Origin of the sequence: Chengkuizengella marina, assembly GCF_009910845.1 — a bacterium.
Classification (GTDB): Bacteria; Bacillota; Bacilli; order Paenibacillales; family KCTC-33759; genus Chengkuizengella; species Chengkuizengella marina.
The window spans coordinates 57672-115342 of sequence record NZ_SIJB01000024.1; the positions used below are offsets into that span (position 1 = coordinate 57672).

Consider the following 57671-nt stretch of genomic DNA (forward strand, 5'->3'; position numbering starts at 1 on the left):
TAGTGGACACATTACTCTAAAAAAAGGGGAAAGATCACATTTAGCTCAACTAGCTACAGATTTATTATAATTTTCAATATAAATTTGTCCTACCTCCAGAAATGATAAGTTGTAACTTATATTAGGCCAATTATGAATTAGTATCAGAAAGGGAGAATTTATCCCTTTCTGATATTTAATTTAGATGAATTTAATTTGACATTGATAAGCTTTTGAAATACCTAGTATTAATTCCTCTAGATGTTTTTCTACTGCATAGTACGTGATTTCATCTGAGTTGTACTCAGCTAACTTATGCTCTTCAATTTGATGAATGGCTTGACTAGTGCTAGATTCTTTATTTTCAGTAAAATAAAATATACTCGTTAGATTCTCGTATAAATAAGTATTTCCAAACTTACTAGTAAACCCAAAATCTGAGTAATGATTTGTTAGTTTTGCATCTTCTGGTAATAAATAAAGAGCACATGTTTCATAGTTGAGTTTAAATTGATTCATCACTTCAATAACAGATAGTAACTCATTTTTTGAGTTAACTATGAGAACTTCCTTATCTCTGTCAAATAAATTTGTTTTACTTGCTAATGATTTTACTACTTGAGCATAATAACCTGGTATTTTTCCCTCAGGTAAATTCATAATTACTGCATGTTTAATCATCACAATTTCTCCTTATTATGTAGGTTTCTTATGTATGATATCACTTTTACTATTATCCAATAAAACACAATTTAACTCAATGTACATTTTTGTTATTATAGAAGTAAGTATGGTTACTATAGGGGAGAAACGGATGTTAAATAAAAAGAGTCTATTTATGTATTTTGGAATAATATTGATTTCCTTTAGTATAGTTACTTTCATTGGAGGTACAGAACCTAGCACAACAATGAATGAGAAAGAAACAAATGAAGAAGAAAGAACTATTTACAATCAAAGAGACTTCCAATCAGCCAATATATTGGAGATTTCAGTTTTTCTTGATGAAATCCAGTTACAATTACTAAAGGAATTTAATATTAAATATGAAAAGAGTCATTCAGGAGTAAATATACGATTAAATTCTTACAATAAAGAACAAGCTTATGATAAGTATAAACAAGCATCACAAGTTGGGGCTGCTTCAGATATTATGTTATTGGATAATGATTGGATTAATGAATTTGCAGCAAATGGATACTTGATTCAATTGGATGAAATTATGAATAGTATGAATATTGAGTATCATAATCTGCTACGTCATCAAACGAAATGGAATGGCTCTGACTGGGCAGTACCAATTGATTCAGATATATATGTCTGGGTATGGAATCCGGAACAACTAGAAAAAAAGGATGTATTAAAACCAGACAGATTAGAAAATTTACTTGAATTCATGGTTCTTTATCCAGAAAAAGTATATGTTGATCAAAATGATCCATACAGTTTGCTTCAAATCATCTCAATGTTAAATACTTCACAAAAACAAAGATCATCCGTTGAAAGTGAGCACTTAAAGATACAATTGGACATTATTTCTAAACTTGCAGCTGCTGAAAATTCATGGGAGTCAATAAAAAATGGAGATATACTGTTTAAATTAACGACATTAAAAGATTTTTATAATCATGGGAATGATGAATTTGAATATGCACCTATATATTTAGAAACTGAATTTATGAATGCATCACCAGTAGGAGGAGGAGTAATCAAAGGAAGTAGCTTTGTCGTTTCATCAAATACGAAAGTCCAAAAAGAAGCCTTTGAATGGCTTCAGACGCTTCTTTTAGATTCATATTATTCAAAGATTTTTATTAATAATAATCGAGTAGATGACATTCAACTTGAAGTTTTGAAAGCTTTAAAACCTAATCCAAATTTGCCAGATCAGTTAAGTAGATTTATACAAGATCTAAATCAATTAAATCATGAAGGTCAAATGAATTTTTTAGAACAACATTCAGATCTTTGGACTTCACAATGGATGGGGTATGATCAAAACTAATAACTTTAGTTTAGTAAATTTAGAAATATTTTAAGATTGCCATCATTTAATTCAATTTCTTCTGCCTCAACAAATGAGGCTATTTTTTTTGGATAAAAAGCTAAATCAAACTCTTCTTCCAATGCTTTAATTGTTGTGTCAGGTAATAAGAAATCGTTATATTGCAATTCATTAACTTGGAATTGTATGATGTTTTCGGGCTTAACCACTATTTGATACAAACCAGATAATTTGATATTGATATTTTCATTTGTTCCATAAGCAACAATCTCATCTTTTTTGAATTCAAATTGAAAAGGTTCAAACAAAGGATCTTGTTTTCTTAGGAATTCATTGAGTTCATCGTCTGTGATTTGAAAAACAAATTGGAGTCCATTTAATTGAAGGTGTTGCTTATTATCTGTTAGGATATCGGGTAAATTTTGCATTGCATTAGCTAGAGCTTGAAAATATGTTTTAAAAATCGGTAAACCTTCTTTTTCCCAAGCCATTGTTAGTTGTTCAATCTGTTCTAAAATACTTTCTCCATCTTCTAACTGTTGTATTTCATCATCTAGTTCTTGTTGCAAAGAGATTAAACGTTCTTTTTCTAAAACAAGTGCATTCTTAATATGAATTAGTTCTTTTTTAGTTTCTAATAATTCAACATATAGAACTTGAAGTTTATCATAATCACTTTGGAAATCAGATAAGATTTTTTGATCTCTTGAAACAATTGCTTGCATAAATTCAAGTACTGATAGAGCTTCTGATATAGATTCACTTGAAAATAAAAGATGGATTAAATCATCTCGTTCTTTTGTATAGTATTTTTTTAATACTTCTCCTGATTTTTCTCTGCTTTTTTCTACCAATTTATTTTGTGTTATTATGTTAGTTTCTGTTACTGAAATCGCTTTTTCAACTTCTTGTTCTTTTATGTTTAACCTTTCAAGCTCTTGGTCTATTTCAAATATAGTTAGTCCCTTTTCAAGCAATTTTTTTGTTTCATCTAAGGAGAGATCATCCGTTTGCAAAGCATAAGATAGATTTGAATAGTAAAAAGATAAAAAGATGCATAAATAAAAGATTAGTATTTTTTTTGAAAATTGCATAAAAGTTCTCCTCCATATCTATCCTACATAGTATATCATTTATATGATTATTTTGATGATAAGATGATTGTATCCAATAAATAAAATGCCCATTTAGAATGAACAAAAATGTCTTGTTCAGTCCAAATGGGCAATACAAAAAAATGCCTATTTCATTTTTTGAATTTTCCATTCTGAATCTACCTTATTTATTGTAAATGTAAATCCACTCATTAAAGGTTTTTGGTCTGGATTGGTTTCATCAAGGGATTCGTATAATATACCAACATTAAAAGAATTTCCTGATTTATTTTTAAATTGAAGGTCTTCAACTTGTATAAAACGATATATTTTGTTCTGAATCAGTTCCCAGCCTTTTTCTGCATTTTTTTCAGAAGAAAATGTTGAGAAAAACTGGTCTTTATTTTTTTCATTTATTGCTTTTAAATTATTGTTAATTAGTGTCATAATTTTTTGTTCTGGAGATTGATCAATATAATGACTTTCAGGAATGAATATTCCAGGTTCAAATGTAAACTGTGGCAATTGTTCTAACTCATTCAAATATGTAAAAAAGTCAAATAGTGGTAATGTTTTTTCTGGTGTTTTGATTTTTGAATCAGAGTTGAGATTGCTAATCATTTGATGATGAATAGTTAGTGCCTGATCCATCAAATTCAATTTTAAATCTTGGTCCGTAATCTCACCGTTTGCATTCATCACAAAAGTGATTACACTTGATTGGGTTTCCTCGGAATCAGTATTTTCTAGAGAAAGATAGGAATTTAAAGTTGCTTCAAGATTTGTATGTATATCATTTGGAATGATTTCTTTCATTTCGGCTATTAAAAATTCTTTTACAACTAACATTAAATTTTGTTGAGATACTTCTATTTCAATAATTTTTTGTTCTTCAAGTTCTTCCTTTGATTCAACACTTTTATCCTTAAACATTTTCGCATCTGTTATTTTTACTAATTCCAATAAAAATTGTGTATACATCGACTGTTCATAATTTAAGTCTGTATTTTTTAGTAACTCATTTTTATCTGCTTCAAAAAATTCATTTTCAGGATTAATAGATGGTATACTAAAAAATAATTTGTCATTTGTAATAATAATAGGTACATTTAAAGAAGACTGATTTGATTCAAATAATGCGCTTATTTCAATAGAGTCATCTACAATTTTACCATCCCAACTAAGTTGTCCATTTTGTGAAAAACTTTGTAGTAAGCTGTAAAATGGATTGGATTCATTTGAAGGCAATTGCAAATGAAGCTTTGTGTTACCACTAAATGTAACGTTAGAGAAATTGCTCTCCTGCTTCAAGGAGGTTTCTACTTCGTTTTTTAATGCTTCATTTTGTGAGGTGCAGCCTGATATGAATAGAATGAATAAAATAAAAGTGCTAAAAAGAGTTAAAAATAAAATATTTTGACGATTTTTTCTCATATAATATTATTCTCCTTCTTTATGTAATGAATCCATTGTATGAATAGTTTCTATTATAACATAAGACTGACTTAGAAGGGATAAAACAAACAGATGATTTTAATTTTTAAATCTTATTAAGGGAGTATATTTTATGACTAATTTGGGTTGTTTACCTTTAGTTGAAATCATTAAAAAAAAAATAAATAACAGTGAAATGAAAGCTATTACATTTTATGATTATATGTCTTTATGTTTATACCATGAACAGTATGGCTACTATGTTAGGAACCAGACCAAAATTGGTAAAGAAGGTGACTTTTATACAAGTTCTTCAGTTGGGACAATCATGGGAGAAATGCTTGCTAGTTACATTTCCAATCAAACCCAAACAAAAGACGAGCACAATATTACATTAGTTGAATGGGGAGGCGGAACTGGCAGATTAGCCAAACAAGTATTAGATGATTTACAAGATAATCACTTTGAACTATATGAGCGTATAAAATTTATTTCTATAGAAGAAAGTGATTATCACAAACAAATTCAATCAAATTCTTTAATAGAACATCTGGGGAAAGTACATTTTGTCACAGGTGAAGAGTGGTTAAGTGAGAAGCATACTGAAAATGTAATTCTATTCAGCAATGAACTTTTGGATGCATTTCCAGTTCATCGCTTGATTTATGATCACGAGAAATATTATGAAGTATTTGTTGGTTGGGACGAGCAATCTCAACAATTTATTGAAAAATACTTAGAATGTACAGATCCACTTTTACTAGCTTATATAGAAAATCAAAATTTACAACTGAACCAAGGGCAAAAATTTGAAATTAACTTAGCTGCAACGGAGTGGTTGAGAAAGTTGATGAATAGTATAACTTCAGCAACGATTATTACCATTGATTATGGAGATTTAAAAGATGAGATATATGCAGCGTACCGAATGGAAGGTACACTAATGTGTTATTTTAAACATCAAGCTTCACAGCAGCCCTTTCATCATATTGGAGAACAGGATATTACTTCACACGTTAATTTTTCTGCTTGTATCTTAGTAGGTAAAGATATGGGATTTAGTCATAGTTACATGACACAGAAAGAATTTTTATTTCAATCAGGGATTTTAAATAAATTACAGCAGCATAACATCACTGACCCTTTTCACCCTATTGTAAAAAAAAATAGAACGATAAGGCAATTGTTATTAAGTGATCAAATGAGTGAATTATTTAAAGTATTAATTCAAAAAAAAGATGTGTAGAAGCAAAAAGGGATAGCTAGAAGCTATCCCTAATCTATAATTACTTTTAATAAAGACACACGAGATTAATAAAGGGGCATTTTAAAGAAAGACCAATAAGTTATTCCGATACCTGCTACTAATAAATATCCCCAAAAGATCAATATGTATGCTTTTTCAGATAAATTCATATATCCTAATAAAACAAATACAGCTGTTTGAGCAAATGATATTAAAGCTAACTCAACCATATGACCAGCTAATGCCATTAAACCAATTGCTAAAGTCCAAAAACCCATGACACGATACATTCTTGGCATACATCATCCCCCTTTCCGTTTGCAAACTCACTCCAATATATCATAAATTATAAGGTTTTTAAACCTCCATGTAAACTACACAAAATTGACGAAAATAGTAACAATCTTTGAATTTAAAACAATAAGTACTTTTTTAAGCTTATGCCAACTCATTTTTTAATTTTTTGGATATACTTTTGAACAACCTCTATTAGATGATTATAGTTTGACCAGATATCAAAAAAATATGTATGAGGTTGAAAAAAATTGGTAATACCAAATAGTATCAAACAAATAGATTCTATGAACTCTATTATAGGCATAAAGATAAAGTAAGGAAACTTTGCCAAACACATTGAAATCACGATTAGGAGGTTTAACATGACAGCAGTAAGACAAGATGCTTGGACTCCGGATGATGATTTGATTTTAGCTGAAATCACGTTACGTCACATTCGAGAGGGAAGTACACAGTTATCAGCATTTGAAGAGGTAGGACAGAGAATTGGAAGAACAGCGGCAGCTTGTGGATTTAGATGGAATAGTTGTGTCAGAAAAAAATATGAGGCTGCAATCCAAATTGCAAAAGGACAAAGACAAAAAAGAAATCAAACTAAAAAAGAAGTAAGTCCATCACCTTTATTGATTGAAAATCATGATCCATTACCATCAAAAGGAGAAATGCCTAATTTAGAGCAGGCTATTTCAATCGAATCCGTCATTCGTTTTTTACGTCAATGGAAAACAACTTATCAAGAATTAACACAACAAATTAAATTCTTAGAAAAAGAATTGAAGAAAAAAGATGATATACTTTTAGAAATTACATCTGAAAATGAACAAATTAAAAGAGAAGTAAATGAAGTACAGTCGGATTATAGAACAGTAAATGATGATTACAAAGCGCTGATTCAAATTATGGATAGAGCTCGTAAAATGGCATTTTTAGCTGCTGAAGAAGAAGATACTTCAAAACCAAAGTTTAAAATGGATGCAAATGGAAATCTTGAAAGAATTGATTAATGTGTCGTTCAACTCGTTATTGAACAGTCTTTTTAAAAAACAATCTAAATGGTATATTTAATGAGTAGTTACATTTGGAGAAGGTGACAAGATGAAGTTCTGTATTGTCGGTGGCGGCTCATTAGGTCTATTATTAACAGCAAAGTACACTCTAGCTAATATACCAGTAGTATTAATCACTAGAACGAAAGAACAGGCCAAAATCATAAGAAAATATGGGCTGCAGCTCACTGAGGAAATAAGCGAGCATGCAGCCAATTTTGCATGTTATTCTATGAGTGAAATAAATGAAAATGATGTGGAGTTGGATTTAGATTGGATATTTCTAATGGTAAAACAACATCATATCAATCTATCATTAGGCCAAGACATTTCAATGTTAATGAATGAACATACAAAATTGCTTTGTTTTCAAAATGGAATAGGTCATGAAGAGAAATTATCATCATGGATCCCAAGTGATAAAATCTATCTTGCAATCACTACTGAAGCAGCTAAAAAAAATGCTGCTCATAAGGTAGAACATACAGGTAAAGGTATGATTTGGATAGGACAAGAATCTCAGAATTCTGAGTGCTATGATAAAAGCGAAAAAAATTTGATAAAATCGTTAAATGATGCAGGATTTAAAGCACAAATGACGAACAATATGAGTAGCATAATTTGGAATAAGCTATTAATTAATGCCGTTATCAATCCGCTAACAGCCATATTAAAAGTTTCCAATGGAAAATTACTTACATCTGAAAATTGGATGATACTTATGAAAAATTTATTAGAAGAAGGTCAATTAGTTGCAAATGCAGCAGGTGTAACAATTAAAGAACAATTATGGGATCAACTCATAGAGGTTTGTCAAAAAACATCAAACAATTCATCATCCATGTTGCAAGATGTTCTTGAAGGAAGGGAAACGGAAATTGATAGGATTAACGGCAGTTTGATTCGTGTAGCTTCTGAATACAAAATTGATGTACCAAACCATCAAGTAGTTTTCAATTTGGTAAAAGGATTGACCAAATAAAGTCAGTTTGGATATACAAATTCATGAAGTAATAATCTCCTAAGTAAATACCGGAGTTAAATATATGATGAAATTGCAGGTGGATTTTATGGGGTTTGTGATAGATACTGTATCAACAATCTATGCTATTTTTGCAATATTACCATTTATATCATTTGGGTTATTTTGGATCATATTGTTTTTTAAGTATGAAAATAAAAAAAAGGTAACAAACTTGGCTATGGATTTCACAACACCATTTTTAATAGGTGCGGTAGCTGTGATGTATGACATTATTTTTCAAAGCTCAAGCTTTGGAGGGATTTGGATCATCGTATTGATTTTCTTAATTTTTGGAGGTTTAATCGGTAATTTACAAAATAGGTTAAAAGGAAAGGTACATATTAAAAAATTGTTCAGAGTTATTTGGAGATTAGGGTTTTTAATATTAAGTACATCTTACATTTTATTTTTATTTATTGGTGTTGGAATATATTTTGCTAACTCATAACATTAATTTTTTTTAATTACACAAGTAAAAGTTTTACACAAGAAATTGATATACATAAAAAAGTAAAACCAAGTAAAAGGAGGAGGAAACCCCCTCCCCTTTTACTTCTCTTCTAAGTTCATAACTATTATATTCTTAATCATAAGGTTTTGATTTAGTGGCACCATTTAAAAAAAGAAGGAGGGAGGTCTCCTTCTTTTAAAAGATTTTTTACTTTTGTTTATTCTACAAGCAAGTGATAATCAATCTGTAAATTTTCCCATGTATAAACTGAAATTTCATAAAGTGTTCCAGGACTAAGGTTCATTGTTCTTTCATGGACATTGCCATTTTGGGAAGCCCAGTCTACCCTTACCCCAGTATTAGCTTCGTACAATACCCAGGTGATTGCATCAGTAGCGCTTGAAGCTGTTAATGTAATCGTGGTTGTGCCGTCACCTTCAGCGGTAAAGTAATAATATACACCAGTGTTTGTACTGTCCAAAGTTCCATTTTCATCAAGGATAACATCAGGAGGTGTTGTATCTCCTACAGTAATTATACTTGCAGTAGTATCTGTATCTCCTTGATCATCCGTAACAGTTAATCTCACAGTATATGTTCCTGTCGCTGTATAGGAGTATGCAGGATTTGCTTCTGTACTTGAATTGCCATCTCCAAAGTTCCAATCATAAGATACCACAATACCGTCTGGGTCATTAGAACCATCGCTCGAGAAATTAACCGTTTCGTTTACAAGAACATTAGTTGGAAAATTCATTTGTGCAATTGGTAGTTCGTTTGTTGGAGTTGTCGAACTTTCACTAGTAACTATCAGGCTATAAGGAATGGTAGCTGTATCTCGAGTAGATACACTAACTCTATACTCTGTTCCAGGTGTTAAATCATGTGTTCCCTCGAAAACATTTCCATTTTGGACGCCTCTTGCAACTCTTGTTGAAGTACTGATATCAGTTAATGTCCAATTAATTTGGTCATTTGCACTAGGAGCGGTTAAAGTAATTGTAGTGGTACCACTTCCTTGAGCAGTAAACACATAACTATCTCTAGTATTTTGATTATCTAGTGTTCCACTAACATCTAAAATAATTTCAGTTTGAGGTTCACCAACATCGTTTACAGTAATTGTAACTCTATCCGTATTCGTAGCTCCCTGATCATCTGTAACAGTTAAAGAAACGTTGTAAGTGCCAGCAGTTGAGAAGGTGTGTGTTGGATTTGTTAATGAGCTTGTCATCCCATCATCGAAGTTCCACTCATAAGATACAATTGTTCCATCACTATCAGATGAACCATCACTATTGAATGATACCGATTGATCTACATCAACTGTTGTAGGAGTAGCAGTTGCATTCGCTACAGGTGGAATATTATCAGGAGGTGTACCTTCCCCAGTATACAAACCATGGAAAACAACATCAAACTGATAGTCTCCACCTACAGTTCGGTGATTTACGAAGTATGCTGTAACTGTACTGTAACCGCTCCAAAGGTTGCTGTTTTCTAAGTCAATTAAAGCATTGTTGATGATTGTGTTCATATCATTAACATCATCTGCTTGTCCATTAGTGCCGTTACCACGATAAGTGCCTGTTAATGTGAATGTGTCAAAAAATCTTGATGTATCATCTGTAGTAATATTCACACCTGATAAGTTAATTTCATTTGCAATATCATTTTGAATCGTTTCTAAGGATCGTTCTACGTGGTCCTCTAAATAGTCATCTGGTACGAGTACTGTTCTATACTCTCCTCGTTGATAAGCATCAAGTATGTCATCCAAATGATTTTGAAAATCTCTATTAAATGTGGTGTTATTAGAAAGACTATCGACATAATCTAAGAAGTTTTGCAATCTTGTATTTTCATTCACATTTGCAGTGATGATATCTATCAAATCGTTTAATACATATAGATATTCTCCATTGTTAAATTTAGTTAAAAAGTCGAAAAACGCGTAATAGTAATCATAATAATCAAAAAAGTCTGCTACTTCGAAATCAGGATGAAGGATTTCATCTACAGTGAAAAATCTGCCTAATGGTGGGTTTTCAATCTCTGCAAACTGTGTTTCTCGACCCTCAACAGCTATTCTAGTTGATCCAGCTAAATGCTCTGCTATACCTTCACTGAACCATGTAAAATAATCATTATCGTAGTCTGTTAATGGGGTTTCACCATTTAGTCCAGGCACAAGGTACTTACCAGCTAAATAATGTGTGAACTCATGTCTGAATAGTTCTTCAAACTCTAAAGCACTATCTGTTGGGACAACTCTATCATATGAGTTAAATCTGCCAGCAAAATCATAGTAAATACCACCAGAGCCAACTCTTGAATTATAACCATCCGTTGAGTGTGTAAAGAACCAATTCGCTTGATATTCATGCCTGTTATTAAAGACTACTGCTGTTAATGTATCATCTGGATTACCAGATCCATCAACTGCTGAAAATGTGCCAGCTAAACGGAAGAACTGAGACTGCACTTCTTTTATTGCCCAATAACTTCTTTGAATTTTTTCTTGTGAAATATCACCACCAGCGATAATTGTGATTTCCCCATTATCAAAAACATATTCCTCAGGAAGGAATCGGTCCATATAATCAGGTGTAGGATCAGAAACTCTGTTACCATAAACATCTTGACCATACACATCATGAAGGAAGTATTCTAAATAATACCGTTTCCAAGTCCATTGACTTTGAGCGTTGCGAGCGTCTGTAAGGGTTTGATGACCATAGTTATTATCTTGGTGATTCCCAAACAACCAGTTAACATCTTCTAAATACCAAAGTAAAGTTCTAGTTAAATAAGCGAATTGCCAGTGATCGTTAGTATTAAACAAATAACTAGATATTTGTTCTAACATATAGTCCATAGCACTGCTCTCACCAGGTTCAAAATAAGAGACAGCTTGATTTATTCCATCGATTAAATCAAGAAATAATTCTTGACTGTCTTTCAATAATGCTTCTTCATCAGAATATATCACAGCAATATCGGTATAGTAATCAACATTATTCATGTAGTCTCTAAATATATCCCCTAAATCATAAAGAAAATTTGTAGTAGGGTTAGCGTACTCAGTTGAGTATCTTATTTCCGTAATTAACCTATGATCCCCTTCTGATTCACCAAGTTTTACGTTTGTATTATTTAAGACTGCAGATAATAAGCCAGCCATATCAGTTGCGTAGTCTAAATCTAAAATATAATCTAATGAGCGATCATTTGACGCATAAGCTGTGCCGAATCCTTGACTGTAAACGTCTAATAAGGCAACTAGGCCAGCATCGTTAGATGATCTCCAAGCATAAGATTGATCTATAATTGCATCACGTAATGCTTGATGACGATTTGAATCAGAATAAAAACTAACAGCATCAGCACCAGCTGCTCTAAAATCAGTAATATCTTCATCTGTGTTTTGAATATCATTAATGATAAAATCGATCAACTGTGCATTACTCATTCTTTCTAGGTCAGAAAAAGTTGTTATCGCTGAAATTTTAACAACTTTTTTTTCTTCTGCAGCAAAACTGTTTACTCCAGGGATGAATAAACATAATATTAAAATTAGAATCGTTGTTTTACTCAAATGTTTTTTTAATAATTTCATAAAATACCTCCGAATTTTAAATTTTGTCATCATATCTTCTCAAAAAAGTAAACGCTTACATATAATGTTAGTTATATCATTTTGTGAAAGAGATTATTGAGGTATAGTTAATTTATGACTAATTCTATATAATTAGTTGGTTTTATTTAGGAATTAAAGTAATAAGCTAACAGGTATTTGATTTGAATATCAGTTATTAGTAGGTAAGTGGTTTGGTTATAACAAAATATATTGGATCAAAGTTAGAAATGAGTTTTTAATATTACAATGTTTAAAGGATATAAATACATTAATATAGAAGGTACGCATAGATAATCATAAATTAGAGGATGAATAAAAGGAATTAATCATTTATAAAAACAATACGCCATTAATCAACTTTTCACTTTATTTTCACCTACTTTCTCTTTATTAAATGTCTAAAAATCTAATGGTATGACCTTATTATAAATTTGAGTGAATATTTTTGCAATACATAATTTTATTTTTTAATTAGTGAGTATTTACTAGTATATTACTTTTTTATTTTTTTTACTTGAAGACATTTAATAATACGTGTAAAATCAAAGTTGGTTTTAAACAACATTTTAAAATATTGGAGGTCAGTTCATGAAAACTGAACCCTTTTACATAGAAGCTAACCAAGCAATAGCAAATGATTATTTGAATCACTATGGTCGTGTGACTGATCTGTATGATTTTAATCACTTGGATAAAAATTCTATATCAGATCGTTTGAATTGGTTAGAAACTAATTCTCATTTAAAAGCAGATCGAAGCGATCTCTCAAAGTGTTTAAAAAATTTCAATCAAAAAATAGGGAATACGGAATTAGCGCTTCAAAATATTGAAGCATTAAATGAGAAGGAGACACTTGTTGTTGTAGGTGGTCAGCAAGCTGGATTGTTTTCTGGTCCTTTGCTTACTATTTACAAAATCATCACAATTATTAAACAAGCTCGAGAAGCATCCAAACAACTAAAAAGAAAGGTTGTGCCTGTTTTTTGGATCGCTGGAGAAGACCATGATTTTGATGAGGTAAATCACATTCAATATTTATCTTCTAACTTACAAATAAAAAAAATAAAAGTCCAATCTACAGAAGAAGACTTTAAGTCAACAATTAGTGAATTAAAAATACAATTTGATGAATGGAAGCAAGTATTAAATGAAATTAGTGAAGATTTAATTGCAACAGAGTTTAAAGCTGTGATTTTAGATCGATTAAATTCTATAGTGGAACATTCAAATACTCTAGTTGAAGTATTTGCTAGAATGATGGTTTGGTTATTTGGTAAATCAGGATTAATTTTACTTGATTCAAATGATGATCAATTACGTCAATTAGAAGTCCCCATGTTTATAAACTTAATTAAACAAAATCAAGATCTTAATGAAACTTTAATTCTTGGGAAAAAGCATGTTGAATCACTTGGATATAAATCTGAGGTTGAAATTAGTGACAATCAATCTAATTTGTTTTATATCCACAAAAGTGAACGGTTATTATTGAATAGAACTGATCAAGGTGTATATACGGATAAGCAAAAAAAAATATCGTATAATGGAGATGAGTTAATTGAATTATTAAGTTCATACCCACAACGTTTTAGTAACAACGTTTTTACACGACCAATTATGCAAGAATATTTATTTCCAGTATGGAGTACGGTACTTGGACCAAGTGAAATTGCTTACTGGGGATTATTAAAGGAAACCTTTCATTTATTTGATATGAAGCTGCCAATCATACAACCTCGTTTAGAATATACAATTCTAGAAAGTACGGTTCAAAAGCATATGAAAAAGTATAAGCTTTCCTTGGAGGATGTTGTTAGTCGTTTTGAAGATAAAAAGAAAAGTTGGTTAATAGAGCAGGATGATTTAAATATTGAACAACAATTTTCAGAAGTGAAAAAGAGCTTTGAGGATCTTTATGCACCCGTTTTGTCTATGGTAGAAAATATCAACCCAGGAATGTTAAAGCTTGGTCTTACCAATAAACAAAAAATTATACAACAAATTAGTTTTTTAGAAAAACGCTCTTTAAATGCTTTTCAATCACAACATGAATCTTCTATTCGTCAATTAGACCGAATACAATTATCCATTAAACCATTAGAAAAACCACAGGAAAGAGTATATAATATTATTACCTATTTAAATAAATACGGGTTTGATTGGATTCAGCAATTAATAGATGAACCAACAGATCATAAAAATTTACATTCAATTATTTATTTACCATAATGATAAAGGGAGGAAATTATATTGAATACAGTAGAAAAAAGTGTGATTACAGATATAACATTAGCACCACAAGGCCATTTAAAAATTGACTGGGTAAAGGCTCATATGCCAGTACTTAATCGTATTCGAGAACAATTTGAAACGGAACAACCGTTTAAGGGATTGAAAGTAGCTATTTCTCTGCATCTAGAGGCAAAAACAGCCTATTTGGCAAAAGTAGTTAAGGCAGGAGGTGCTGAGGTTACCATTACAGGAAGTAATCCTTTGTCTACGCAAGATGATGTATGCGCAGCATTAGTTGAAGATGGTATCACAGTATTTGCAAAATATAATCCTGATCCTGTTGAATACAAACAATTAATGGTTAAAACTTTAGAAACCAAACCTGATCTAATTATTGATGATGGTGGAGATTTAGTTTCAATTCTTCACTCTGAAAGACAGGATTTATTAGATAATGTTAGAGGTGGCGCAGAAGAAACAACAACTGGAATTTTAAGATTAAAAGCAATGGAAAAAGAAGGTGAATTAAAGTTCCCAGTTGTTGCAGTTAATGATGCTTTTTGTAAATATTTGTTTGATAATCGTTACGGAACAGGTCAATCCGTATGGGACGGTATAAATCGAACAACTAATCTTGTTGTTGCAGGTAAAACAGTTGTTGTTGTAGGGTATGGATGGTGTGGACGAGGGGTTGCAATGAGAGCTAAAGGACTTGGAGCTAATGTAGTGGTTACAGAAATAGACGCAATAAAAGCAGTTGAAGCTTATATGGACGGTTTTGAAGTAATGTCAATGGACGATGCCGCAAAAGTAGGTGATTTTTTTGTAACTGTTACAGGGAATAAAGATGTAATTCGAGGACAACATTACAAAGTAATGAAGGATGGGGCGATTCTTTCAAACGCTGGTCATTTTGACATAGAAGTTAATAAACCTGAATTAACAGAACAATCTTCTTCTGTAAGAACAGTTCGAAATAATATAGAAGAATACCAATTAAAAGATGGACGCAAAATTTATTTGCTTGCTGAGGGTAGGTTAGTTAACCTTGCTGCTGGTGATGGACATCCTGCTGAGATTATGGATATGACTTTTGCACTTCAAGCGATGTCTCTAAAATATGTAAATGAACAATACAAAGACATTGGCAATAAAGTAGAAAGTGTACCTTACGAATTAGATGAACAAGTAGCTAGAATTAAGTTGGAATCATTGGGCATTCATATTGATACATTATCTGATGAGCAAAAAAGTTATTTGGAAAGCTGGTCAGCACACTAAAAATAACCAAATATCATCGGAAAATAGAATTAAATTAAAAAAAATCCTGTGAAAAGCAGGATTTTTTTTAATTTTTGTAGAAAATAGCTAGTCATAGTGGTAGAAAGTGGTGTAAAGTGGTACATAAGGGTGAGAGAGGGGTAGATTCGTATGTTTATGGGTGAATATCAACATAACATAGATGAAAAAGGTAGAGTCATTGTACCTTCAAAATTTCGTGACTCACTTGGATCAACCTTTATCATGACCCGTGGATTAGACCAATGTTTATTTATCTACCCATCTGAAGAATGGGGGGTTTTAGAAAAAAAACTAAAAGCACTACCACTTATGAAATCTGATGCAAGAGCATTTACTCGATTTTTCTTTTCTGGAGCAACAGAATGTGAGTTAGACAAACAGGGAAGGGTAAATATACCGAATAACTTAAAATCTCATGCGAAATTAGAAAAGGAATCGATCTTCATTGGAGTATCTAATCGAATTGAAATTTGGAATAAAGATGTTTGGGAAGGGTATTTCAATCAATCTGAAAGTTCTTTTAATGAAATTGCTGAAAAATTAGTTGACCTAGATTTCAATATGTAGAAATTATCATCTTTGGAGGGATCGTAAGTTGTTTCATCACATCACTGTATTAAAAAAAGAGGCTGTAGAGGCATTAAATATTCATCCTGATGGAGTATATGTAGATTGTACGTTAGGAGGAGCCGGACATAGTTCATTGATAGCTTCCAAATTGAGTTCAAAAGGTTTATTAATCGCATTTGATCAAGATGACTCAGCAATACAACATGCAAAGAAAAAACTCGCTCCTTATTTGGATAGAGTCATTTTCATTAAGAGTAATTTTCGTAATTTGAAAGAAGCATTGAGTGAACTAGATATTCCAAAAAAAGAAGACATCCCTCAAGTAAATGGTATTTTATTTGATCTAGGTGTGTCTTCACCTCAATTAGATGAAGCAGAACGTGGATTTAGCTATAATCATGAAGCTGAATTAGATATGAGGATGGATCAAACCAGTCCCTTGACAGCTTTTGAAGTTGTAAATGAGTGGTCTGAACAACAGTTGATTCAAATCCTGTTTGAATATGGTGAGGAGAAATTCTCTAAAAGAATAGCAAAAAAAATTGTACAAGCAAGAATGGATAGTCCTATTCATTCAACCAAACAACTTGCTGAAATTATTAAAGAGGCCATACCTGCAGCAACTAGAAGAGTAGGTCCTCACCCAGCAAAAAGAAGCTTCCAAGCTATACGTATTGCTGTAAATGATGAGTTAGGTGCTTTTGAAACAGCACTTCATCAAACGATTAAGTGCTTGGCTCCAGAAGGAAGGGCTTCAGTGATTACATTTCATTCATTAGAAGATCGAATGTGTAAAAAAATATTTTCACATTATATACCTAAGTGTACATGCCCACCAGATTTTCCAATTTGTGTTTGTGAAAATAAAGCAACGATAAAATTAATTTACAAGAAACCAATGGTACCGAGTGAGGAAGAGTTAGAACTAAATCCAAGAGCTAGGTCTGCAAAATTGAGAGTAGCCGAAAAATTATAGTTTTTTTATGAAAAAGGAGAGATTTTAATGGCCTTTCGAGTTCAGGGGAATTTAGCTATGAAAGAAAATGTAAATAGAAATGTTTACAGGAAGAAGACACAAACTATAGTGAATCGGAAGAAGGCGATTTCAGCACCTGAAAAGCTGCTTTATTTAGTTTCCATTATCATGTGTGTTGTTATTGCAGGGTTTGTTATATTTAAAAATGCACAAATTTATGAAACGAATACAAAAATGCAGCAAATCTCTATTGAGATACAGCAGTTAGAAAAGGAAAATAAAAATTTAAAACTTGAAGTAAGAAAAATGGAAGATCCTAAAAGATTAATTGAATATGCTGAATCATTAAACTTTGTTTTAACAGATGAAGCAAATGTATTGCAAATTTCCCCTACTACAAACCATTCAGAAACAACAGAAGATATCGCATATATAGATTAATGGAGTTGAAAATTATGAATAAAAAATCCAAAGTTCGCTCCTTACTTTTTGGTGGGGTATTTACCCTTCTTTTTTTTGGACTCATTTATCAAGTCTATTCTCTTCAAATTGTACAATCACCTACCTTATTACAAATGGCACAGGATGCTTGGGAAAAAAATCAAGAAATTCCTGCTCAAAGAGGTTTTATTTATGATAGAAACGGAGAAGTGTTAGCGCAAGATGCAGAAGCATATACAGTAGCTGTAAGTCCCCGTACTATAAATGAAAATGACATCGTTTTTGAAGTTATGGATGCTTTAACTCCTTTGTTGAACATGGAAGGTGTCATTAAACAGGAAAAATTACATAGCATCGTTACAAAACAGAAACAAGATGGAACCTTTTATGGTCAAAGAGAGATTCGCAACGAAGGTTGGAAAATTGATACTACAACTGCGGATCAAATCAGGACGGCCATTGATGAAAAGGAATTAACAGGGATTCATTTAATTCCTGAAGTTAAACGTACCTATCCCGCGAATGATCTTGCTTCCCATGTATTAGGTTATGTTAGGAAAGATGGGGAAGTTCGACTAGGTCTAGAAGCCTATTTTGAAGATGTATTAAATGGGACACCAGGTTACCGCAGTTATCAGAGTGATTCTAAATATTACGAAATTCCAGACAGTAAGGTGACGTATACACCTCCAGAAAATGGGAAGTCTTTAAAACTCACGATTGACGAAAACATACAATTATTTGTTGAGCAAGCGATTGAAACGGCTTATGAACAATATAAACCAAAAAGTATAACTGCAATCGCAGTTGATCCACATACAATGGAAATTTTAGGTATGGCAAACTTGCCAAATTACAACCCTAATGAATATTGGGATTTTGAATCAGAAGAAGATTTTAAAAATCATGCTGTAGTTTCTCAATATGAACCAGGGTCAACCTTTAAAATTGTGACATTAGCAGCAGCTGTAGAAGAAGATTTGTTTGATCCAGATGCAACGTTTCAATCTGGTTCTATCCAAGTGCCAGGTGGGAGGTTGAAAGATCATAATAATGGTGCTGGTTGGGGAGTTATTTCCTATTTAGAAGGTTTGAAGCGTTCTAGTAATGTTGCCTTTGTAAAACTTGGATACGAGCAATTAGGTAAAGACAAGCTAGAACAATATATGAATGATTTTGGTTTTGGTCAACCTACGAGAGTTGAGCTACCAGGTGAAGCTTCCGGGAAAATTAGGCTTAAATGGGATTCTGAAGTAGCAACTGCGACGTATGGGCAAGGGATTACAGTAACGACAATACAACAGATTGCAGCAATATCAGCAATCGCAAATGGTGGGAAGTTGTTAAAACCGCAAATCGTAAAAGAAATTATTGATACTGATACAGGTGAAATCATTGAAAGCTTTTCACCTGAAGTGGTACGTCAGGTAATATCTGAAGAAACGGCTAAAGAAGTAGGTTTGTATTTAGAACAAGTAATTTCAGATCAATCAATTGGAACAGGAAGATTAGCTTATATGGACGGTTACCGAGCAGCAGGTAAAACAGGAACAGCCAATGTGGTGATTGATGGTAAATATGCCAATGATGTATGGCTAAACTCTTTTATTGGTTTTGCTCCAGTGGAAGATCCCAAGATAGCATTGATTGTTGTGGCTGATCAGCCAGATATTGGTGGAAATTACAAGTTAGGTAGTTCGGTTGTAGCTCCTGTTTTTAAAGAAATCATGTTGAATAGTTTAAGGTATTTAGGTGTTGCAACAAAATCAGATGATGGATTTTCTCAGGAAGAAATAATGATAGAAACACCAAATGTTAAAAACCTAACCCTTTTGGCTGCCAAAAATGAATTTGAAAAAAATGGACTTACTTATGAAGTGTTAGGGAATGGTACTCAAGTACTTGAGCAATTTCCTACAGCTGGTTCAGAAGTAGTTTTGGGTCAAAGTGGTTATCTACTAACTGAATCCCCAGAAAAAATACCTGTACCTGATTTAACTAACAAATCTTTGCGAGATGTTTTACAAATTTGTTTACTATTAGAAGTTGAATGTCAAGTGAATGGATCAGCTTATGTTATTGATCAGGAAGTGAAATTTGAAGGAAACAAGAGGATTGTTATATTAGAGTTACAAACTTTAGAGCAACAAAAGCAAGCAAACCTTGAACAATCAGAAGAAAACGATCAAGAAAATAATGATCCTTCAGATCAAATAACGGATGATAGCTAATTGGTTTTTATTGGGATTCTTAAGTGCTTTTCACTTTTTAAGTGTATAAGCTTGTTCTAACCCTAATCCTTATTGAATATCCATGATATCAAATAGAATCAACGATTGGGATAAGGGGGAGACCATGAAAATCTCTAACGTTATATTAAGAAAAAGAATTTTTTTTGCTCTGTTGTTTGGAGTGATAGGTTTTATAAGTTTGTGGATTAGGTTAGGGTATGTACAATTATGGACCGGGACTGAACTTTCTCAGAAAGCTGAAGATACTTGGAGAAGAAACATTCCTTTTGAAGCCAAAAGGGGTGAAATTGTAGATCGTAATGGGGAGCAATTAGCGTATAATATTACTTCCCCATCTGTATTGGCTATTCCGGTTCAAATTGATGATGCTAAGTCCACTGCGAAACAACTGGCAAACATTTTGCAAATATCTGAAGAAAAAGTATACGATTTAATAACAAAAAAAGAATTAATTGTGAGAATTCAACCTGGAGGACGGAAAATACCAGTTGAAAAGGCACAGGAAATAAGAAATTTAAATTTACCAGGAATTGTGATTGCAGAAGATAACGAAAGATATTATCCTTACGATAATCTAGCATCACATGTTTTAGGGTTCACAGGTATTGATAATCAGGGACTTACAGGGATTGAATTAACTTATGATAAGTATTTAACAGGAACAAAAGGGAATATATCCTTTTTATCCGATGCAAGAGGCGATTTAATGCCTAACGCTTCTGAACAATATACAGCCCCTAAAGATGGACTTACTTTACAATTAACGTTGGATAAAAATATTCAAATGATTGTAGAACGTGAACTAGATCAAGCGATGACAAAGTATCAACCAGATAGTGCATTAGCCATTGTGATGGATCCTAATTCAGGGGAAATACTGGCAATGTCTACAAAACCGGATTATGAGCCGGGGAATTATGCTGAATATGAATCTAGTATTTATAATCGAAATTTACCTATTTGGAAAACATATGAGCCAGGTTCTACTTTCAAAATCATTACATTAGCTGCTGCATTAGAGGAAAATAAAGTGAATCTAAAGCAGGATACTTTCCATGATCCTGGAGCTATAGAAGTTGCAGGTGTCCGTTTACGTTGCTGGAGACATGGAGGGCATGGCAGCCAAACTTTTTTAGAAGGAGTAGAGAACTCTTGTAACCCAGCTTTTGTCATATTAGGTCAACGTTTAGGAAAGGAAACATTATATGATTATATTAAGGATTTCGGATTTGGAACTAAGACCGGCATTGATCTTGGAGGGGAAGAAAACGGGATCCTATTTAATTTAGATCGAGTAGGACCAGTTGAACTAGCAACAACTGCATTTGGTCAGGGGGTTTCGGTTACACCGATTCAGCAAGTTACAGCTGTATCCGCAGCCATAAACGGAGGAACATTATATACACCTCAGGTTGCAGGGAAATGGATTCATCCTGAAACAGGAGAAGTAGTAAAAGAAATTGAACCCGATGCAGTAAGAACGGTCATTTCTGAAGAAACATCCAAACAGGTTCGCGAAGCATTGGAAAGTGTAGTAGCTAATGGAACAGGTAGGAACGCATATATTGATGGATATCGTGTAGGTGGAAAAACAGGTACAGCTCAGAAAGTCATAAACGGAAGGTATTCTCCTAATGAACATATTGTTTCTTTTATTGGTTTTGCTCCAGCGGATGATCCCCAAGTTGTTATTTATGTTGCAGTGGATAACCCAAAAGGTATACAATTTGGGGGAGTAGTTGCTGCTCCAATCGTTAAAAATATGATGGAAGACACGTTGCGGTACATGAAAGTAGAGCCTAGAGAGGATCAAATTGTGAAAGAATATAAATACGGTGATATTAAATATAAAGAAGTACCCAATCTGGTGGGTATGACTACAACTGAAATCATACAAAGTTTAAATCCTAACTTTCAGCTTGCAAAATCAGGGGAAGGTAATGTGGTTGTAAGTCAAGCCCCTAAGGCTGGAGAAAGAGTTGAAGTAGGCTCAACAATTCGTGTCTATTTATCAAATGAAAACAAATAATGTGCTTAACGCTACTGTATTATCCATACTTTAGTTTTGGGGGGGTTTTGCCATGTTGCTCAAAGAATTCGCCTCATTATTAAAACATTCTAATCTTTATGGAGATCCAGATACAGTTATTACAGGCATTAAAACAGATTCTAGAAAGGTGAAGTCAGGGGATTTATTTATTTGTATTGTTGGACACCATGTAGATGGTCATCAATTTACTGAACAAGCTGTTAAAAATGGTGCCGTCGCCTTAGTCATACAACAGGATGTAGAATGGAATGTTCCTAAAATACGTGTAAAAGATAGCAGATATGCGATGGCTGTATTTTCTTCTGCATTTTATCAATATCCAAGTCATAAACTGAAACTTATCGGAGTGACAGGTACAAATGGAAAAACAACTACAACCTATTTAATAGAAAAAGTACTAAGAGACCAATCTCATAGAACAGGTTTAATGGGCACGATTCAAATGAAAATTGATGATCAATCATATAACGTTGAGAATACAACACTTGAAGCATTAGAGCTACAAAGAAGTTTGGATTTGATGCAAAAAAATAAGATTGACTATTGTATAATGGAAGTTTCAAGTCATGCCCTAGAAATGGGGAGGGTGTTAGGCTGTCATTATCGTACTGCAATTTTTACAAATTTAACACAAGATCATCTAGACTATCATGGCACCATGGATAAATATAAGCAGTCTAAAGGTTTATTGTTTTCTAGACTAGGTAATACCTTTTCAGATAATCCTGAAAATAGAAAATATGCTGTATTGAACGGAGATGATCCAGTATCTAATTATCTCAAGAAAATTACAACAGCAGAAGTATTTACATACGGTATTGATCAGGAAGGTGTTGATGTCCAAGCAACAGATATTCGAATTACTTCAAAAGGAACCAACTTTAAAGTTAATACATTTGTTGGATCAATGGATTTTTGTATTCAGCTTATTGGAAAATTCAATATTTACAATGCACTGGCAGCAATAACCGCATCACTCTTAGAGGGAATTACTTTAAAATCCATTAAAGAAAGTTTGGAGCAGGTAAAAGGGATTGATGGGCGTTTTGAGTCTGTGTATGAAAATCAGGATTATCTAGTTATTGTCGATTACTCACATACTCCAGATAGCCTTGAAAATGCATTAAAAACGATCTCTGAGTTTGCTGAAGGAAAGATCACCTGTGTTTTCGGTTGCGGAGGAGATAGAGATCGTACTAAACGACCTTTAATGGGTCAAATCGCAGCAAAATATTGTGATCATGTTTATGTTACTTCAGATAATCCTCGTACAGAGAACCCGATTCACATTTTATTGGATATAGAGAAAGGGATCATTGATTCAGGTATGACAGGGAGTCAATATGAACTAATTGTAGATCGTAAACAAGCGATAAAGAAAGCAATATCTAATGCTTATGCAAAGGATGTTGTATTAATCGCTGGTAAAGGTCATGAAACATATCAGGAAATTCATGGGGTAAAAAAAGATTTTGACGATAGATTAGTGGCAAAGAAAGTGATAAGGAGTATAATAAATGATGATCCGAGCATATGATGATATAATCAATATGTTAAACGCAGAACAATTTACACAATTAAAAGATACAGTTATCATTTACGGGGTATCAACAGACTCAAGGAATATTAAACAAGGAAGTTTGTTTATTCCAATTGTTGGTGATCATTTTGATGGGCATCTTTTTGTTGAAGAGGCATTCCGCAAAGGTGCAACAGCTGCATTATGGCAAGAGGACCATGGATCCCCGCCTGAAAATATACCAATCATTATTGTAGAAGATACGTTATTAGCTCTACAGCAACTTGCTAAGCAGTATAAGAAGCAGGTTGATGTAAGGGTAATAGCTATTACAGGAAGCAATGGGAAAACAACAACTAAAGACATGATTGCATCTATTTTATCTACCACCTATAAAGTACATAAAACAGATGGTAATTATAATAATCAGATTGGTTTGCCGCTCACATTACTTCAAATGAAAGAAGATACACAATTTGCAGTTCTTGAAATGGGGATGAGTGGCAGAGAAGAAATTGACTTATTAAGTAAATTGGCTGAGCCAGAAATAGCAATTATAACCAACATCGGAGAAGCCCATTTACTTCAACTAGGATCTAGAGAAGAAATTGCAAGAGCAAAATTAGAAATCATAAATGGCTTAAAACAAGAGGGATTATTTATTTACCCAGGTGATGAACCTTTACTTAAGAATATTTCTGAACTTGGATATCATTTACCACCTTCCACAAAACAAATTCGTTTTGGTAAGAAGAAGTCAAATGAAATTTACCCTACTTTTATAGAGATGGAACAAGAGGGGGTTTATTTTGGAATAAATAATTCACAACCAAAAGATTACTACATACCATTAATAGGTAAACACAATGTGATGAATGCTACGGCAGCAATTGCTGTAAGTCAATATCTAGATATAAAAAAAGAAGATATTATCAATGGATTAAGCCAACTTCAAATTTCCAGTATGAGGACACAAAAGCTTCGATCTAATTCTGGATTTGTGCTCATAAATGATGCATATAACTCAAGTCCAAATGCCTTAAAAGCTGCAATAGATATGTTGGAAGAATTACGGGGATATGAACATAAAATAATTGTACTAGGTGACATGTTGGAATTAGGTGAGAATGAAAAAGAGATGCACAGAGACATTGGGCGAAGACTTGATCCACAACGAATAGATTATGTTTTTACGTATGGTAATTTGGCAAAAGAGGCAGCTATTGAAGCATTAAATCATTATTCAATTGATCATGTAAAATCTTTTGAAGATAAGGAAAAGCTATTAAAAGAAATATTAACAGTTGTGACAGAAAACGATGTAATTTTAATTAAAGGCTCACGTGGAATGAAATTGGAAGATGTTGTGGGTGAGTTGAAAAATAGATAAGGGGGCGGGATTTGTGGACTATAATATTATGTATTGGACAATAGGGGTCTCATTTTTATTAGCATTGATTACAGGGCCACTATTTATTCCCATCCTGCGGAGGTTAAAATTTGGACAACAAATTAGAACTGAAGGACCACAGGGGCATTTAAAGAAAAAGGGGACACCGACCATGGGAGGGATCATCATCCTCTTAGCCTTGTCTATTTCATTCTATAGATTCTCAGATCATTTTGGTATGGAATTTTATATTCTAATCATTTCTACATTTGGCTTTGGATTAATTGGTTTCTTAGATGATTATATAAAAATTGTTTTTAAGCGTTCCATGGGTTTAAGTGCTAAACAAAAACTTCTTGGTCAGCTTTTTGTATCCATCTTGATTTGTGTATTGTTAAGTTCAATGGATTTCAGTACAGCTATTCATATACCTATTGCTGATATAACTATAAACTTAGGTTGGTTTTACTATCTTTTTATTATTATCGTATTACTTGGTACAACCAACGCAGTTAATTTAACAGATGGTTTAGACGGATTAGTATCCGGTACAAGTGCAATAGCTTTTGGTGCATTTGCAATTATTTCTATGATGAACACTCAGTTTGAAACAGCTGTTTTTTGTGCAGCGATGATTGGTGCTGTTTTAGGTTTTTTAGTATTTAATGCACATCCTGCAAAAGTGTTTATGGGGGATACGGGCTCATTAAGTATCGGTGGGGGCTTAGCTGCAGTTGCAATACTTACAAAAGCAGAGCTTTTATTAGTGGTCATTGGTGGGGTATTTGTCATAGAAAATCTATCCGTAATCATACAAGTCATCTCATTTAAAACTACAGGTAAACGTGTCTTTAAAATGAGTCCTATTCATCACCATTTTGAACTAAGCGGTTGGTCGGAATGGAGAGTTGTGATTTCATTTTGGCTGGTAGGTTTAATGTTAGCTGGTATTGGACTTTATATTTATTAAGGGGTTGTAAAGAATGAAACATCCCAGTTTCTATAAGGATAAAACCGTGCTTGTTTTGGGTCTGGCTAAAAGCGGACAGGCTGCTGCACAACTTTTTCGAGAATATGGTGCAAACGTAATAATTAATGATAAAAAAGAAAAAAAATTTTGTCCTGAGGCTGAGGCGTTAGAGGCATTAGGGATACCTGTTATTTGTGGAGGACATCCACCTGATTTAATTCATTCTAATATTGCTCTCATTGTTAAAAACCCAGGTATACCTTATCATGTACCACTTATTCAAAAAGCGATTCAAAAGGAAATTGAAATTGTTACTGAAATCGAAGTGGCATATCACATCAGTGCAGCGCCTATGATTGGTATTACAGGTTCTAACGGCAAAACAACAACAACGAGTATAGTTGGAGACATATTATCTGCAGCTAACCAAATGCCAATTGTAGCAGGGAATATCGGTACTCCATTATGTGAAGTTGCTAAAGATGCAGAGTCTAACCAATGGATTGTAGCAGAGTTAAGTAGCTTTCAATTAAAAGGAATTGGTCAGTTTAAGCCCAAAATATCTTGTTTATTGAACATTTATGAAACTCACTTAGATTATCATCTTAATTTAGAAGATTACATTAAATCTAAAAAAAATCTCTTTAAAAATCAAACTGCTGAGGATATTGCTGTAGTGAATTGGGATGATGAAATTTGCCGTAATATAGCTAAGAGTATCGAGGCTACAATTCTACCAATTTCGTCAAAAAAACGACTGGAATATGGGGTATATATCTCGAAGGGGAACATTGTATACAAGGATACCAATGGAGTTGAACATTCCATCATGGAAACACAGTCTTTAGGGGTGGGTGTAAAACATAATCAGGAAAATGCATTGTCTGCGGCAGCGATTGCTATTGCAGTAAATATCGATATGGAAGTTATTCGTAGTGTGTTAGAACATTTTAATGGTATTGAACATCGACTTGAATTTGTTGCTAATAAGGGTGGGATTGAATTTTATAATGACTCAAAAGCTACAAATCCGACTGCTACGAACAAAGCGTTAGAAGCATTTAAGAAAAATGTGATCTTAATAGCGGGTGGTTTAGACAGAGGATCGGATTATATGGAACTGTTGCCACTGTTTAAAAATAAAATAAAGGGACTTGTAACATTAGGTGAGACTAGAGAGAAATTAAATAAAATTGCTGAATTAGCAGAAATAAAATATTTACACTCTGTTGAAGCTTATGAGAATGAAAAAGATGCGATGAATCAAGCCGTGAGTTTATCAGAAAAAATAGCAAGAGAGGGGGACGTAATACTGCTATCTCCAGCATGTGCTAGTTGGGATATGTTTAAAACCTTTGAGGAACGTGGAAGAATGTTTAAGGAAGCGGTGCATAATCTTTAATAATAAAGGTTGTACTAGGAGGAGGATTTAATGTCAAAAATCCGTTCTGCACCAGATTCCTTAATTATTGTATCCACTTTATTACTTTTAGGAATTGGTTTAATAATGGTTTATAGTGCAAGTGCTGTTCTGGCTTTCCACAATTTTGGTGATTCCTTATTTTATTTAAAAAGACAGTTTATTTTTGCTGTTTTAGGAATCATTGCATTATTTGCCACAATGAATATTGATTATTGGACCTGGAAAAAATTTGCTAAACTAATTCTGACTTCAGGATTTATTATGTTAATACTCGTACTCATCATAGGAGATGTGCGTGGTGGAGCAAAGAGCTGGTTAGGAGTTGGCTCATTGGGCATTCAGCCTTCAGAATTTATGAAGCTAGCTATTGTTTTATTTTTAGCAAAATTCTTAGCTGAACGACAAACTGAAATTACTTCTTTTGTTAAAGGTTTAATGCCACCTTTATTACTCGTCGGTACATCATTTGCTATGATTATGTTACAGCCCGATTTGGGGACGGGTGCTGTACTTGTTGGAGCTTCTATCGTTGTCATTTATGTAGCCGGTGCAAAAATTTCTCATCTTGTTAGCTTAGCTATGATTGGAGTAGTAGGCTTAGTAGGATTAATTATAACAGCACCCTATCGTTTAAAACGTATTACTGGTTTTTTAAATCCATGGGAAGACCCATTAGGATCTGGTTATCAAATCATACAATCATTATATGCTATTGGGCCTGGTGGATTAGTTGGATTAGGTTTGGGAAGAAGTCGTCAAAAATACAATTATTTACCCGAACCACAAACTGATTTTATTTTTTCTATTATTTCTGAAGAACTTGGTTTTATAGGTGGAAGTGTTGTATTGCTTTTATTCTTGATATTGATATGGAGAGGGTTAAGAGTTGCAATTACAGCACCAGATTCATTTGGAAGTTTACTTGCAGTAGGAATCATAGGTATTATTGGAGTACAAGTGATGATTAATATCGGTGTTGTTATTGGTATGTTTCCAGTAACAGGGATCACTCTTCCACTCATAAGTGCAGGTGGTTCATCTTTAACTTTATTACTAACTGCAATCGGAATTTTACTTAATATCTCAAGATATTCAAGGTGAAAGAAGGATAATGTCTTCTACACTGTATTCTGATTTCCTGAAGTCTGTCTTGTAACCAATTGTCATGATAAAACATAAAATAACCTATAATCGTGGCAAAGCTAACTTATAACCCTGCAGAAGGAGGTTATCCCATGGAAAAAGTCATTGATGAATTACATGCAGCTGGGATTACTGAGGTGTATTTGAATGAACCAATGGCTGAATATACGACTTGGAAAATTGGTGGTCCTGCCGATTTATTCGTTGTGCCAGAAAATATAGAAATGTTAACGGAAACGATTAAAATCTTAAATAAACATCAAATCCAGTGGACACAAATTGGTAGAGGTTCTAATTTGCTTGTGTCGGATAAAGGAATCAGAGGAGCTGTTATCAAACTAGGAAAAGGATTTGAAACAGTACATTTTGATAAAAATCGGATATATGCTGGTGGATCTTATTCTCTAATTAAGTTAAGTGTTCTGGCTGGCAAAGAAGGGTTAACGGGTTTGGAATTTGCAGGAGGTATACCAGGCACTGTGGGAGGGGCCGTGTATATGAATGCAGGAGCTTGCGGGTCAGATATGTCACGAATACTATCAACAGCTAAGGTTGTACTGGAGACAGGGGAATTGGTTGAATGGTCAGCAGATGATTTAAAATTTGCATATCGTAATTCTATTCTTCATGCCAAAAAAGGTATCGTTGCTGAAGTTGTTTTAAATCTTGAGTACGGTGATCGTAAAGAAATTGCCTATTCTATGGCAACGCATAAAGAATATAGATTAAGGACTCAACCGTTGCAATTAGCATGTTCCGGGAGTGTGTTTAAAAATCCTGATCAGCATCACGCTGCTAAACTGATTGAACAAGCCGGTCTAAAAGGCACGCGTATTGGTGGAGCAGAAGTATCGACCCTACATGCCAATTTCATTGTCAATACAGATCAAGCGACAGCTAGAGACGTCCTCACCTTAATGGAACATATTCAGAAAGTAGTATATGAAAAATACGATGTACTTCTAGTTCCAGAAGTTTTGCAAGTAGGTGAGCGTTAATTCGGAGGTGAGACATTGGAGAAATTGGTTATCGAAGGTGGGATACCTCTTACAGGAACGATACGTATTCACGGATCAAAAAATGCAGCTTTACCTATTCTAGCGGCCTGTATACTAGTTGACGGTAAACATACAGTAGATAATGTTCCTGATTTACTAGATATAAAGGTCATGATAGAAATATTAAACGCGATAGGCTGTAAGGCTAACCACCAAGATGGAAGCGTAATACTGGATACGTCATCTATATATTCACATCATATTCCTGAAGATTTAATGAAACAAATGAGATCATCCATTTTTATGATGGGGCCTCTATTAGCTAGGTTTGGTCAAGTGCAGGTTTATCAACCTGGTGGATGTGCAATTGGAGAAAGAAAAATAGACTTGCACCTAAAAGGACTAAAATCGTTAGGGGCTACCATTGAAGAAACTAACAACACCATCATTTGCCGTGCAAAAAAATTAATCGGAGGAAATATTCACTTAGATTTTCCTAGTGTTGGTGCAACTGAAAATATTTTAATGGCAGCCGTATTGGCTGAAGGAGAAACAACGATTCATCAGGCGGCTAAGGAACCTGAGATCGTAGATTTGCAAAATTTCTTGAACGCGCTTGGAGCTAAAATTACAGGGGCAGGTACGGACACTATTCATATCGTAGGTGTAAAACAGCTAACACCATGTCAATACCGGATTATTCCTGATCGAATTGTAGCAGGAACATTAATGATTGCTACAGCTGTTACAGGTGGAAATGTGGAACTTACATCTACTTGTCCACAACATTTGGAATCCTTAATTCATGTGTTAAAAAAAGCGGATGTTCAAATTACTTTGAAAAATGATATAATTAACATTACTAGTATAGGTAGGCCTAAATCACTAGATCGAATTGTTACATCACCATACCCTGCTTTTCCTACAGATTTGCAATCACAGATTATGGTATTGTTATCTTTGTCTGATGGAATTACTACCATAAAGGAAAAAATATTCGAACAACGATTTAAACATGTTGATGAATTGAAAAAAATGGGTGCAGATATTCAAGTAAACAATAATATTGCTTATGTTCGAGGTGTTCCCAGACTATATGGAGCTTCAGTCAAGGCTACTGATTTAAGAGCAGGTGCAGCTTTAGTAGTGGCTGGATTAGCTGGAAAAGGAACAACTATAATTGAACATATTCATCATATAGATAGAGGATATGTAAATATTGAAAGTATTTTTAATCAATTAGGTGCAAATATAACTAGATGTGTTGAATCACCTGTGTCAAGATAATATCTCACAATCTTAGAGGTACTTGGAAACTGAACTTCTTGAATATGCATTATTTGAAAACTCAACAAAGAAAAACTTTGGTAAGTAATCAGGGAGCCTTATAGGTGGTGAACTTATGAAAAGACAAAACAGTGTGCCCATATTGCGCAATGAAAAAGCTAAACCACGCAGCAACCGAAAGCTGTTGCTGCTTCTTTTTTTGTTTTTTACTGTGATATTGGTTATTCTATTCTTTAACTCATCATTAAGTAAAATTAAGCAAATTTCATTTCAAGGAGCTCATATTTTATCTGAAAACGAACTTAGACAATCCCTTTTATTTAACGAGGGAGATTCTTATTTTTTTATAGAGGAAGAAAAGGCTATTGAGCAGTTAAAATCAAATAAAGTGATAGAGTCAATACAACTCAATAAGAAATTTCCTGGAAAAATTGAAGTTAAAATTAAAGAATTTCCTATTGTGGCTTATGAAATGAATACATTAACTAATCAAATAGAAGTTATATTTTCAAATGGTTTTACAATGGAAGCAAAAAATCATGAGATTATGATAGACAAGCCTATACTAACAGGGTGGTCTGAAGAATATAAGAATGTTAAAATTGAGCTTTGTAAAGTTTTAGAAGGGATACCTGATCAATTGCTTATTGAAATATCTGAAATCAGCCCACTCCCTCCTACCTTATCATATGATGATAAAATTATGATGTACACACGTTCAGCTTATGAAGTAGTTACATCTGTTAGTTATTTAGAAGAGAAGATTTTATATTTGGATAATACGATTAATAAATTAAAGCAAAACAACAAAATGTCTGGAAGAATTTATTTGTTGGATTCTGATACATATGAACCAATTGACATAGGAGAAAATGCTCAAATTAATAGTATAGAAGATTCAGTTGAAATCGATTGAATAATATATGAAATTATTACTTCTAAATATTAAGAAAAAATGTTAAAATTGTATTTATGGGATTAGATAGAGATAGATTCATATTTTTAAATTAATTTTACATAAAAAAAGAGGGAAAAATTAAGCTGTGTTGAATATGTTACAACAGAAGTGTATTCAAAAATATAATCTTTTTGAAACAGGAGGTGCCAAAGGGTGAGCAGCAATGAAACCATTGTTAGTTTAGACATCGGTACATCCAAAGTTCGAGTAATTATAGGTGAAATCCATAATGGTGCTATTAATATTGTAGGAGTAGGGTCTGCTGACTCTCAAGGAATTAGAAAAGGTGCTATCGTTGATATTGATCAGACTGTGCAATCTATTAAAAAAGCAGTTGATCACGCTGAACGTATGGTAGGTATACAAATTTCTGATGTATATGTAGGGATCTCTGGAAATCATATTGACTTACAGTCAAGTCATGGTGTAGTAGCTGTATCTAATGAAGATCGAGAGATCGGTTATGAAGACATAGAAAGAGTCCTTCAAGCATCTAAAGTAATAGCATTGCCACCAGAACGGGAGATCATCGGAGTTGTACCAAAGCAGTATTTAGTTGATGGGTTAGAAGGAATACAAGATCCAAAAGGCATGATAGGGGTTAGGCTTGAAGTTGAGGCAACAATCATAACAGGTGCCAAAACAAATGTTCATAATTTACTTCGTTGTGTAGAAAAAGCAGATTTAAGAATCTCAGGATTATCCTTACTGTCCCTTGCTTCTGCTCAATTGGCATTATCAAAAGATGAAAAAACTTTGGGAACCGTATTAGTAGATATAGGCGCTGGTGCGACTACACTAGCCGTTTTCGATCAAGGTAATTTAGTAAAAACGACGACATTGCCTGTCGGAGGAGATTACATCACAAATGATATTTCCATTGGGTTAAGAACCCAAACTGGAATTGCTGAAATGATTAAAATGAAATATGGATGTGCTTTAGTTGAAGATGCAGCTGAAGATCAGGTATTTAAAGTACCTCGTGTAGGAAGTAATTCTGAGAAGCAGTATTCACAAGTTGATTTGGCTCATATTATTGAACCACGTGTTAGGGAAATTTTTCAGCTTATTCATAAAGAAGTGAAGCAACTTACTGACAATGATATCGCTGGAGGTTATGTCATAACAGGTGGATCAGTTTCTATGCCAGGATTACTAGAAACAGCTCAAGAAGAATTGAAATCTTCAGTTAGAGTTGCAGTGCCTGATTATATTGGTGTTCGAGATCCATCCTACACAAATGGAGTTGGTATTATACAGTATGTTTATAAATATGCAATGTATCAATCTCTAGAAGATGAATCTTCAAGCTATAATCAGAATAAAGCTGTGAAAAGACCAACTAGAGCAACAAACAAACCAGGTGCCTACGAACGATTTAAAAACTGGTTAAGTGAATTTATATAATTATTATAACCAATTTATATCCTAGAAAATAACTTCTAGCTCTACTTAAGTGTATTGTTTAAAGGAGGGGGAAAATACCTACTATGTTAGAATTTGATATGGAAGTAGATCAACTAGCTAAAATAAAAGTAATTGGTGTCGGTGGTGGAGGTAGTAATGCAGTAAATCGTATGATAGAGTTCGGAGTTCAGGGAGTTGACTTCATTACTGTAAATACAGATGCTCAGGCACTTCATTTGGCTAAGTCTAACGATAAATTACAAATTGGAGAAAAGTTAACAAGAGGATTAGGTGCAGGTGCTAATCCAGATATAGGTAAGAAGGCTGCAGAAGAATCCAGAGAAATGATCATTCAACAATTGCAGGGAGCTGATATGGTTTTTGTAACTGCTGGAATGGGAGGCGGAACTGGAACAGGAGCAGCTTCTGTTATTGCAGAAATTGCAAAAGAATGCGGAGCTTTAACTGTAGGGGTGGTTACACGTCCTTTTACTTTTGAAGGTAGAAAACGTTCTTTACAAGCAGAACATGGAATCGCTGCTTTAAAGGAAAAAGTAGATACTTTGATCATTATTCCTAATGACCGTTTACTTGAAATTGTGGACAAAAAAACACCAATGCTTGAAGCTTTTGGTGAAGCTGATAATGTTTTGAGACAAGCTGTACAGGGTATTTCAGATCTTATTGCTGTACCTGGACTTATTAATCTGGATTTTGCCGATGTGAAAACCATTATGGCAGAACGTGGTTCAGCATTGATGGGAATCGGGGAAGGAACAGGTGAGAATCGTGCAGCAGAAGCAGCGAAAAAGGCGATTATGAGTCCACTGCTTGAAACCTCAATTGAAGGTGCTCGTGGTGTTATCATGAATATTACTGGTGGTTCAAATCTTAGCTTGTTTGAAGTGAATGAAGCAGTAGAGATGGTCACAGCTGCCTCTGATCCAGAAGTCAACATGATTTTTGGTGCGATAATTGATGATAAAATGAAAGATGACATCAAGGTTACTGTTATTGCAACAGGTTTTCAAAATCAAACTTCATCTGATTCATCATCATCATCACCACCTAAACAGAGTTCCAAATCTGTAGATTCAAGATTATCCAATTTAAAACCATTTGGAAACTATTCAGAGACTGAAGATCAATTGGATATTCCAACGTTTCTAAGAAATAAGAACAGAAATAGACATGATGATTAAAATTAATTAAATCAGTTTGGTTAAATTAAAAACCTTTCCAAAATGGTGGAGGTTATAAATAAAAAAAAATGTAAATACCTAAGCAATTTGTCCATATGAATAACTATTCATATGGACAAATTTTTTGCAACCTTTTAAGCTTATAATCCGTTTAAAATGTATGTGCATCATAATATTTATCTAGCATCACATTATTTACTAGAAAACATAAAAGCAACAAAAGTAAGGTTATACAATATGAGAATATGAAAAGGATCATTTAACAACCTAAATGATATAGAAAAAGATAAAATTATAACAATTAGAGTCTGCCTATGTGCAGCTCTATTTTTTTATAGACAAATCAAACACTTAAGTTAATTTATTAGTTTTTGTTAATTAATATAATTTCTTCGATTAAACCCTTTCATAGTAATTATAAAAATTCCTTTCATTCGACAAAAAAAGTTACTCCTAAGAGGCAAGTTTAGACAGACTTCGGAATAGAGTTACTATATACTTTTTTTATCTCAAATGTTAGGGAAGTTTGCAGATGATAATTTATTTGGATCTTGTATTTTTAATCAATTTCTTCATTGATGCTATCATACTACAATCAACAGCTTGGACATGTAAGTACAAATTGAAATGGTGGAGATTAATTTGTTCAGCATCGTTTGGAGCTTTATATGCGATGATGATGTTTTTGCCTTCATTAACTTTTATTTATACTTTTATGATTAAATGTGCGTTTTCTATTATTATGATTTTCCTTGCATTTGGGTTTAAACGGCTACAATCTTTTTTAAGACACCTTGCAACTTTCTATTTTATCAATTTTGTTGTTGCTGGTGGAATGTTTGCTCTACATTATTTTTTTCAAACATCAAATGAGATTTATAATGGGATGTTATTTACACAATCAGGAGGTCATGTTTTTCCTTTACAAATCAGCTTTTTCTTTTTACTTTTTTTATTTTTCATCATACTTTGGTTTTATCGAGGCGTCTTTAAAAGTTTGAAAAGTAAAGAGAGAATAACAAATTTCTTAGTAGATGTTGAGATTGTTATAGATGATTATATTGCTAGATGTAAAGGACTGATTGACACTGGAAATCAACTATATGATCCACTTACTAGAACACCTGTGATGGTTATGGATGTAATCTACTGGAAAGATGCACTTCCTGAAAACTGGTTAACCTACGTATCCCAAGTGAATACCGATTTGATGTTTGATAGTTTCGGCAGTGAAGATTTTAAATGGCAAGAAAGAGTAAGGTTAGTTCCGTATAAAGGTATTCACGCTACCAGTCAATTCATGCTTGCTGTAAAACCTGATAAGGTGGTGATTTTACAAGATGGCAAAAGCTTTGAAGTACACAAAGTATTGGTTGGAATGAAGGATGGAAAACTTTGTACAGATAACTCTTATCAGGCGATCATTCATCCATCGTTAATGGAAGTATAATGTTCTAGATTAATTCCAGCTCAAAAAGGTAATCTGAAAAAATTGTGCAACAGAATATTCTCTCAGGGAGGAAAAGATGCTTTCTAAATGGAGATTCGAATTACAAATTTATATTTTTAAAATTTTATTCTTATTAGGATACAAAAATGAAGAAATTTATTATATTGGTGGAAGTGAGGCTCTGCCTCCACCTTTGAGCCGTGAAGAAGAGGAAGTTTTGCTTAAAAAACTTTCTTCAGGAGATGCTGCTATTCGAGCCATGTTAATTGAAAGAAATTTAAGACTTGTTGTGTATATTGCAAGGAAATTTGAAAATACCGGGATCAATATTGAAGATTTGGTTTCTATTGGAGCTATCGGTTTAATTAAAGCGGTAAATACTTTTGATCCTACTAAAAAAATTAAATTAGCTACATATGCTTCACGGTGTATTGAAAATGAAATTTTGATGTACCTTAGACGCAATAATAAAGTAAGAACTGAGATATCTTTTGACGAACCTTTGAATATTGATTGGGATGGGAATGAATTATTATTATCCGATGTGATGGGTACAGAGAATGATGTCATTTACCGAAATATTGAAGAACAAGTTGATCGGAAGTTGCTAAAAAAGGCATTGGAAAAATTATCAGATCGAGAAAAAGTAATCATGGAATTGAGATTTGGTTTAGCTGATGGAGAAGAAAAAACCCAAAAAGATGTAGCTGATATGTTGGGTATTTCTCAATCCTATATTTCACGATTAGAGAAGAGAATTATTAAACGTTTGCGAAAAGAATTTAATAAAATGGTTTAAAGTCAGAGTGGTACTATGTTTAGTTAATTTTAGAAAAAAATGAATAAAAAGTTGTATTTTAATATTGGAATAAAAAATAATTCCAAGGGGATAATTAACATTAATGTTTCTCCTTGGGAGGTATTCACATTGACTCGAAACAAAGTTGAGATCTGTGGTGTTGACACCGCAAAGCTTCCAGTATTGAAAAATGCAGAAATGAGAGAATTATTCGTACAGTTACAGACTCACAATGAAATTTCAGCAAGAGAAAAATTAGTCAATGGCAATTTAAGATTAGTTTTAAGTGTCATTCAGAGGTTTAATAATCGAGGAGAGTTTGTAGATGATTTATTTCAAGTGGGATGCATTGGGCTTATGAAAGCAATTGACAACTTTGATTTAAGTCAGAATGTTAGATTTTCAACCTATGCTGTCCCCATGATTATTGGAGAGATTCGTCGATATCTGAGGGATAATAACCCGATTAGAGTATCACGTTCCCTACGTGATATCGCCTACAAAGCATTACAAGTTAGGGATAGTTTAACTAATCAAAACAACAGAGAACCGACCATATTTGAAATTTCTGAGGTATTGAATGTTCCGAAAGAAGATGTCGTATTCGCATTGGATGCAATACAAGACCCTGTCTCTTTATTTGAACCCATCTATCATGATGGAGGAGATCCAATTTATGTTATGGATCAAATAAGCGATGATAATAATAAAGATGTATCTTGGATTGAAGAAATTGCGCTAAGAGAAGCGATGAGAAAGCTGAATGAAAGGGAAAAAATGATTCTTTCAATGAGGTTTTTTGAAGGTAAAACACAAATGGAGGTTGCAGATGAAATAGGGATTTCACAAGCACAAGTGTCCCGTTTGGAAAAAACAGCAATATCTCAAATGCAAAAGCACGTTAAAACTTACGAGGGTTAAAGTATTACAAATATGGAGATTTGTCCTTTATTTGATAATAAAGGGCAGTCTCTTTTCTATTTCAGAAAAAGATCACCGATAGGTGATTTTTTTTATTTGCACTTTTTAAGGTACATATGGACATTTTACCTAACTTACACATATATTAATATAAATACTTAAAGATTGTGGTGATAACATGAAAATATCTGACTTCCAAACTAAGGATGTTATCAACATAGTGGATGGCAAAAAACTTGGTTCGGTTAGTGATTTAGAGTTAGATCTAAGACAAGGTAAAATTGATTCTATTGTTGTACCGAGTCAGGGGAAATTTTTTGGATTATTTAGTGGAGATAATGAGGTTGTGATACCATGGAGAAATATAGTTAAAATTGGAATGGATGTTGTACTTGTGAAACTTGATGACACAAGGGGATATCGAGCACCTGATGATGATGGAGAATATTATCAGAACTATTAATCACCAATTTATAAACTAACAATGACATGTTCCCGTAAGATCATTCTGTGGAAAAAATTCTTATTTTTTTACATTGAACGATCTTCTTCGGGATGTTTTTAAAAAAAGTCCTATTCTGAATGTGACTATGGTTCGATATTTTATTCTACTCTATTTTACAGGGTACTATTATGTTAAAATATAGCTAATGAGGTGAGAATATGGAGCCTTTTGTCAAAGTTTCTGAAGCACAAAAACCTACTTTATTGTATTTATCTAAATGGATGGAACAATACCCTCAATTATCAATAGGTTTCACAACGAGAGTAGGAGGAGTAAGTAAAGGTGATTTTGCATCTTTAAACTGTGGTTTACATGTAAATGATAATAAAGAAGATGTGATCACAAATCGCAAGATGATAGCTGAAGCAATTGGGTTTTCATTTGATACAGTAACCTGTTCAAATCAAGTGCATGGTGACGAAATTGCACTCATAACACAAGATGAAAAAGGAAAAGGAAGGTTGTCACAAGAAGATTCGATTCCTTTCAAGGACGCTTTAATTACAGATCAACCTAATATATGTTTAATTTCTTTTTATGCAGATTGTGTACCACTTTATTTTTTTGATCCTGTTCTACAAGTGATAGGAATTGCTCATGCTGGATGGAAGGGTACATATTTAGAAATCGCTAAAAAAACTATAATTAAAATGAGTGAAGCATACGGAAGTAAACCTGAAAATATTTTAGCTGGAATTGGTCCTTCCATTGGACATTGCTGTTATGAAGTAGATGAACGGATTATCAATCATTTTGAGGATACCTATTATCTTTATTCATTCATTCAAAGTAAAGGTAATGGTAAATATACGCTTAATCTAAAAGAAATGAATAGGCAAATTATGCTAAATGCAGGTATTCTACCAACTCAAATTGAAATTACTCAATATTGTACTGGATGTTCTTCAGACATGTTTTATTCTCATCGCATCGAAAAAGGTTCAACTGGACGAATGATGAGTTGGATTGGACTTAAAAGCCCTATTGCTTGAAGGAGAGGTAACCTTGGATTTACAAGAACGAATTCAACATATAGAATCACGTGTACAAGCTGCATGTAATCGATCAAATAGAAATAGGAAAGAAGTAGAGATCATAGCTGTGACCAAGTATGTGTCATTGGAAACGGCAGTGAATGCTGTTGAATTTGGTTGCAAGCACATTGGAGAGAATAGATGGCCAGATGCAGAGAAGAAAGTGAGTGTACTGAGTTCAAAATCGACCTTGCATTTTATTGGACACTTACAGTCTAAAAAAGTGAAACATATCATTGGCAAGTTTCCTTATATTCATTCCATTGATCGAATTTCTTTAGCAAATGAAATTGAGAAACAAGCCTTAATACAAGATATAAATGTAAATTGTTTTATTCAAGTGAATGTTTCTGGAGAAGAGTCCAAATATGGGATATCACCAGATGAACTTTTTACGTTTGCTGAAAATTTAAAATCATTTAAACGTTTAAACATCGTTGGATTGATGACGATGGCTCCACTTGAAGAAGATAAAGAAAAAACTAGACCTGTATTTAGAGAATTAAAACGATTGAGGGATCGTTTAAATGAAAAACATATTTATAATTACAAAATAAGTCATCTATCAATGGGGATGTCAAATGATTTTGAGATAGCCATTGAAGAAGGAGCTACTTTTATTCGTTTAGGTTCACAATTGGTTGGAAAAGAATAAAGGAGGCAAGAATAAGTCATGGGTGTTATTCATAAATTTTTAGATTTTTTTGGTTTACAGGAAGAAGAGGTAGTAAAAAAAGAGACAGTTATAGAAGAAATTGAAGATGACTCATTTGAAGAAGGGAAGCATTCTAACTCAATAAATGGAGCAAAAAATAATGTTGTTAGTATTCATTCAAACAAAAATAGTCGTGTTGTATTAAATGAACCGCGTTCATATGAGGAAACACAAGAAATTGCTAACCATATAAAGTCACGCAGAGCTGTCATCGTGAACTTACAGCGGGTTCGTTCTGATCAAGCATTGCGTATAGTGGACTTTTTGAGTGGAACGGTTTATGCTTTAAATGGTAATATATCAAAAATCGGTAGTAATATATTTTTATGTACACCTGACAGTGTAGAAATCGAAGGTTCGATTACCGAATTATTGCAAGAAGATATGGAAAGGAACAGGTGATAAACTTTGAGTATTGAAGGATTAATCGGGAGCATCTTGCAAATTTATATCTATATGATAATTGCTTACGTATTATTATCGTGGGTACCTAATGCAAGAGATAGCTTCATTGGTGAATTGCTGGGGAAAGTAGTAGATCCTTATTTGTCTATTTTTAGAAAAATTATTCCCCCTATTGGTGGTATGATTGATATTTCTCCAATTATTGCAATCATTGCATTACAATTTGCAGCGTCTGGTTTAGCTAGTGTAATTGCATTTATATTAGGTGGTTAAATGTCATAAATGAAAACATTTATATACGAACATTTTCATGCAGATGAACACACCTTTGTTGATAAAGTTTTTGATTGGATTACAAGAACCGAAGAGAAACATATCACAAAACTTACTGATTTTCTTGATCCCAGACAAACCTATATTCTAGAAACGATGATCAATTCAAATTTAAATGTTCAACATTTGTTATTTGGGGGATATACAGATGCTGAAAGAAAGAGAGCTCTGATAGCCCCTGATTATTTGATGATTAAGAAAGATGAAGTTCCCATTCAAGTACTTTCAATTCAATCTGATGATGTTAAATTTTCAAAGTTAATCCATGGAGATTTTTTAGGAGCAATTTTAGGACTAGGAATCAAAAGAGATAAAATAGGAGATTTGCATATATTGCAGGATCAATGTCAGTGTATTGTTGCAGAAGAAATTATTGATTACGTGAATTTACACTTGAATCAAGTCCACAGAGTTCATGTAAGTACGGATATTGTTCCATTAAATCAGTTAAATCCTATACCAGTTGAAATGAAAGAAAGTTACATTACAGTGTCTTCACTACGTTTAGATAACATTATTAGTGATGCAGTAAAAATGAGTCGATCAAAAATATTACCCTACATAAAAACAGGAAAGTGCAAAGTGAATTGGAAAGTAGAGGAAGATCCTTCAAAAGCTTTAGTTGAGGAAGATATCATTTCCTTAAAAGGATTCGGTCGAATTAAAATAATTAGTATTGAAGGATATACAAAAAAAGGCAACATCCGATTAAAGGTTGGAAAATACATTTAAAGATTTTGCAGGAATTTAACACTTATCGTCGAATGTTAACACTTATAAAATTATTATGTTTCAAGGAGGTGCAGGAATGTCACTAACACCATTAGATATACATAACAGAGAATTTTCTAAAGCATTTCGCGGATATGATGAAGACGAAGTAAATGAGTTTCTGCAACAGATCATTAAAGATTATGAAGTACTTATTCGTGAAAATAAAGATCTGAAAGAACAAGTAGGGGCAATGAAAGAAAAATTAGAACACTTTTCTAATATTGAAGATACATTAAGTCAAACGATTATCGTCGCCCAAAATACTGCAGATGAGGTAAAATCAAATTCTAAAAAAGAAGCTGAACTCATTATAAGAGAGTCTGAGAAAAATGCGGATCGAATCATAAACGAATCGTTAGCTAAATCAAGAAAAATAGCACTTGATAATGAGGAATTAAAAAAACAAGCTTCTATTTATCGAACAAGATTCCGTTCATTATTAGAAGCACAATTAGAAATGTTAAATGATCAGAGTTGGGAATGGGATTCACTAGAAAAGGATTCAAACCATACTATTGATTACCTTTCAGATGAGAAAATTTCTAAAGCTGAATAACTTGTACATTGACTCTAACTAAAAATTTAGATATACTGCTGTATTATAATCTTTTATAAAACGTTGATTGGGATCAGTAAATCGAATATACAGATTCAGCGAGTTAGGGAACGGTGAAAGCCTAATATCTGTTAACGGTTGAATATCACCCATGAGTATATACTTGAAAAAACATGGAAATATAGACTGTTATAGTAGAGTATGTCGGATGATTCCGTTAAAGATCATGAAAGTGATAATACAAAATGATTTAGTATTATTATTAGGGTGGTACCGCGAGCATACTTCTCGTCCCTTTTGGGATGAGGAGTTTTTTTTATTCATCGAGGTTTCCGAAGAGCCACCGCAAGTAATTTTCTTATATTTCAGATATATTTTAGTGAGGTGTAAATAATGGATTATGGAAAAACATTAAATTTACCGCAAACAGATTTTCCAATGCGCGGTAATCTGCCAAAAGCAGAACCAAGTATTCAAAAATGGTGGGATGAAATTAATATTTATGAGAAAGTGCAAAAACATCAGGAAGGTAAACCATTATTCATATTACATGATGGTCCACCATATGCAAATGGAGATACACATATTGGTCATGCTTTAAATAAAGTTTTAAAAGATATTATTGTTCGATACAAAACGATGCAAGGCTTTCATGCTCCATATGTTCCAGGGTGGGATACACACGGATTACCCATCGAAGCAGCGATAGCTAAAAAAGGGAAAGTAGATAGAAAAAAATTAAGCATATCCGAGTTTAGGGACTATTGTAAAGATTATGCTTTGAATTGGGTAGGAAAACAAAAAGAGCAATTCAAAAGATTAGGTGTTAGAGGAGATTGGGATCACCCTTACCTTACATTACAACCTGAATATGAAGCAGAGCAAATTCGTGTATTTGGTGAAATGGTGAAAAAAGGTTATATCTATAAGGGCTTAAAATGTGTGTATTGGTCTCCTTCTTCTGAAAGTGCCTTAGCAGAAGCTGAAATTGAATATCACGACAAGAAGTCACCTTCTATTTACGTAGCATTTCAAGTAAAGGATGGAAAAGGAATTTTACCAGAGGATGCTTCTATTGTTATTTGGACAACAACACCGTGGACATTGCCAGCAAATCTAGGAATTTCTTTACATCCTGAATTTGATTACTTGATGGTAGATGTGAACGGAAAAAAATATGTTGTAGCTGAAGGTTTATTAGATTCATTAAAAAAAGAACTAGATTGGGACTCCCTTAGTATTATTGATCAATTTAAGGGAAATGAACTTGAGAATATCACATGTTCACATCCGTTCTATGATCGTGAATCTTTAGTCATGCTAGGCGAACATGTTACTTTGGAAGCAGGTACAGGTTGTGTTCATACTGCCCCTGGACATGGTGAAGATGACTTTGAGATCGGAGCAAAGTATGGATTAGATGTGCTTTGTCCAGTTGATGATCAAGGGAAATTTACTAAAGAAGCTCCAGGGTTCGAAGGATTATTCTATGATAAAGCGAATAAAATCATTACAGAAAAGTTAGAAGGTTCTGGCCACCTATTAAAATTGGAATTTATGCAGCATCAATATCCTCATGATTGGAGAACAAAAAAACCAGTCATTTATCGAGCAACAGAACAGTGGTTTGCTTCTATAGATAAGTTCAGAAACGTGATGCTTGAAGAAATTAAAAATGTAAAATGGACACCAGAATGGGGGGAAACCCGCCTTCATAATATGATCCGAGATCGTGGAGATTGGTGTATTTCACGCCAAAGAACATGGGGAGTACCAATTCCAATTTTTTATTGTAAAAGTTGTAATCATGAGTTGTTAAATGACCAAACTATTCATTTTGTTGCTGATGTGTTTTCCAAAGAAGGTTCTAATGCTTGGTTTATTAAAAATGAGAATGAATTAATGCCTAATGGAACGACATGTCCATCATGTGGTCATGATGAATTTAAAAAAGAAACGGATATTATGGATGTTTGGTTTGATTCAGGATCTAGTCATCAATCTGTATTAGAATTTAGAGACAACTTACGTTATCCAGCAGACCTATATTTAGAAGGATCTGACCAATATCGTGGATGGTTTAATTCATCTTTAATTACAAGTGTTGCGGTAAATGGTATTGCACCATATAAAGAAGTGCTTAGTCATGGTTTCACTTTAGATGGAGACGGTCGTAAGATGTCTAAATCATTAGGGAATACGATTGACCCAATTAAAGTAAGTAATCAACTAGGAGCTGAAATATTACGTCTTTGGGTATCTTCTGTGGATTACCAAGCGGATCAAAGAATTTCAGACAATATTTTAAAACAAACATCTGAAGTATATCGAAAAATTAGAAATACGTTGAGATTTTTCTTAGGAAATTTAACAGGCTTCAATCCAGCAACAGATCAAGTCTCCTATGATCAATTGAGTGAATTAGATCAGTTTGCTCTTATTCGCTTAAATAAAATGTTGGAAAAGGTTTCTAGTGCATATAATAGATATGATCTTAATGTTGTGTATCAATCTGTTCATCATTTTTGTTCTGTTGAAATGAGTGCATTTTATCTAGACATCGTAAAAGATACTTTATATGTTAATGACTTAAATGATCCAAAACGAAAAGCAGTGCAAACTGTATTATATGAAGCTTTAGTAGTGATTGCAAAATTAATTGCTCCAATCTTACCTCATACAGCAGATGAAGTATGGAAGTTCATTCCTGACGTTGAATTGGAAAGTGTACAGTTAGCAAACTTTCCAGTCGTTAATACAGACGTATTTGAAGAGAAACTTGAACATAAATGGAATCAATTCATGGAAATTCGTGAGGAAGTATTTAAAAAATTAGAGGAAGCACGGAAAGATAAGATTATTGGGAATTCTTTAGCTGCAGCATTGGATTTATATCCAAATCTTGCTACTTCAGAACTTCTCAAACAATTTCCTAATCTAAACGAATTATTTATCGTTTCTGACGTTTCTGTCCATAAACCAAGTGAAATAGAAGGAATTATTCAAGTGGAGGTTTCAGTAGCTGATGGTGAAAAATGTGAGCGATGTTGGATGGTTACAACAGATGTAGGGGAGGACACAACTCATCCAACATTATGTCAAAGATGTGCATCCATTATTGCGTAATGAATAATAAAAACGTTTAAAGAAAAAACGAGCCAGATTAAAGGCTCGTTTTTATTTTATAAATTTTATAAATAAAATAGGTATTTTCAATCCATTCCATTCATTTCTAATTCGTGATCTCCTTCACCATTTGCCATATATTTTTGGTATTCTACATTTCGAATGACAGATGTATGATTACCATATAAATTAGTGGCTAAGAAACTTTCAATGGGTTCCACATACTCGTTTTCATCGGATTCAACGTACATGTGGTTAAAATCGTGAATTTCTTGTTCCTCTGCCATCGCTGGACTATCTGACGTTCCCCAGCTTTCTACAACTTGCCAAGCATCTTCTCCATCAAATTGATTTTGTTCTTCATGTTCATCTAAACTCGTTCGTCCAAATGGTGGATTTAAAAATGATTCTTCAATAGGTCTTTGATGGGAAGTATGTTTTCCTTGAGAATGTTTTAAACAATATTGTGTGGTAGGAACAGCTTGCAATCGCTCAAAGGGGATATTTTTCCCACAAGTGATACAAACTCCATACTGTTCATTTTCAATACTCTTTAACGCTCTAATGACATCTTCTAAATGGTATTCTGTATTTTCATTTAAAGCAATATCTTTTCCACGTTCATAAGTTTCTGTGGCTAAATCAGCTGGATGATTATCGTAACTTGATAATTCTCCAGTGGATTCTTTTTGAGATTGCGACAGGCCAAAATGATCGTTTTCGTTAAGTTGCTCTTGTAGGTTGTTTTTTTCTTGAAGTAGCTGTTGATATAACATATTTAATTGATTTTCATTTAGACCAGACATTCTATAAGCTCCTCTTCTGTGAGTTTCGAGTTTCTTTTTAGAGGTTGTTGTTCATGACTTTATTCTTCTCAAAGGTTCATGAAATTAAAGAGGTAATTCCATGTATTGATGGGAATGCTCATGTACTTCATAGACTTTACGTTCTATGCTATGCTACAATTATCGAATGTAAGGTGTATTATTTTTTTTGATTAGGAGGATATGTTATTTGAGGTATTATCTGATTGCCTTTATTATGATTTTATTAGATCAAATTTCTAAATGGATGATTATAAATTATTTGGAAATAGGGGATCGTATATCTGTTATAGGAGATTTTTTTCAAATCACTTCTCATCGTAATAAAGGGGCGGCCTTTGGTATTTTACAGAATAAACAATTGTTTTTTATTATTATTACAATTATTATTGTAGTTATGGTTATTTGGTTTTTGGAACAATCAAAAAAAGAAAATCGCCCTGTATTGTGTGTAGCACTTAGTTTAATATTAGGTGGGGCAATTGGGAATTTTATTGATAGGGTAAGAATGGGTGAAGTGGTTGACTTTTTAAGTTTTAACTTTAAGTTTACTTTATTTGGTTTTGAAGTTGACTATCCTTTTGCCATTTTTAATATTGCAGATTCAGCAATAGTGGTTGGTGCAATTTTAGCAGCAGTAATTACCTTTTTCAGTGTAAAGAAAGGTGAGGTTTAATCTTCATGTTATACGAAGACATCTATGATAATGAATTAATCTGGAGAGGTACTCCTAATTTAGATGGTATTAGAATTGATAAGTTTTTATCAGAACAGTTTGAGGGCATATCTAGAACACAAATACAGCAATGGATAAAAGAAGGACATGTTTCTGTAAACAAATCATCCATTAAAGCCAATTATAAAATACAAAATGGGGATGAAATTAAATTATTAGCTCCAGCTCCAAGTGAGTTAGAAATTACTGCAGAATCCATTCCGTTGGACGTTGTATATGAGGATCAACATCTTATCGTTGTGAATAAACCTAGGGGGATGGTCGTTCATCCTGCTCCAGGAAATTATTCAGGCACTTTAGTAAATGCTTTATTAGCTCATTGTAAGGACTTATCAGGTATTAATGGGAAATTGAGACCAGGAATTGTACATCGTATTGATAAAAATACATCAGGGTTATTAGTTTCTGCAAAGGATGATGTAGCTCATACTGGATTATCTGAGCAACTAAAAAATCATACCGTTCATCGAAAATATATAGCTGTTGTACATGGGAAGCTATCTCATTTACAAGGAACGATAAATGCACCAATTGGAAGAGATCCTAAAGATCGTAAAAGTTATATGGTAACAAATAAAAATAGTAAAAAAGCGGTGACACATTTTGTTGTTTTGGAACAATTCAAAAACTATGCTTTATTAGAGCTAAGATTAGAAACAGGTCGTACCCATCAAATCAGAGTACATATGAAATTTATCGGTCATCATCTTGTTGGAGATCCTACCTATGGACGAAATAAAGGAATATCCATGGAAGGGCAAGCTTTACATGCAGCAGAGTTAGGTTTTGTACATCCTATTACAGGGGAAAACTTAATGTTCACAGCACCTGTTCCTGACGATATAAATAGTGTTATTGATAAAATAAAGAGTCAATAATTTTTTTATTTGTTTCAGAGTACAAAAATAATGTATAAAAGTCTATTTTCTTATTTAATTCATCATGATAAATTATGTAGATTAAAGGAGTTGAATTATAATGATAGAGGAAAATTACATACAGAATCTTTTCGCAGAAAGAATCGGTGGAAAAAATTATGGAAAAGATACGGAAATTTATAAATTCGAAAAAATTAAACGTGCAAAAATAGCTGCTAAAGCTGAACATCCAAATATAGAATTAATTGATATGGGTGTTGGCGAACCTGATGAAATGGCAGATGCTGGCATTGTAGCTAAGCTTGCTGATGAAGCAGCTAAGCCTGAAAATAGAGGTTATGCAGATAATGGGATTCATGAATTTAAAACAGCTGCAGCTAATTATTTAAAAAATGTTTTTGGTGTAGATGGGATTGATGCTGATCTAGAAATCAATCATTCTATTGGTTCCAAACCAGGTTTAGCAATGTTGCCCAGCGCATTTATCAATCCTGGGGATATTACGATTATGACTGTTCCTGGTTATCCTGTATTAGGAACACATACAAAATACCTTGGAGGGGAAGTTTATAATGTACCATTACTAAAAGAAAATCATTTTTTACCTAACTTAGATTCAATCCCAGAAGAAATTTGTACAAGAGCAAAATTATTTTATTTAAATTATCCTAATAATCCAACTGGTGCTGGTGCAACAGTCGAATTCTTTGAAAAGGTCATTGCCTTTGCTAAGAAATATGATATCGTAATCGTACATGATGCTCCTTATGCAGCATTAACTTATGACGGTGTAAAACCATTTAGTTTCCTTTCTGTCCCGGGTGCAAAAGAAGTAGGTATAGAATTTCACTCTTTATCTAAATCTTATAATATGACAGGTTGGAGAATTGGATTTATTGCTGGTAATGCTTTAGTTGTAAAAGCATTTAAAGATATTAAGGATAATAATGATTCTGGTCAATTTATTGCAATTCAAAAAGCAGCTGCATATGGTTTAGAGCATCCAGAAATTACTGAGAAAATTGCAGAAAAATATTCAAGACGTCATGATATGTTAGCAAAAGCCTTGAATGAAGTCGGATTTAACGCAGAAAAACCAAAAGGATCGTTTTTTATGTATGTGGAAGCACCTAAGGCGATTAAAGGTGGGCAGACTTTCGAAACAGGAGAGGATTTCTCCCAATATTTAATTCGTGAAAAACTAATTTCTACAGTTCCATGGGATGATGCAGGACGTTTTGTCAGATTTTCTGTAACTTTTAATGCTTCTGGTGTTGAAAAGGAAATTGAAATTATTAATGAAATTAAGCTTCGTTTATCGGATGTTGAATTTATATTTTAGGTAATAATCTATATTATTATCTATTGACTTTATCATCGAATAATGTCATAATTTTAAAAATGAATATTGATATGAACCTTTAAAAACAGTCCCGTGAGGCTGGCAAGGTGAACGATTTATACAAATAGCAAAAAACATGCTTGTATTTTTATACAAAAAATTGCATGATTATGCTAATCTGTTTGTATATGTAAATCCTTGCCCCTAATGGGTAAGGATTTTTTTTATAACTTAAACAAAAAGTACCTCTAATGATGGATTGTATACATTAGTGAAGCTGATTAGGTGGTGAGATAATGAGTTTAGGACACGTACTCATGGATGAAATTGCAATTCGAAGAGCACTAATAAGAATTGCTCATGAGATATTGGAAAAAAACAAAGGCGTAGAAAATTGTGTGCTTGTAGGTATTCGAACAAGAGGAATTTATTTAGCAAAAAGAATCGCTGATAAAATCGGGGAAATTGAAGGTATACCTATTCCAATGGCTGAATTAGATGTTACTTCTTATCGTGATGATGTTTCCAACGAAAAAACGAAGGAACAGCATCAAACATTTACAAGTTCATTTATTCAAGATAAAAAGATTATATTATTTGATGATGTTCTATATACGGGAAGAACAGTAAGAGCTGCAATGGATGCATTGATTGATATGGGAAGACCCAAAATGATACAGCTTGCTGTTTTAGTGGATAGAGGTCATCGAGAATTACCTATTAGACCCGATTATGTTGGAAAGAATATTCCTACCTCTAAATTGGAGAATATTAATGTATCTTTGACAGAAGTTGATTCTGATGATCAGGTTGTAATTAAACAACAAAGGAGTTAGATATTTATGCATCAACTGAAGGTTGGATTAGATAAACATTTATTAGGTTTAAAAGGATTAAGTAAAACGGAAATTTTAGGTATATTAAATCGTGCATCTTATTGGGAAAACTACCCCACAAAAGTAACAAACTATTTGTCAGGGCATTTTGTTGCAAATATGTTTTTTGAAAATAGTACACGAACTCGTTTTTCGTTTGAAATGGCAGAAAAACGACTAAGCACTGAAGTACTAAATTTCTCAGCAGCAGTTTCTAGTGTACAAAAAGGTGAATCCATATACGATACTGTAAAAACATTAGAGTCAATGGGTATTGATGCCGGTGTTATTCGTATTAAGCCGATAGGAGTTTTACAAGAGTTGGCTCCCAAAATAAAAATTCCTCTCATTAATGCAGGGGATGGAAATAATGAGCATCCTACACAAGCATTATTAGATATTTATACAATGAGAAAACATTTTGGTTATATTGAAGGTCTTCATGTATCTATCATAGGTGACATTTTACATAGTCGTGTGGCTCGTTCCAACCTTTGGGGGTTACTAGCCATGGGTGCAAAAGTAAGCTTTTGTGCACCGCGAAACATGCAAGCTCCAGAATTAGCAGAATTCGCCCCATATGTTTCCATAGAAGAAGCAATAAAAGCAGATGTCGTTATGATGCTGCGTGTACAATTAGAAAGACATGATCAAGGCATGATTAAATCAGCTGAACAGTACAGAGAATTATTTGGTTTAACAGAGAAGCGAGAAAGAAATTTAAAAGATCATGCCATTATTATGCATCCTGCACCAGTAAACCGAAACGTGGAAATTGATGATTCCCTAATAGAACATCCAAGATCAAAAATTTTCTCACAAATAAGTAATGGAGTACCTATTCGAATGGCAGTCATTGAAAGAGCTTTAACATAAATTAAAAGGAACTAAAATAGGAGGGTTTGAAATTGGGAACGTGGTTATTAAATGGAAAGTTGTTAAATGTAGCAAACAAGGAGTTAGAAACAAAACATATTTATATTGAACAAGGAAAAATAAATAAAATCATGCAAAGTCATGAAAAACCACAGGTTGATGGACATGAAGTGATTGATGCAGAGGGGAAATTAGTATCAGCAGGTTTTATCGATATGCATGTTCATTTTCGTGAGCCTGGATTCGAATACAAAGAAACGATTGCTACAGGTACAAAGTCTGCTGCAAAAGGTGGTTTTACTACAGTAGCATGTATGCCTAATACTAGACCGATTGTAGATGATGTTGAAACTTTACAACTTGTTTTAGATAAAGCGGAGACAGAAGGAATAGTTCGTGTACTTCCATATGCTGCAATTACGGAGAATGAATTAGGGAGAGACTTAACTGATTTTGATGCACTAAAAAATAAAGGAGCTATTGGATTTACAGATGATGGGGTAGGTGTACAAAGTGCACAAATGATGAAGGATGCAATGAGTAAAGCAGCTGCTATGAATATGCCAGTGATTGCTCATTGTGAAGATAATACTTTAGTCGTCGGTGCTGCGGTAACTGATGGTGCTTTTGCTAAAAAACATGGATTGAAAGGAATACCAAACGAATCCGAAGCGATTCATGTTGGAAGAGATATTTTACTAGCTGAAACTACAGGTGTTCATTACCACGTATGCCATGTGAGCACTGAACAATCTGTTCGTTTAATCAGGCAAGCAAAACAAATAGGAATTAAAGTAACAGCAGAAGTATGCCCACATCACTTGCTTTTATCAGATGAAGATATTCCAGCATTAGATGCAAACTGGAAAATGAATCCACCCCTTCGTACACCTAGAGATGTTGAAGCCATGATTGAAGCTATAGAGGATGGGACTATTGACATGATTGTTACCGATCACGCTCCACATAGTGAAGATGAAAAAGCTCAAGAGCTTCAAAGAGCACCTTTTGGAATCGTAGGGTTAGAAACAGCATTTCCATTGTTGTATACAAAATTTGTACAAACAGGAAAATGGACTTTAGACTTTTTAATCCAAAGAATGACAGAGAAACCAGCTGAAGTATTTAAGTTAGATTCAGGAAAAGTTTCTATTGGAGCAGATGCTGATTTAACCATTATTGACTTAGAAACGACAAAAACTGTAGATCCAGAAACATTTTTATCTAAAGGTAGAAATACTCCTTTCAAAGGGTGGAAGTTGCAAGGATGGCCAGTCAAAACACTCGTAGGTGGAAAAGTAGTTTGGTCAGATTAAAGTTAAAAGGTTTGTCACAAGATTACAGAAGGAGGACATTATGCAAGCTAAATTATTATTAGAAGACGGAACTCTTTTTACAGGTAAATCTTTTGGAAGTGAGAAAAATGCAATAGGTGAAGTTGTTTTTAATACAGGAATTACTGGTTATCAGGAGGTATTGTCAGATCCTTCTTACTGCGGTCAAATTATTACAATGACATATCCTTTGATTGGAAATTATGGTATCTCACGTGATGATTTTGAAGCTGTCCGTCCTTATATTCACGGGTTTGTTGTACGTCAACATGAGGAAATACCAAGTAATTGGAGAGCACAGTATACAGTGGATAGCTTACTAAAAGAATATGATATTCCAGGTATTAGTGAGATTGATACTCGTATGTTAACCCGTAAACTTAGACATTACGGTACGATGAAAGGAGTTATCTCAACAGGGAATCATTCGATTGAGGAATTGATGGAGCAAATAAAGGGTACTTCTTTATTAACAGATCAAGTGACTCGAGTCTCTACAAAAAGCATTTTTAGTTCACCTGGAAACAAAGAAAGAATTGTTCTTGTCGATTTTGGTTCAAAAAGTGGAATCTTAAGAGAATTAAATAAACGTGATTGTGACGTTATTGTCGTTCCTCATAATACAACAGCGAATCAAATTAGAAGATTAAAACCAGATGGGATTTTATTATCCAATGGACCTGGTGATCCTAAAAGTGTCCCTGAAGCTGTGACAATGATACACGAATTGTTAGGTCAATTCCCTATCTTTGGTATCTGTTTAGGTCATCAGTTGTTTGCTTTAGCTTGTGGTGCCGATACAGAAAAGTTGAAATTTGGGCATCGTGGTGGAAACCATCCTGTGAAGGAGTTATCCTCCAACCGTTGTTATATTACATCACAAAATCACGGTTATACAGTGAAGGAAGATTCTATATCTAATACACCACTAGAAATCACACATATCAACAATAACGATAAAACAGTGGAAGGTCTAAAACACAAACATTTTCCTGCTTTTTCAGTACAATACCATCCTGAAGCGGCTCCTGGACCATTTGATTCTAGTTATTTATTTGAAGATTTTATCGAAATGATTCGTCGTACCAAAGCAGAAACCCCTGAGTTGCCTCGCCAAGCGCAAATTGTTGCAAAAGCGAAGAAAGGAGACATGCAAAATGCCTAAAAATACTTCATTGAAAAAAATATTAGTTGTAGGTTCAGGTCCTATCGTCATAGGACAAGCGGCAGAATTTGATTATGCAGGTACACAAGCATGTCAAGCTTTAAAAGAAGAAGGTTTTGAAGTAGTACTTATTAATAGTAATCCAGCAACGATCATGACGGATACCAATATGGCCGATAAAGTATATATTGAGCCGATTACACCTGAATTTGTTACACAGGTTATTCGTAAGGAGCAACCAGATGGATTGTTACCGACATTAGGGGGACAAACTGGTTTAAACATGGCTGTTGAATTAGCCAAAAGAGGTGTTCTTGAAGAAGAAAATGTTCAGCTATTAGGCACACAATTATCTTCTATTGAGAAGGCTGAGGATCGAGATTTATTTAGAGAACTTATGCGTGAATTAGAACAACCAGTTCCTGAAAGTGTAATTGTTACAACTGTACAAGAAGCTGTTGATTTTGCAAATGAAGTTGGATATCCCATTATTATTAGACCAGCATATACATTGGGTGGTACTGGCGGAGGAATTGCTGATTCAGAGGGAGATTTAAGAGAAATTGTAGCAGCAGGTATACGGTATAGTCCAATAGGTCAATGCCTAATTGAAATGAGCATCGCAGGCATGAAGGAAGTAGAGTACGAAGTGATGCGTGATGCAAACGATAACTGTATTGTCGTATGTAACATGGAAAATTTTGATCCGGTAGGAGTGCACACTGGTGATAGCATCGTAGTAGCACCTAGTCAAACATTATCGGATCGAGAATATCAAATGCTTCGTTCAGCTTCATTAAAAATCATTCGTGCTTTGAATATTGAAGGCGGCTGTAACGTTCAGCTTGCGTTAGATCCATTTAGTTTTCAATATTACGTGATCGAAGTGAATCCAAGAGTAAGTCGTTCGTCTGCCCTTGCCTCAAAAGCTACAGGTTATCCAATTGCAAAAATGGCAGCAAAAATCGCAGTCGGTTATACATTGGATGAACTTGAAAATCCTGTAACGGGTCAAACTTATGCCTGTTTTGAACCAACACTTGATTATATCGTAAGCAAAATTCCTCGCTGGCCATTTGATAAATTTATTAGTGCTAACAGAAAATTAGGTACACAAATGAAAGCAACTGGAGAAGTTATGGCTATTGGGCGTACTTTTGAAGAATCCATTCATAAAGCTATTCGTTCTTTAGAAATTGATGTACATCGTTTATTTATAAAAGAGCTAGAGGATTTAGATGATTCCGTTCTTAACAACCGTCTACAAACACCAGATGATGAACGTCTGTTTATCATAGCTGAGGCTTATCGAAGAGGTTATACTTTACAACAAATTCAAGACCTTACAAAGATTGATTGGTGGTTTTTGAATAAAATAGAAAAATTGATTCAGTTTGAAAAAGAATTGATGGACGCTGAGTTAACGGAACAATTGTTGTTAGAAGCAAAGAAGAAAGGGTTTACTGATAGAGCGATTGCAGAACTGCGAAGATCGTCCAATCCAAATTATTCTTTTACAGAAGAACAAGATATCCGTTCACTTAGAAGAAAATATGAGATTAAACCAGTTTACAAAATGGTTGATACTTGCGCAGCTGAATTCGAAGCTACAACCCCTTATTATTATTCTACTTATGAAACTGAGAACGAAGCCATTCAATCAGATAAACAGAAAGTCATTGTATTAGGTTCTGGACCTATACGTATCGGTCAAGGGATTGAATTTGATTATTCAACTGTACATGCAGTATGGGCAATACAAGATGCTGGGTATGAAGCGGTAATTATCAACAACAATCCTGAAACAGTCTCTACAGACTTTAGTACGTCTGATCAATTATATTTTGAACCATTGTTTTTTGAAGATGTGATGAACATTATTGAACAGGTACAACCTATAGGAGTTATTGTTCAATTTGGTGGTCAGACAGCAATTAATTTAGCTGAGCCTTTATCTAGAGCAGGTGTGAATATTATTGGAACCAGTATAGATAACATTGATGCTGCAGAAGATCGAAAAGAGTTCGAAGCTCTTTTAAGAAGATTAGAGATTGCCCAGCCAAAAGGGAGTACAGTCACTACAGTTGATCAAGCAGTTCAAACCGCTTCATCATTAGGATATCCTGTTTTAGTCCGTCCATCTTACGTTTTAGGTGGAAGAGCGATGGAAATTGTATATTCTGATGATGAATTACTGAATTACATGGACAAGGCTGTAAAAATCAATCCAGATCATCCTGTACTAATCGACCGCTACATGTTAGGAAAAGAAGTAGAGGTTGACGCAATCTGTGATAAAGAAACTGTAGTGATTCCAGGTATTATGGAACATGTTGAAAGAGCAGGAGTTCATTCTGGTGATTCCATTGCTGTGTATCCTCCACAGTCTATTTCTGAAAATATTAAAGAACAAATTATCGAAATTACAACGAAGATTGCAAGACAATTACAAGTGATTGGGTTAGTAAATATTCAATTTGTTATATTCAAAGAGAAAGTATATGTGATTGAAGTGAATCCGCGCTCTTCAAGAACAGTTCCTTTCCTTAGTAAAGTGACGAATATTCCAATGGCCAATGTAGCGACAAAAGTAATTCTAGGCCAAAAATTGTCCGATTTAGGTTATGAGAGTGGATTATGGCCTGAGGATGATTATGTATCAGTGAAGGTTCCTGTATTCTCGTTTGCTAAACTTCGTAGAGTAGATACTTCTCTTGGACCTGAAATGAAATCAACAGGAGAGGTTATGGGTCGAGATGTTCATTATGCTAAAGCACTATACAAAGGATTAATTGGATCAGGGATGAAAATACCTCAATCAGGGTCTATTATCGTAACTGTTGCAGATAAAGATAAAGAAGAAGCTACAGCATTAATTAAAGGTTTTTACAATCTTGGTTACAAAATTATTGCTACAGGGGGAACTGCTCAAACATTAGAGGATACTGGTATGAGAGTTCAACAAGTCAATAAATTAAAAGAAGGCTCACCAAATATCGTAGACTTAATAAGAAACGGGGAAGCTCAATTTGTAATTAATACATTAACAAAAGGAAAAACTCCTGAACGAGATGGATTTAGGATTCGTAGAGAAGCTGTAGAGAATGGTGTTGTTTGTTTAACCTCACTTGATACAGTTCGAGCCCTTCTTACAATGTTACAAACGATTAACTACGCATCCACACCAATGCCAGTCATGGGTGAGGATATATCTGAAGTTAAAAAGTTAAGAATTGGACTTCAGGTGTAAACTAAAATAAGTGAGGGTGTTAATAACCCTCACTTGAAATATTAACGTTTATAACTTTTATATAAAAAGCGAGGTTGATGATTTGGGGAAAAGGGAAAAAATCATAGGCAGAACAATCGTAGCTCTGGATTATGCTTCAGCTGATGAAGCTCAAAGGCTATTAAATCAATTAAAAGGTATTCCTTGTTATATGAAGGTAGGTATGCAACTTTTTTATGCTGCTGGTCCATCCTTTGTTTTGAAATTAAAAGAACAAGGTTATAAAGTTTTTCTAGATTTAAAAATGCATGATATACCGAATACAGTGAAGGGCGGAGCAGCTAGCATTACTCGTCTTGGTGTGGATATGTTTAATGTTCATGCTGCAGGTGGGAAAAAAATGATGGAAAGTGCACTCGAAGGAGTAGATCAAGCTGTAAATCCATCTAATCCTAAACCTTTGGTGATCGGAGTTACACAACTCACAAGTACAAATGTAACAACTTTAAATAAAGAGATTGGGATTTCTGGATCAGTTGAGTCATCGGTATTGCAATATGCTAATTTAGTAAAGAGCGCAGGTTTAGATGGAGTTGTAGCATCTCCTCTAGAAGTAACGAACATAAAAGAGCAAAACGGAATAGATTTTGTAACTGTAACTCCAGGTATTCGTCCAATAGGTTCAAATATAGGGGATCAATCTAGAGTCACGACACCAAAGGAAGCATTTAATGAAGGTGCAGATTACATTGTAATTGGAAGGCCAATAACGGCTTCTGATGATCCACGTAAGTCAATTGAAAGTATTATAGAGGAGTTGGAATAATTTATGAATTCTCAGCTAGCTAATCAAATTGCACAATCACTATTGGATATTGGTGCAGTGAATCTTCAACCTAAAGATCCTTTTACATGGTCTTCAGGGTTGTTATCACCTATTTATTGTGATAATCGTTTAACGATGTCATATCCTCACATTAGAAATATCATTGCTGAAGGGTTTGTACAAGTTATAAAAGAAAAATACCCAGATGTTGAAGTCATCGCAGGAACTTCAACAGCAGGTATTCCTCATGCTGCTTGGGTTTCTGATAAGTTAAGACTGCCAATGATATATATTCGTGATAAAGCAAAAGGTCATGGAAAGAAAAATCAAATTGAAGGTCTTTTAAAACCTGATCAAAAAGTAATTGTAATTGAAGATTTAATTTCTACAGGTGGCAGTTCATTAAAAGCGGCAAAAGCAGTAGAAGAAGCTGGGGGATATGTGCAAGCGGTTGTAGCCATATTTACTTATCAATTTGAAAAGGCATCAAAAACTTTTGTTGAAGAAAATATTCAACTACACACTTTATCAAATTATACTGCACTTATTCAAATTGCGTCAGACATGGGCAAAGTAGATAGTGAAGATTTAGAATTGCTTCAATCTTGGCGTCATAATCCTGATCAGTATTT

At 33.6% G+C, this 57671-nt stretch carries 50 protein-coding genes and 1 other annotated feature (2 of these 51 cut by a window edge); of the genes, 44 read left to right on the forward strand and 6 right to left on the reverse strand.

Translation table 11 applies throughout. The annotated features are described in order from the left end of the window. Nucleotides 1–70 carry the final stretch of a PhoH family protein gene (locus ERL59_RS10665; protein WP_160646205.1) on the forward strand. Its footprint begins 1259 nt before the window's first position, so only the last 70 of its 1329 coding nucleotides appear in the window; its start codon lies off the left edge, out of view; its stop codon occupies nt 68–70. A gap of 110 nt (nt 71–180) precedes the next feature. Here ERL59_RS10665 and ERL59_RS10670 read toward each other — a convergent pair whose 3' ends face one another. Further along, nucleotides 181–660 carry a hypothetical protein gene (locus ERL59_RS10670; RefSeq protein WP_160646206.1) on the reverse strand — a complete coding sequence of 160 codons (480 nt, stop codon included), beginning with the start codon at nt 658–660 and terminating at the stop codon, nt 181–183. 133 nt (nt 661–793) lie between these two features. Between ERL59_RS10670 and ERL59_RS10675 the strand changes: the two genes are divergently transcribed. Continuing rightward, a complete protein-coding gene (locus ERL59_RS10675; protein WP_160646207.1) occupies nt 794–1984 on the forward strand; it encodes an ABC transporter substrate-binding protein in 1191 nt (396 codons plus the stop codon). Nucleotides 1985–1989: 5 nt separating this feature from the next. On the opposite strand, the gene ERL59_RS10680 is transcribed toward ERL59_RS10675, so the two are convergent. Both ERL59_RS10680 and ERL59_RS10685 read right to left on the reverse strand, forming a co-directional pair. Further along, nucleotides 1990–3078: a coiled-coil domain-containing protein gene (locus tag ERL59_RS10680; protein WP_160646208.1), complete on the reverse strand. Its 1089-nt coding sequence runs from the start codon at nt 3076–3078 to the stop codon at nt 1990–1992. A gap of 147 nt (nt 3079–3225) precedes the next feature. Then, nucleotides 3226–4512: a hypothetical protein gene (locus ERL59_RS10685; RefSeq protein WP_160646209.1), complete on the reverse strand. Its 1287-nt coding sequence runs from the start codon at nt 4510–4512 to the stop codon at nt 3226–3228. A 133-nt stretch (nt 4513–4645) separates the two neighbouring features. Here ERL59_RS10685 and ERL59_RS10690 point away from each other — a divergent pair, with 133 nt between their 5' ends. Further along, nucleotides 4646–5758: a class I SAM-dependent methyltransferase gene (locus tag ERL59_RS10690; protein ID WP_160646210.1), complete on the forward strand. Its 1113-nt coding sequence runs from the start codon at nt 4646–4648 to the stop codon at nt 5756–5758. Between the two features lie 65 nt (nt 5759–5823). Here the strand turns inward: ERL59_RS10690 and ERL59_RS10695 are convergent, their stop codons facing one another. Further along, nucleotides 5824–6057, reverse strand: coding sequence for a DUF2626 domain-containing protein (locus tag ERL59_RS10695; protein ID WP_160646211.1), 234 nt, complete (start codon nt 6055–6057; stop codon nt 5824–5826). A 360-nt stretch (nt 6058–6417) separates the two neighbouring features. Here ERL59_RS10695 and ERL59_RS10700 point away from each other — a divergent pair, with 360 nt between their 5' ends. The 3 genes from ERL59_RS10700 (at nt 6418) to ERL59_RS10710 (ending at nt 8573) form a co-directional block, all read left to right on the forward strand. Next, nucleotides 6418–7059 carry an RsfA family transcriptional regulator gene (locus ERL59_RS10700; RefSeq protein WP_160646212.1) on the forward strand — a complete coding sequence of 214 codons (642 nt, stop codon included), beginning with the start codon at nt 6418–6420 and terminating at the stop codon, nt 7057–7059. A gap of 91 nt (nt 7060–7150) precedes the next feature. After that, the gene (locus tag ERL59_RS10705; protein WP_160646213.1) at nt 7151–8083 is read left to right on the forward strand and encodes a 2-dehydropantoate 2-reductase; all 933 of its coding nucleotides are present in this window, start codon (nt 7151–7153) and stop codon (nt 8081–8083) included. 64 nt (nt 8084–8147) lie between these two features. After that, nucleotides 8148–8573 carry a DUF3397 domain-containing protein gene (locus ERL59_RS10710; RefSeq protein ID WP_235929858.1) on the forward strand — a complete coding sequence of 142 codons (426 nt, stop codon included), beginning with the start codon at nt 8148–8150 and terminating at the stop codon, nt 8571–8573. Nucleotides 8574–8793: 220 nt separating this feature from the next. On the opposite strand, the gene ERL59_RS10715 is transcribed toward ERL59_RS10710, so the two are convergent. Next, a complete protein-coding gene (locus ERL59_RS10715) occupies nt 8794–12195 on the reverse strand; it encodes a PKD domain-containing protein (RefSeq protein ID WP_160646214.1) in 3402 nt (1133 codons plus the stop codon). 609 nt (nt 12196–12804) lie between these two features. On the opposite strand from ERL59_RS10715, the gene bshC reads away from it, so the two are divergent. The 28 genes from bshC to ileS all read left to right on the forward strand — a co-directional run bounded on the left by bshC (nt 12805) and on the right by ileS (nt 44954). After that, nucleotides 12805–14445, forward strand: coding sequence for a bacillithiol biosynthesis cysteine-adding enzyme BshC (bshC, locus tag ERL59_RS10720; protein ID WP_160646215.1), 1641 nt, complete (start codon nt 12805–12807; stop codon nt 14443–14445). Nucleotides 14446–14466: 21 nt separating this feature from the next. Beyond that, nucleotides 14467–15729 (forward strand): adenosylhomocysteinase, encoded by a 1263-nt coding sequence (locus ERL59_RS10725; RefSeq protein WP_160646216.1) that lies wholly within the window; start codon nt 14467–14469, stop codon nt 15727–15729. Between the two features lie 150 nt (nt 15730–15879). Further along, nucleotides 15880–16317, forward strand: a complete 438-nt coding sequence (mraZ, locus tag ERL59_RS10730) for a division/cell wall cluster transcriptional repressor MraZ (protein WP_160646217.1) — start codon at nt 15880–15882, stop codon at nt 16315–16317. Nucleotides 16318–16345: 28 nt separating this feature from the next. Continuing rightward, entirely contained in the window at nt 16346–17296 is a 951-nt protein-coding gene (gene rsmH, locus ERL59_RS10735) for a 16S rRNA (cytosine(1402)-N(4))-methyltransferase RsmH (RefSeq protein WP_160646218.1), read from the forward strand. Between the two features lie 27 nt (nt 17297–17323). After that, nucleotides 17324–17737: a cell division protein FtsL gene (gene ftsL, locus ERL59_RS10740; RefSeq protein WP_160646219.1), complete on the forward strand. Its 414-nt coding sequence runs from the start codon at nt 17324–17326 to the stop codon at nt 17735–17737. Between the two features lie 14 nt (nt 17738–17751). Next, nucleotides 17752–19968: a penicillin-binding transpeptidase domain-containing protein gene (locus ERL59_RS10745; RefSeq protein ID WP_160646220.1), complete on the forward strand. Its 2217-nt coding sequence runs from the start codon at nt 17752–17754 to the stop codon at nt 19966–19968. 124 nt (nt 19969–20092) lie between these two features. Beyond that, nucleotides 20093–22018: a stage V sporulation protein D gene (locus ERL59_RS10750; RefSeq protein ID WP_160646221.1), complete on the forward strand. Its 1926-nt coding sequence runs from the start codon at nt 20093–20095 to the stop codon at nt 22016–22018. A gap of 52 nt (nt 22019–22070) precedes the next feature. Beyond that, a complete protein-coding gene (locus ERL59_RS10755; protein WP_160646222.1) occupies nt 22071–23576 on the forward strand; it encodes a UDP-N-acetylmuramoyl-L-alanyl-D-glutamate--2,6-diaminopimelate ligase in 1506 nt (501 codons plus the stop codon). After that, nucleotides 23557–24948, forward strand: coding sequence for a UDP-N-acetylmuramoyl-tripeptide--D-alanyl-D-alanine ligase (locus ERL59_RS10760; RefSeq protein WP_160646223.1), 1392 nt, complete (start codon nt 23557–23559; stop codon nt 24946–24948). The genes ERL59_RS10755 and ERL59_RS10760 overlap by 20 nt, the downstream gene beginning before the upstream one ends. A gap of 13 nt (nt 24949–24961) precedes the next feature. Then, entirely contained in the window at nt 24962–25918 is a 957-nt protein-coding gene (gene mraY, locus ERL59_RS10765; RefSeq protein WP_160646224.1) for a phospho-N-acetylmuramoyl-pentapeptide-transferase, read from the forward strand. Between the two features lie 13 nt (nt 25919–25931). Beyond that, on the forward strand, nt 25932–27320 hold the full coding sequence (gene murD, locus ERL59_RS10770; RefSeq protein ID WP_160646225.1) for a UDP-N-acetylmuramoyl-L-alanine--D-glutamate ligase: 1389 nt from the start codon (nt 25932–25934) through the stop codon (nt 27318–27320). 30 nt (nt 27321–27350) lie between these two features. Further along, nucleotides 27351–28442, forward strand: a complete 1092-nt coding sequence (gene spoVE, locus ERL59_RS10775) for a stage V sporulation protein E (RefSeq protein ID WP_160646226.1) — start codon at nt 27351–27353, stop codon at nt 28440–28442. A 134-nt stretch (nt 28443–28576) separates the two neighbouring features. Next, on the forward strand, nt 28577–29482 hold the full coding sequence (murB, locus tag ERL59_RS10780; RefSeq protein WP_160646227.1) for a UDP-N-acetylmuramate dehydrogenase: 906 nt from the start codon (nt 28577–28579) through the stop codon (nt 29480–29482). A gap of 15 nt (nt 29483–29497) precedes the next feature. Beyond that, nucleotides 29498–30769: a UDP-N-acetylglucosamine 1-carboxyvinyltransferase gene (gene murA, locus ERL59_RS10785; protein WP_160646228.1), complete on the forward strand. Its 1272-nt coding sequence runs from the start codon at nt 29498–29500 to the stop codon at nt 30767–30769. 115 nt (nt 30770–30884) lie between these two features. Beyond that, nucleotides 30885–31685: a cell division protein FtsQ/DivIB gene (locus tag ERL59_RS10790; protein WP_160646229.1), complete on the forward strand. Its 801-nt coding sequence runs from the start codon at nt 30885–30887 to the stop codon at nt 31683–31685. Nucleotides 31686–31880: 195 nt separating this feature from the next. After that, a complete protein-coding gene (gene ftsA / locus ERL59_RS10795) occupies nt 31881–33134 on the forward strand; it encodes a cell division protein FtsA (RefSeq protein WP_160646230.1) in 1254 nt (417 codons plus the stop codon). 83 nt (nt 33135–33217) lie between these two features. Next, nucleotides 33218–34336: a cell division protein FtsZ gene (gene ftsZ / locus ERL59_RS10800; RefSeq protein ID WP_160646231.1), complete on the forward strand. Its 1119-nt coding sequence runs from the start codon at nt 33218–33220 to the stop codon at nt 34334–34336. 532 nt (nt 34337–34868) lie between these two features. Next, nucleotides 34869–35786 carry a sigma-E processing peptidase SpoIIGA gene (gene spoIIGA / locus ERL59_RS10805; RefSeq protein WP_160646232.1) on the forward strand — a complete coding sequence of 306 codons (918 nt, stop codon included), beginning with the start codon at nt 34869–34871 and terminating at the stop codon, nt 35784–35786. Nucleotides 35787–35862: 76 nt separating this feature from the next. Further along, nucleotides 35863–36585 carry an RNA polymerase sporulation sigma factor SigE gene (gene sigE / locus ERL59_RS10810; RefSeq protein ID WP_160646233.1) on the forward strand — a complete coding sequence of 241 codons (723 nt, stop codon included), beginning with the start codon at nt 35863–35865 and terminating at the stop codon, nt 36583–36585. Nucleotides 36586–36714: 129 nt separating this feature from the next. Further along, entirely contained in the window at nt 36715–37506 is a 792-nt protein-coding gene (gene sigG / locus ERL59_RS10815) for an RNA polymerase sporulation sigma factor SigG (protein WP_160646234.1), read from the forward strand. Nucleotides 37507–37684: 178 nt separating this feature from the next. After that, nucleotides 37685–37969, forward strand: coding sequence for a YlmC/YmxH family sporulation protein (locus tag ERL59_RS10820; RefSeq protein ID WP_160646235.1), 285 nt, complete (start codon nt 37685–37687; stop codon nt 37967–37969). A 200-nt stretch (nt 37970–38169) separates the two neighbouring features. Then, nucleotides 38170–39003: a peptidoglycan editing factor PgeF gene (pgeF, locus tag ERL59_RS10825; protein ID WP_160646236.1), complete on the forward strand. Its 834-nt coding sequence runs from the start codon at nt 38170–38172 to the stop codon at nt 39001–39003. A gap of 13 nt (nt 39004–39016) precedes the next feature. Further along, on the forward strand, nt 39017–39700 hold the full coding sequence (locus ERL59_RS10830; RefSeq protein ID WP_160646237.1) for a YggS family pyridoxal phosphate-dependent enzyme: 684 nt from the start codon (nt 39017–39019) through the stop codon (nt 39698–39700). A gap of 18 nt (nt 39701–39718) precedes the next feature. Beyond that, a complete protein-coding gene (locus ERL59_RS10835) occupies nt 39719–40162 on the forward strand; it encodes a cell division protein SepF (protein ID WP_160646238.1) in 444 nt (147 codons plus the stop codon). A 6-nt stretch (nt 40163–40168) separates the two neighbouring features. Then, nucleotides 40169–40438, forward strand: a complete 270-nt coding sequence (locus ERL59_RS10840; protein WP_160646239.1) for a YggT family protein — start codon at nt 40169–40171, stop codon at nt 40436–40438. 9 nt (nt 40439–40447) lie between these two features. After that, the gene (locus ERL59_RS10845; protein ID WP_160646240.1) at nt 40448–41230 is read left to right on the forward strand and encodes a YlmH family RNA-binding protein; all 783 of its coding nucleotides are present in this window, start codon (nt 40448–40450) and stop codon (nt 41228–41230) included. 76 nt (nt 41231–41306) lie between these two features. Next, complete coding sequence (locus tag ERL59_RS10850) at nt 41307–41828, forward strand: DivIVA domain-containing protein (RefSeq protein WP_160646241.1); 522 nt, start codon at nt 41307–41309, stop codon at nt 41826–41828. A gap of 54 nt (nt 41829–41882) precedes the next feature. Beyond that, nucleotides 41883–42127 (forward strand) — a binding site (T-box leader). A 94-nt stretch (nt 42128–42221) separates the two neighbouring features. After that, nucleotides 42222–44954 (forward strand): isoleucine--tRNA ligase, encoded by a 2733-nt coding sequence (gene ileS, locus ERL59_RS10855; RefSeq protein ID WP_160646242.1) that lies wholly within the window; start codon nt 42222–42224, stop codon nt 44952–44954. Nucleotides 44955–45040: 86 nt separating this feature from the next. Here ileS and ERL59_RS10860 read toward each other — a convergent pair whose 3' ends face one another. Beyond that, nucleotides 45041–45760 carry a TraR/DksA C4-type zinc finger protein gene (locus ERL59_RS10860; RefSeq protein ID WP_160646243.1) on the reverse strand — a complete coding sequence of 240 codons (720 nt, stop codon included), beginning with the start codon at nt 45758–45760 and terminating at the stop codon, nt 45041–45043. A 208-nt stretch (nt 45761–45968) separates the two neighbouring features. Here ERL59_RS10860 and lspA point away from each other — a divergent pair, with 208 nt between their 5' ends. From lspA to pyrE, 10 genes are all read left to right on the forward strand, one after another. Then, on the forward strand, nt 45969–46454 hold the full coding sequence (gene lspA / locus ERL59_RS10865; protein WP_160646244.1) for a signal peptidase II: 486 nt from the start codon (nt 45969–45971) through the stop codon (nt 46452–46454). Nucleotides 46455–46459: 5 nt separating this feature from the next. Beyond that, the gene (locus tag ERL59_RS10870) at nt 46460–47392 is read left to right on the forward strand and encodes an RluA family pseudouridine synthase (RefSeq protein ID WP_160646245.1); all 933 of its coding nucleotides are present in this window, start codon (nt 46460–46462) and stop codon (nt 47390–47392) included. 100 nt (nt 47393–47492) lie between these two features. Further along, nucleotides 47493–48734: an LL-diaminopimelate aminotransferase gene (locus tag ERL59_RS10875; protein ID WP_160646246.1), complete on the forward strand. Its 1242-nt coding sequence runs from the start codon at nt 47493–47495 to the stop codon at nt 48732–48734. 296 nt (nt 48735–49030) lie between these two features. Beyond that, on the forward strand, nt 49031–49570 hold the full coding sequence (gene pyrR / locus ERL59_RS10880) for a bifunctional pyr operon transcriptional regulator/uracil phosphoribosyltransferase PyrR (protein WP_160646247.1): 540 nt from the start codon (nt 49031–49033) through the stop codon (nt 49568–49570). Nucleotides 49571–49576: 6 nt separating this feature from the next. Then, nucleotides 49577–50485 (forward strand): aspartate carbamoyltransferase catalytic subunit, encoded by a 909-nt coding sequence (locus ERL59_RS10885; protein WP_160646248.1) that lies wholly within the window; start codon nt 49577–49579, stop codon nt 50483–50485. Between the two features lie 32 nt (nt 50486–50517). Next, nucleotides 50518–51801: a dihydroorotase gene (locus ERL59_RS10890; protein ID WP_160646249.1), complete on the forward strand. Its 1284-nt coding sequence runs from the start codon at nt 50518–50520 to the stop codon at nt 51799–51801. A 40-nt stretch (nt 51802–51841) separates the two neighbouring features. Continuing rightward, entirely contained in the window at nt 51842–52984 is a 1143-nt protein-coding gene (gene carA, locus ERL59_RS10895) for a glutamine-hydrolyzing carbamoyl-phosphate synthase small subunit (protein ID WP_160646250.1), read from the forward strand. Next, entirely contained in the window at nt 52977–56234 is a 3258-nt protein-coding gene (gene carB / locus ERL59_RS10900) for a carbamoyl-phosphate synthase large subunit (protein WP_160646251.1), read from the forward strand. Before carA ends, carB begins: the two co-directional genes overlap by 8 nt. Nucleotides 56235–56316: 82 nt before the next feature. Continuing rightward, on the forward strand, nt 56317–57039 hold the full coding sequence (gene pyrF / locus ERL59_RS10905; RefSeq protein ID WP_160646252.1) for an orotidine-5'-phosphate decarboxylase: 723 nt from the start codon (nt 56317–56319) through the stop codon (nt 57037–57039). A gap of 3 nt (nt 57040–57042) precedes the next feature. Next, a protein-coding gene (pyrE, locus tag ERL59_RS10910) for an orotate phosphoribosyltransferase (RefSeq protein WP_160646253.1) crosses the window boundary here: on the forward strand, nt 57043–57671 show its 5' portion. It continues 10 nt past the right edge of the window; 629 of the gene's 639 nt are visible here — the first part of the coding sequence; its start codon is at nt 57043–57045; its stop codon lies off the right edge, out of view.

What these genes read in the sequence shown, in the direction of transcription:
- sigE (WP_160646233.1), top strand. Translation starts at nt 35,863, where the DNA reads ATGCTTTCTAAATGGAGATTCGAATTACAAATTTATATTTTTAAAATT.
- pyrR (WP_160646247.1), top strand. Translation starts at nt 49,031, where the DNA reads ATGAGTTTAGGACACGTACTCATGGATGAAATTGCAATTCGAAGAGCA.
- ftsL (WP_160646219.1), top strand. Translation starts at nt 17,324, where the DNA reads ATGGCCTTTCGAGTTCAGGGGAATTTAGCTATGAAAGAAAATGTAAAT.
- bshC (WP_160646215.1), top strand. Translation starts at nt 12,805, where the DNA reads ATGAAAACTGAACCCTTTTACATAGAAGCTAACCAAGCAATAGCAAAT.
- ERL59_RS10670 (WP_160646206.1), bottom strand. Translation starts at nt 660, where the DNA reads ATGATTAAACATGCAGTAATTATGAATTTACCTGAGGGAAAAATACCA.
- ERL59_RS10695 (WP_160646211.1), bottom strand. Translation starts at nt 6,057, where the DNA reads ATGCCAAGAATGTATCGTGTCATGGGTTTTTGGACTTTAGCAATTGGT.
- ERL59_RS10850 (WP_160646241.1), top strand. Translation starts at nt 41,307, where the DNA reads ATGTCACTAACACCATTAGATATACATAACAGAGAATTTTCTAAAGCA.
- carB (WP_160646251.1), top strand. Translation starts at nt 52,977, where the DNA reads ATGCCTAAAAATACTTCATTGAAAAAAATATTAGTTGTAGGTTCAGGT.
- murD (WP_160646225.1), top strand. Translation starts at nt 25,932, where the DNA reads ATGAAACATCCCAGTTTCTATAAGGATAAAACCGTGCTTGTTTTGGGT.
- ERL59_RS10870 (WP_160646245.1), top strand. Translation starts at nt 46,460, where the DNA reads ATGTTATACGAAGACATCTATGATAATGAATTAATCTGGAGAGGTACT.
- ERL59_RS10790 (WP_160646229.1), top strand. Translation starts at nt 30,885, where the DNA reads ATGAAAAGACAAAACAGTGTGCCCATATTGCGCAATGAAAAAGCTAAA.
- ERL59_RS10835 (WP_160646238.1), top strand. Translation starts at nt 39,719, where the DNA reads ATGGGTGTTATTCATAAATTTTTAGATTTTTTTGGTTTACAGGAAGAA.
- carA (WP_160646250.1), top strand. Translation starts at nt 51,842, where the DNA reads ATGCAAGCTAAATTATTATTAGAAGACGGAACTCTTTTTACAGGTAAA.
- ERL59_RS10845 (WP_160646240.1), top strand. Translation starts at nt 40,448, where the DNA reads ATGAAAACATTTATATACGAACATTTTCATGCAGATGAACACACCTTT.
- ERL59_RS10745 (WP_160646220.1), top strand. Translation starts at nt 17,752, where the DNA reads ATGAATAAAAAATCCAAAGTTCGCTCCTTACTTTTTGGTGGGGTATTT.
- ERL59_RS10760 (WP_160646223.1), top strand. Translation starts at nt 23,557, where the DNA reads ATGATGATCCGAGCATATGATGATATAATCAATATGTTAAACGCAGAA.
- ftsZ (WP_160646231.1), top strand. Translation starts at nt 33,218, where the DNA reads ATGTTAGAATTTGATATGGAAGTAGATCAACTAGCTAAAATAAAAGTA.
- ERL59_RS10820 (WP_160646235.1), top strand. Translation starts at nt 37,685, where the DNA reads ATGAAAATATCTGACTTCCAAACTAAGGATGTTATCAACATAGTGGAT.
- ERL59_RS10860 (WP_160646243.1), bottom strand. Translation starts at nt 45,760, where the DNA reads ATGTCTGGTCTAAATGAAAATCAATTAAATATGTTATATCAACAGCTA.
- spoVE (WP_160646226.1), top strand. Translation starts at nt 27,351, where the DNA reads ATGTCAAAAATCCGTTCTGCACCAGATTCCTTAATTATTGTATCCACT.
- ERL59_RS10705 (WP_160646213.1), top strand. Translation starts at nt 7,151, where the DNA reads ATGAAGTTCTGTATTGTCGGTGGCGGCTCATTAGGTCTATTATTAACA.
- pgeF (WP_160646236.1), top strand. Translation starts at nt 38,170, where the DNA reads ATGGAGCCTTTTGTCAAAGTTTCTGAAGCACAAAAACCTACTTTATTG.
- ERL59_RS10690 (WP_160646210.1), top strand. Translation starts at nt 4,646, where the DNA reads ATGACTAATTTGGGTTGTTTACCTTTAGTTGAAATCATTAAAAAAAAA.
- ERL59_RS10755 (WP_160646222.1), top strand. Translation starts at nt 22,071, where the DNA reads ATGTTGCTCAAAGAATTCGCCTCATTATTAAAACATTCTAATCTTTAT.
- ileS (WP_160646242.1), top strand. Translation starts at nt 42,222, where the DNA reads ATGGATTATGGAAAAACATTAAATTTACCGCAAACAGATTTTCCAATG.
- ERL59_RS10700 (WP_160646212.1), top strand. Translation starts at nt 6,418, where the DNA reads ATGACAGCAGTAAGACAAGATGCTTGGACTCCGGATGATGATTTGATT.
- ERL59_RS10675 (WP_160646207.1), top strand. Translation starts at nt 794, where the DNA reads ATGTTAAATAAAAAGAGTCTATTTATGTATTTTGGAATAATATTGATT.
- mraZ (WP_160646217.1), top strand. Translation starts at nt 15,880, where the DNA reads ATGTTTATGGGTGAATATCAACATAACATAGATGAAAAAGGTAGAGTC.
- ERL59_RS10750 (WP_160646221.1), top strand. Translation starts at nt 20,093, where the DNA reads ATGAAAATCTCTAACGTTATATTAAGAAAAAGAATTTTTTTTGCTCTG.
- ERL59_RS10710 (WP_235929858.1), top strand. Translation starts at nt 8,148, where the DNA reads ATGATGAAATTGCAGGTGGATTTTATGGGGTTTGTGATAGATACTGTA.
- murB (WP_160646227.1), top strand. Translation starts at nt 28,577, where the DNA reads ATGGAAAAAGTCATTGATGAATTACATGCAGCTGGGATTACTGAGGTG.
- ERL59_RS10685 (WP_160646209.1), bottom strand. Translation starts at nt 4,512, where the DNA reads ATGAGAAAAAATCGTCAAAATATTTTATTTTTAACTCTTTTTAGCACT.
- ERL59_RS10875 (WP_160646246.1), top strand. Translation starts at nt 47,493, where the DNA reads ATGATAGAGGAAAATTACATACAGAATCTTTTCGCAGAAAGAATCGGT.
- spoIIGA (WP_160646232.1), top strand. Translation starts at nt 34,869, where the DNA reads ATGATAATTTATTTGGATCTTGTATTTTTAATCAATTTCTTCATTGAT.
- ERL59_RS10680 (WP_160646208.1), bottom strand. Translation starts at nt 3,078, where the DNA reads ATGCAATTTTCAAAAAAAATACTAATCTTTTATTTATGCATCTTTTTA.
- ERL59_RS10885 (WP_160646248.1), top strand. Translation starts at nt 49,577, where the DNA reads ATGCATCAACTGAAGGTTGGATTAGATAAACATTTATTAGGTTTAAAA.
- ERL59_RS10715 (WP_160646214.1), bottom strand. Translation starts at nt 12,195, where the DNA reads ATGAAATTATTAAAAAAACATTTGAGTAAAACAACGATTCTAATTTTA.